The sequence below is a fragment of the Aminobacter sp. 01T433 genome, from assembly GCF_056398585.1.
Map to the genome: position 1 here is coordinate 57,672 of NZ_JBFTPR010000015.1, position 57,671 is coordinate 115,342.

The 57,671-nt window shown below is 54.5% G+C and carries 51 protein-coding genes (2 of these 51 cut by a window edge); 22 read left to right on the forward strand and 29 right to left on the reverse strand.

Features of this window, described 5'->3' with window-relative positions:
• From AC1DLV_RS22895 to AC1DLV_RS22930, 8 genes are all read right to left on the reverse strand, one after another.
• Nucleotides 1-44 carry the 5' portion of a hypothetical protein gene (locus AC1DLV_RS22895; protein WP_476802321.1) on the reverse strand. The gene continues 850 nt to the left of window position 1, outside the view, so the window shows 44 of its 894 coding nt (coding positions 1-44); its start codon is at nucleotides 42-44; its stop codon lies off the left edge, out of view.
• A 19-nt stretch (nucleotides 45-63) separates the two neighbouring features.
• Nucleotides 64-1,218 carry an OmpA family protein gene (locus tag AC1DLV_RS22900; RefSeq protein ID WP_476802322.1) on the reverse strand — a complete coding sequence of 385 codons (1,155 nt, stop codon included), beginning with the start codon at nucleotides 1,216-1,218 and terminating at the stop codon, nucleotides 64-66.
• Complete coding sequence (locus AC1DLV_RS22905) at nucleotides 1,215-2,498, reverse strand: hypothetical protein (protein WP_476802323.1); 1,284 nt, start codon at nucleotides 2,496-2,498, stop codon at nucleotides 1,215-1,217. The genes AC1DLV_RS22900 and AC1DLV_RS22905 overlap by 4 nt, the downstream gene beginning before the upstream one ends.
• Entirely contained in the window at nucleotides 2,495-3,304 is an 810-nt protein-coding gene (locus AC1DLV_RS22910; RefSeq protein ID WP_476802324.1) for a hypothetical protein, read from the reverse strand. The genes AC1DLV_RS22905 and AC1DLV_RS22910 overlap by 4 nt, the downstream gene beginning before the upstream one ends.
• Nucleotides 3,297-4,736: a hypothetical protein gene (locus AC1DLV_RS22915; RefSeq protein WP_476802325.1), complete on the reverse strand. Its 1,440-nt coding sequence runs from the start codon at nucleotides 4,734-4,736 to the stop codon at nucleotides 3,297-3,299. The genes AC1DLV_RS22910 and AC1DLV_RS22915 overlap by 8 nt, the downstream gene beginning before the upstream one ends.
• 303 nt (nucleotides 4,737-5,039) lie before the next feature.
• The gene (mobF, locus tag AC1DLV_RS22920) at nucleotides 5,040-10,052 is read right to left on the reverse strand and encodes a MobF family relaxase (RefSeq protein WP_476802326.1); all 5,013 of its coding nucleotides are present in this window, start codon (nucleotides 10,050-10,052) and stop codon (nucleotides 5,040-5,042) included.
• Nucleotides 10,053-10,062: 10 nt separating this feature from the next.
• Nucleotides 10,063-10,308, reverse strand: coding sequence for a hypothetical protein (locus AC1DLV_RS22925; RefSeq protein WP_476802327.1), 246 nt, complete (start codon nucleotides 10,306-10,308; stop codon nucleotides 10,063-10,065).
• 188 nt (nucleotides 10,309-10,496) lie between these two features.
• Complete coding sequence (locus tag AC1DLV_RS22930) at nucleotides 10,497-10,922, reverse strand: hypothetical protein (RefSeq protein WP_476802328.1); 426 nt, start codon at nucleotides 10,920-10,922, stop codon at nucleotides 10,497-10,499.
• A gap of 506 nt (nucleotides 10,923-11,428) precedes the next feature.
• Between AC1DLV_RS22930 and AC1DLV_RS22935 the strand changes: the two genes are divergently transcribed.
• The 5 genes from AC1DLV_RS22935 (at nucleotide 11,429) to AC1DLV_RS22955 (ending at nucleotide 15,421) form a co-directional block, all read left to right on the forward strand.
• Nucleotides 11,429-12,334: a hypothetical protein gene (locus AC1DLV_RS22935; protein ID WP_476802329.1), complete on the forward strand. Its 906-nt coding sequence runs from the start codon at nucleotides 11,429-11,431 to the stop codon at nucleotides 12,332-12,334.
• A gap of 31 nt (nucleotides 12,335-12,365) precedes the next feature.
• Complete coding sequence (locus AC1DLV_RS22940) at nucleotides 12,366-13,196, forward strand: hypothetical protein (protein ID WP_476802330.1); 831 nt, start codon at nucleotides 12,366-12,368, stop codon at nucleotides 13,194-13,196.
• Between the two features lie 63 nt (nucleotides 13,197-13,259).
• Nucleotides 13,260-14,327: a COG3904 family protein gene (locus tag AC1DLV_RS22945; protein WP_476802331.1), complete on the forward strand. Its 1,068-nt coding sequence runs from the start codon at nucleotides 13,260-13,262 to the stop codon at nucleotides 14,325-14,327.
• Between the two features lie 89 nt (nucleotides 14,328-14,416).
• A complete protein-coding gene (locus tag AC1DLV_RS22950; RefSeq protein ID WP_476802332.1) occupies nucleotides 14,417-14,746 on the forward strand; it encodes a competence protein CoiA family protein in 330 nt (109 codons plus the stop codon).
• A gap of 78 nt (nucleotides 14,747-14,824) precedes the next feature.
• On the forward strand, nucleotides 14,825-15,421 hold the full coding sequence (locus AC1DLV_RS22955) for a hypothetical protein (RefSeq protein WP_476802333.1): 597 nt from the start codon (nucleotides 14,825-14,827) through the stop codon (nucleotides 15,419-15,421).
• A gap of 153 nt (nucleotides 15,422-15,574) precedes the next feature.
• On the opposite strand, the gene AC1DLV_RS22960 is transcribed toward AC1DLV_RS22955, so the two are convergent.
• The gene (locus tag AC1DLV_RS22960) at nucleotides 15,575-16,282 is read right to left on the reverse strand and encodes a DUF1194 domain-containing protein (protein ID WP_476802334.1); all 708 of its coding nucleotides are present in this window, start codon (nucleotides 16,280-16,282) and stop codon (nucleotides 15,575-15,577) included.
• A 76-nt stretch (nucleotides 16,283-16,358) separates the two neighbouring features.
• Nucleotides 16,359-16,823 (reverse strand): DUF995 domain-containing protein, encoded by a 465-nt coding sequence (locus AC1DLV_RS22965; protein ID WP_476802335.1) that lies wholly within the window; start codon nucleotides 16,821-16,823, stop codon nucleotides 16,359-16,361.
• A gap of 171 nt (nucleotides 16,824-16,994) precedes the next feature.
• Between AC1DLV_RS22965 and AC1DLV_RS22970 the strand changes: the two genes are divergently transcribed.
• Together AC1DLV_RS22970 and AC1DLV_RS22975 are read left to right on the forward strand one after the other, a co-directional pair.
• Complete coding sequence (locus AC1DLV_RS22970; RefSeq protein ID WP_476802336.1) at nucleotides 16,995-17,732, forward strand: DUF4431 domain-containing protein; 738 nt, start codon at nucleotides 16,995-16,997, stop codon at nucleotides 17,730-17,732.
• A 60-nt stretch (nucleotides 17,733-17,792) separates the two neighbouring features.
• Nucleotides 17,793-18,548, forward strand: coding sequence for an NYN domain-containing protein (locus AC1DLV_RS22975; RefSeq protein ID WP_476802337.1), 756 nt, complete (start codon nucleotides 17,793-17,795; stop codon nucleotides 18,546-18,548).
• 71 nt (nucleotides 18,549-18,619) lie between these two features.
• On the opposite strand, the gene AC1DLV_RS22980 is transcribed toward AC1DLV_RS22975, so the two are convergent.
• The 3 genes from AC1DLV_RS22980 to AC1DLV_RS22990 all read right to left on the reverse strand — a co-directional run bounded on the left by AC1DLV_RS22980 (nucleotide 18,620) and on the right by AC1DLV_RS22990 (nucleotide 21,820).
• Nucleotides 18,620-19,183, reverse strand: a complete 564-nt coding sequence (locus AC1DLV_RS22980; RefSeq protein ID WP_476802338.1) for a hypothetical protein — start codon at nucleotides 19,181-19,183, stop codon at nucleotides 18,620-18,622.
• Nucleotides 19,184-19,311: 128 nt separating this feature from the next.
• Nucleotides 19,312-20,439: a lysozyme inhibitor LprI family protein gene (locus tag AC1DLV_RS22985; protein ID WP_476802339.1), complete on the reverse strand. Its 1,128-nt coding sequence runs from the start codon at nucleotides 20,437-20,439 to the stop codon at nucleotides 19,312-19,314.
• 25 nt (nucleotides 20,440-20,464) lie between these two features.
• Complete coding sequence (locus AC1DLV_RS22990) at nucleotides 20,465-21,820, reverse strand: SNIPE associated domain-containing protein (protein WP_476802340.1); 1,356 nt, start codon at nucleotides 21,818-21,820, stop codon at nucleotides 20,465-20,467.
• A gap of 208 nt (nucleotides 21,821-22,028) precedes the next feature.
• Between AC1DLV_RS22990 and AC1DLV_RS22995 the strand changes: the two genes are divergently transcribed.
• Nucleotides 22,029-24,050, forward strand: coding sequence for an ATP-binding protein (locus AC1DLV_RS22995; protein ID WP_476802341.1), 2,022 nt, complete (start codon nucleotides 22,029-22,031; stop codon nucleotides 24,048-24,050).
• A gap of 117 nt (nucleotides 24,051-24,167) precedes the next feature.
• Here AC1DLV_RS22995 and AC1DLV_RS23000 read toward each other — a convergent pair whose 3' ends face one another.
• Nucleotides 24,168-24,917 (reverse strand): SDR family NAD(P)-dependent oxidoreductase, encoded by a 750-nt coding sequence (locus AC1DLV_RS23000; RefSeq protein WP_476836254.1) that lies wholly within the window; start codon nucleotides 24,915-24,917, stop codon nucleotides 24,168-24,170.
• A 381-nt stretch (nucleotides 24,918-25,298) separates the two neighbouring features.
• Between AC1DLV_RS23000 and AC1DLV_RS23005 the strand changes: the two genes are divergently transcribed.
• Nucleotides 25,299-25,868: a hypothetical protein gene (locus tag AC1DLV_RS23005; protein ID WP_476802343.1), complete on the forward strand. Its 570-nt coding sequence runs from the start codon at nucleotides 25,299-25,301 to the stop codon at nucleotides 25,866-25,868.
• A gap of 125 nt (nucleotides 25,869-25,993) precedes the next feature.
• Here AC1DLV_RS23005 and AC1DLV_RS23010 read toward each other — a convergent pair whose 3' ends face one another.
• Genes AC1DLV_RS23010 through AC1DLV_RS23025 form a run of 4 tightly spaced genes read right to left on the reverse strand, consistent with a single transcriptional unit; the run spans nucleotide 25,994 to nucleotide 29,352 of the window.
• Entirely contained in the window at nucleotides 25,994-26,974 is a 981-nt protein-coding gene (locus AC1DLV_RS23010) for a hypothetical protein (RefSeq protein WP_476802344.1), read from the reverse strand.
• 4 nt (nucleotides 26,975-26,978) lie between these two features.
• Nucleotides 26,979-28,226: an MBL fold metallo-hydrolase gene (locus tag AC1DLV_RS23015; RefSeq protein WP_476802345.1), complete on the reverse strand. Its 1,248-nt coding sequence runs from the start codon at nucleotides 28,224-28,226 to the stop codon at nucleotides 26,979-26,981.
• Nucleotides 28,223-28,885, reverse strand: a complete 663-nt coding sequence (locus AC1DLV_RS23020) for a hypothetical protein (protein ID WP_476802346.1) — start codon at nucleotides 28,883-28,885, stop codon at nucleotides 28,223-28,225. Before AC1DLV_RS23020 ends, AC1DLV_RS23015 begins: the two co-directional genes overlap by 4 nt.
• The gene (locus tag AC1DLV_RS23025; RefSeq protein ID WP_476802347.1) at nucleotides 28,882-29,352 is read right to left on the reverse strand and encodes a hypothetical protein; all 471 of its coding nucleotides are present in this window, start codon (nucleotides 29,350-29,352) and stop codon (nucleotides 28,882-28,884) included. The genes AC1DLV_RS23020 and AC1DLV_RS23025 overlap by 4 nt, the downstream gene beginning before the upstream one ends.
• A gap of 618 nt (nucleotides 29,353-29,970) precedes the next feature.
• On the opposite strand from AC1DLV_RS23025, the gene AC1DLV_RS23030 reads away from it, so the two are divergent.
• Both AC1DLV_RS23030 and AC1DLV_RS23035 read left to right on the forward strand, forming a co-directional pair.
• Entirely contained in the window at nucleotides 29,971-30,885 is a 915-nt protein-coding gene (locus tag AC1DLV_RS23030; protein WP_476802348.1) for a restriction endonuclease, read from the forward strand.
• A gap of 124 nt (nucleotides 30,886-31,009) precedes the next feature.
• The gene (locus AC1DLV_RS23035; RefSeq protein ID WP_476802349.1) at nucleotides 31,010-31,993 is read left to right on the forward strand and encodes a hypothetical protein; all 984 of its coding nucleotides are present in this window, start codon (nucleotides 31,010-31,012) and stop codon (nucleotides 31,991-31,993) included.
• Between the two features lie 30 nt (nucleotides 31,994-32,023).
• Here the strand turns inward: AC1DLV_RS23035 and AC1DLV_RS23040 are convergent, their stop codons facing one another.
• On the reverse strand, nucleotides 32,024-32,239 hold the full coding sequence (locus tag AC1DLV_RS23040; protein WP_476802350.1) for a hypothetical protein: 216 nt from the start codon (nucleotides 32,237-32,239) through the stop codon (nucleotides 32,024-32,026).
• 567 nt (nucleotides 32,240-32,806) lie between these two features.
• Here AC1DLV_RS23040 and AC1DLV_RS23045 point away from each other — a divergent pair.
• Genes AC1DLV_RS23045 through AC1DLV_RS23055 form a run of 3 tightly spaced genes read left to right on the forward strand, consistent with a single transcriptional unit; the run spans nucleotide 32,807 to nucleotide 34,791 of the window.
• Nucleotides 32,807-33,082, forward strand: a complete 276-nt coding sequence (locus AC1DLV_RS23045) for a hypothetical protein (RefSeq protein ID WP_476802351.1) — start codon at nucleotides 32,807-32,809, stop codon at nucleotides 33,080-33,082.
• Nucleotides 33,083-33,115: 33 nt separating this feature from the next.
• On the forward strand, nucleotides 33,116-33,922 hold the full coding sequence (locus AC1DLV_RS23050) for a hypothetical protein (RefSeq protein ID WP_476802352.1): 807 nt from the start codon (nucleotides 33,116-33,118) through the stop codon (nucleotides 33,920-33,922).
• Entirely contained in the window at nucleotides 33,919-34,791 is an 873-nt protein-coding gene (locus AC1DLV_RS23055) for a hypothetical protein (RefSeq protein WP_476802353.1), read from the forward strand. The genes AC1DLV_RS23050 and AC1DLV_RS23055 overlap by 4 nt, the downstream gene beginning before the upstream one ends.
• Before the next feature lie 58 nt (nucleotides 34,792-34,849).
• Here AC1DLV_RS23055 and AC1DLV_RS23060 read toward each other — a convergent pair whose 3' ends face one another.
• From AC1DLV_RS23060 to AC1DLV_RS23070, 3 genes are read right to left on the reverse strand one after another with little or no spacing between them, the layout of a single operon-like run.
• A complete protein-coding gene (locus AC1DLV_RS23060) occupies nucleotides 34,850-36,205 on the reverse strand; it encodes an HlyD family type I secretion periplasmic adaptor subunit (protein ID WP_476802354.1) in 1,356 nt (451 codons plus the stop codon).
• Nucleotides 36,198-37,979, reverse strand: a complete 1,782-nt coding sequence (locus tag AC1DLV_RS23065; RefSeq protein WP_476802355.1) for a type I secretion system permease/ATPase — start codon at nucleotides 37,977-37,979, stop codon at nucleotides 36,198-36,200. Before AC1DLV_RS23065 ends, AC1DLV_RS23060 begins: the two co-directional genes overlap by 8 nt.
• A gap of 15 nt (nucleotides 37,980-37,994) precedes the next feature.
• On the reverse strand, nucleotides 37,995-46,322 hold the full coding sequence (locus tag AC1DLV_RS23070; RefSeq protein ID WP_476802356.1) for a beta strand repeat-containing protein: 8,328 nt from the start codon (nucleotides 46,320-46,322) through the stop codon (nucleotides 37,995-37,997).
• Between the two features lie 926 nt (nucleotides 46,323-47,248).
• Here AC1DLV_RS23070 and AC1DLV_RS23075 point away from each other — a divergent pair.
• A complete protein-coding gene (locus AC1DLV_RS23075; protein WP_476802357.1) occupies nucleotides 47,249-48,367 on the forward strand; it encodes a helix-turn-helix transcriptional regulator in 1,119 nt (372 codons plus the stop codon).
• A gap of 52 nt (nucleotides 48,368-48,419) precedes the next feature.
• The gene (locus tag AC1DLV_RS23080) at nucleotides 48,420-49,106 is read left to right on the forward strand and encodes a hypothetical protein (protein ID WP_476802358.1); all 687 of its coding nucleotides are present in this window, start codon (nucleotides 48,420-48,422) and stop codon (nucleotides 49,104-49,106) included.
• A 101-nt stretch (nucleotides 49,107-49,207) separates the two neighbouring features.
• Here AC1DLV_RS23080 and AC1DLV_RS23085 read toward each other — a convergent pair whose 3' ends face one another.
• The 7 genes from AC1DLV_RS23085 to AC1DLV_RS23115 all read right to left on the reverse strand — a co-directional run bounded on the left by AC1DLV_RS23085 (nucleotide 49,208) and on the right by AC1DLV_RS23115 (nucleotide 53,521).
• Nucleotides 49,208-50,533, reverse strand: coding sequence for a hypothetical protein (locus AC1DLV_RS23085; RefSeq protein ID WP_476802359.1), 1,326 nt, complete (start codon nucleotides 50,531-50,533; stop codon nucleotides 49,208-49,210).
• Between the two features lie 50 nt (nucleotides 50,534-50,583).
• A complete protein-coding gene (locus AC1DLV_RS23090) occupies nucleotides 50,584-50,838 on the reverse strand; it encodes a hypothetical protein (protein ID WP_476802360.1) in 255 nt (84 codons plus the stop codon).
• Between the two features lie 63 nt (nucleotides 50,839-50,901).
• Entirely contained in the window at nucleotides 50,902-51,087 is a 186-nt protein-coding gene (locus AC1DLV_RS23095; RefSeq protein ID WP_476802361.1) for a hypothetical protein, read from the reverse strand.
• Nucleotides 51,088-51,174: 87 nt separating this feature from the next.
• Nucleotides 51,175-51,531 (reverse strand): hypothetical protein, encoded by a 357-nt coding sequence (locus AC1DLV_RS23100; RefSeq protein WP_476802362.1) that lies wholly within the window; start codon nucleotides 51,529-51,531, stop codon nucleotides 51,175-51,177.
• 261 nt (nucleotides 51,532-51,792) lie between these two features.
• Entirely contained in the window at nucleotides 51,793-52,158 is a 366-nt protein-coding gene (locus AC1DLV_RS23105) for a hypothetical protein (RefSeq protein ID WP_476802363.1), read from the reverse strand.
• A gap of 27 nt (nucleotides 52,159-52,185) precedes the next feature.
• Nucleotides 52,186-52,518: a hypothetical protein gene (locus AC1DLV_RS23110; RefSeq protein ID WP_476802364.1), complete on the reverse strand. Its 333-nt coding sequence runs from the start codon at nucleotides 52,516-52,518 to the stop codon at nucleotides 52,186-52,188.
• A gap of 457 nt (nucleotides 52,519-52,975) precedes the next feature.
• Nucleotides 52,976-53,521, reverse strand: coding sequence for a hypothetical protein (locus AC1DLV_RS23115; protein ID WP_476802365.1), 546 nt, complete (start codon nucleotides 53,519-53,521; stop codon nucleotides 52,976-52,978).
• A gap of 166 nt (nucleotides 53,522-53,687) precedes the next feature.
• On the opposite strand from AC1DLV_RS23115, the gene AC1DLV_RS23120 reads away from it, so the two are divergent.
• The 6 genes from AC1DLV_RS23120 to AC1DLV_RS23145 form a co-directional block, all read left to right on the forward strand.
• Entirely contained in the window at nucleotides 53,688-54,149 is a 462-nt protein-coding gene (locus AC1DLV_RS23120; protein WP_476802366.1) for a hypothetical protein, read from the forward strand.
• 50 nt (nucleotides 54,150-54,199) lie between these two features.
• Entirely contained in the window at nucleotides 54,200-55,060 is an 861-nt protein-coding gene (locus AC1DLV_RS23125; RefSeq protein ID WP_476802367.1) for a hypothetical protein, read from the forward strand.
• A 21-nt stretch (nucleotides 55,061-55,081) separates the two neighbouring features.
• Nucleotides 55,082-55,948 (forward strand): hypothetical protein, encoded by an 867-nt coding sequence (locus AC1DLV_RS23130; protein ID WP_476802368.1) that lies wholly within the window; start codon nucleotides 55,082-55,084, stop codon nucleotides 55,946-55,948.
• A gap of 212 nt (nucleotides 55,949-56,160) precedes the next feature.
• Nucleotides 56,161-56,739, forward strand: a complete 579-nt coding sequence (locus AC1DLV_RS23135) for a hypothetical protein (protein WP_476802369.1) — start codon at nucleotides 56,161-56,163, stop codon at nucleotides 56,737-56,739.
• Nucleotides 56,736-57,056, forward strand: a complete 321-nt coding sequence (locus AC1DLV_RS23140; RefSeq protein WP_476802370.1) for a hypothetical protein — start codon at nucleotides 56,736-56,738, stop codon at nucleotides 57,054-57,056. Before AC1DLV_RS23135 ends, AC1DLV_RS23140 begins: the two co-directional genes overlap by 4 nt.
• A gap of 335 nt (nucleotides 57,057-57,391) precedes the next feature.
• Nucleotides 57,392-57,671, forward strand: the start of a protein-coding gene (locus tag AC1DLV_RS23145; protein ID WP_476836255.1) for an autotransporter domain-containing protein. The gene runs 2,879 nt beyond the window's last position; 280 of the gene's 3,159 nt are visible here — the first part of the coding sequence; its start codon is at nucleotides 57,392-57,394; the stop codon falls past the right edge of the window.

Consider the following 57,671-nt stretch of genomic DNA (forward strand, 5'->3'; position numbering starts at 1 on the left):
TGTTCTGAAAGGGAGACAATCCCAGTCGCGAATTTTTCAAGCATTACGTAATCCTGTGGAGGCTCACTGATTGACGCTGCCGCCTTCAATTAAGACTTTTTCGTTTGATAGGTCCGGCGTTGATGGTTCTACGGCGTTTCTTTTTCGGACCCTGATCTCGATTCTTCGGCGATCCTGAACGTCACCTGCTTGGGCTCCGTCAGTCAGTTTGTCCCCAGGCAGGATAAGCTGTGCGCCAGACATAGGCAGGATCGTAAGCCCTTGTAGCCCAGGCACGGACTTTAGGACTTCGGCGACGGCCATGGCTCGGGCAAGACCAAGACCCGCATTATCGCCTGGTCGCATCTTTCCGACCGATGTGGTGCCATCGAGCACACCTTTCATCTCGGCATCCAAATTTGACCTGACGCCGTTGATCTTCTGTTCATCGGTATGGCCAATGACTTCGATCACGTCGACTTCGTACTGTTTGGCGATATCGGCAATGCGTTGCGATGTGTCTTCAGCCAGCAGTTTCCTGAACCCCGGGCTGATCAAAGCACTACCACTCTTGAAGAAGTAGTCTTTGGTTTCGCTGAGATTGATGATCGGCGGCCATTCGTGAGGCTTTGAATCTCCTTCTGTCTCTTTGAAGGCCTCAGCCTGCCTGACCATCTCGGCGAGCTGCTCTTCGGCGGGAATATCCGTCGAGACAACGACCTTCTCACGCAGCAGCTTGATTGCCGCGGCCAGCTTTTCGAGTTCCTCTGGCGTCAGGCTTTGCTCTTGCAGCTTGTCGAGCACGGCCGACGCCTCTGCGACCTCTGCAGGCGAAATCTCTTCCTTCAGGAGTTCAATGATAACTGGAGCCTGTTTCTTGACCTCTTCCAGGGTGAGACCAGTAGCCTTGAGCTGGTCTATGTCCCTTTTGGCTATCTCCAGTTCGCGCCAGTTTTCGTCAATCTCCGTCGGGGTAGCGGTGCTCAGGTGCTTGAGCTTCTCCGATAACTGGATAGTCAGAGCCCTCTCCTCGGCTAACGCGATCTCAAGAGCTTGTCTGTCGGTGGCTGTAAGCAAGGCTTTCTCGGCTTCCTTGCGCTCCTTGATGATGATGGCACCAGCCGCAAGCAGAAGACAAAATACGAGGAGGAGCATAGACTCGGCCATGGTCAGGCCAAGGATGAGGCCTCTGCCATAACCACGCTGTTCGCTCGAGACAGACGTGCCTTGCATGCTCATCCTAACGGCCACCACTTTTTGCCATTGCCTTCAATGGTGGGTGCTTTCTCGTCGATCGAGGGAGGGCTCCATGACGGCCGCGGAATTTCGACAACTGGCGTTGGTTCGCTTGCGATGATTGGTGGCGGCGGGGTTGGCTCTGTAGTTGGCAAAGGTACTGTTGGAACCGACGGACGGGTGCCGTTGACGGCTTTGACATCCGTCGTGCCCGTGTCTTCCACAGCAGTGGCCTGAGGCTTCAAAGCGTCATCCAGCGCCCTGCCCAAGGCGGACACCATGTCGGAATTCTGTTGCTCGAGCTTGCGGGCCATATTGTCGGTATTTTGCTGCACTTTTGCAGACGCAATGACAGCTTTCTCCATGAGCAAAACCGACTTGCTCATCGTGTCCGTCACCTTTTCGAGTCCCGACATGACGGCCTCGAAGCGCGCATTTTGCGCAGCCATGGTGGCTTCATTTTTGGCGACGTAGGCGTGCATCGACGTGCCGAGTTCCTTCACCATCGGTGCAAACTCGTTCCTGATTACGGACTCAGGAAGCATGACCTTGTCGACTTGCTTGGCTACGTTTTCGATGTTTTGCACGATGCCATTGAGCTTCGTGGCAATCTGGTCGAAAGCGGTGTCGGCCGCACTACCGAACTTAACTGACGCCTCTTTCATGGGTTTGATGGCCTCTTCCGCCATCTTGCCCATCGTCTCGGTGACTTGGGTGCTCGTCTCTTCCATGTGCTGGAGCATGTCGTCGAAGCCCTCAGTGATCATCTGAGTGTTTACTCGACGGAAATCGACAAACTCGCGAGACGTGTTTTCCAACTCTGCGCGCACGCGCCTTGTCATGTCTGCCAGGTCGTGGCGTGTCGCTCGTTCGATGTCGAGAACGTCCCGGCGTGTCTGGTTGTACAATATTCTCAAGGAGATGCCGACGATTGTTGATGTGATGGCGATGCCAAAATTTCTGACAACATCGTCCATCGAACCTTCGGAGGTGAATTGGTACAGCGACACGCCAAGGCTCGAGAGGGTGAACAGAAACCCCATGTAGTAGAGATTGTCGCCCGTCTGCTCATCATGGAGCCTCACGCGTCCTGAATACCAGGATAGTCCCAGATACCCGAGCATCAGGATGATCGGAAACATCATGGAGATGAACGGGTTAATCCCAGAGAGCTTCGACACGGCTATGAAAATGCACCCGATGAGGGTGAAGCTACCAAATACGATGAGTGGCAAATTCCGAAGGATGGCGGGGGCCGAACGATCTAATAGCGTGTCTTTCAATTCATGCCCTCCAGTTTCAACGGCTTTTGCCAGTTGCCGTCATTTCCCTCGACCCAGTTTGCCCAAAATTTCACATGCTCGGCGCTTCCGAAGGACTTGGCTTTCCTGTTCACGTACCAGATAGAGACGTCCACACCCTCGAGAGAAGTCCCATATTCTGCGTAGGCTGGGCTGGTTTTGTAGTGGTCGTAGTCGATTCCAGATTTGTACTGGGAGTAGAGGCCCGTATGCTCGATCATGTCAGATGCGACGATGAGTTTCTTAGGTATGTTGGCGAGCTGGTCGAAGACTGTCAGTTTGATCCGCTGAATTCCCGCCATGATGGGAGACTGATCTCCTGACTTTCCATTTTCTATCTCACCTTCGACCTTCCCAAGCGGGTCATTGAACGCATCTTCCCATTGCTTTTGACGGCGTGCGGGGTTCTGGGTCCAAATATCTGCCGATGACCCGTCGCCGGGATTGCAACCGGTGAACATTTTAACGAGGTCACCAGGTTTCGCGGTGAGGCCGTAGATTTCGAGCAGACCTCCGATGGGGATTGCGTCCGAAGCGGTTTTGAACTGCCTCTTAAGGTCAATCATCGTGGTTTCAGTGATGGGATCGGTTGTGTCGAACAAGACAGACGTCACTGCGACTGGGCCCGTTGTCGGGCAAAGCGTTACCTTGTCCAGCTTCGGCTGGCTGGAAGCTTTGGCGTAGAGCCAGCCGAGCCCACCAATAATAGCCGCGGAGCAAGCCAATATGGCCACGCCGCCAAGGATCATCCCTGAACCGCCGCTTTTCTTCTTCTTTTTCTTAGCCATTGGCGGTCTCCGGATGAAGCTTGTCGAGTTCTCTGAACTCGTCGATGCCGCTTTCACAGACCGCGGCGATGTTCTTAATCTGAGCGGCTAGCTCGGCTTGGGCTTTGGTGATCGCATCTGAAATGTCTTTGTCGGACAGTTCTGCATTGGATGCACGTGTGGCCTTGATGCGATCGAGCTTGTAGCCTTTGTCGAAGTATTTTGGAGAGGGAGTGTCCCGAGCCTTGGTGTTGGCGTCCCTATACTTGTGCAACAGAACGTTCGCTGTCCGTTCGAGTTGTTCCTGATAATTGGAAAAGAGAGTCAGCAGCTTGGAACGGTGCGCAATAATCGAATTGTGTTCTTTTCGGCGGCCGCTGAGGCTCTTGATGATGGCGTCGACCTTTTCGTTGTGTTCATCGCGGACGTCGATGAGATTGTCGATCAGGTACTCTTGGCGGCTCACATACTTCTTACGTGCCGCCTCCAGACGTTTGTGGACCCCAGCATATCCAAGATATGGGTCTCGCATGTACCAGCCGTCGATGAAGGCGATGATTGAGAAGACCAAACCCGTTCCGAAGAGCAACCACGACTTGATGTCCGTGAGACCGAATGGGTTTTCCCGCATCCTGGTAATAGCCTGGACGCCTGCTTCTTCGAAGAAAGTGCCCGAAATCTCACGGTAGTGGGCAAGCAGGAGGTTCAAGCTGACAGCGAACCCCACCCAAACAAGGATCGACACCAAGCCAAGGAGCTTTAGCAACCATGACCTATGGGCGGTCAGGCTAACGCAGAATAGCGCGAGGATGAGCGTAAAGCCGATGTTGAGGAACGAGAATGCAATCGCCTCCACAATGCCGCCCACAACGCCCATGTCGCTTCCTTTGGCAAGGAAGAAGCCGTTGGCGACCACTTCCAGTAGGAACACGAGAATGAGGATGGCAATCTTGAAGAACATGACTGGCCCCTCGGACACGCGTGGGGCGCGTGTAATGCGGTGCTTCTTTTGGAAGTGATCAAAGTCCTTTTCAGCAGCGTCTAGCCCGCGACGCAAACCATGGAGTTCGTTCCTGCCCTTTACGATCTCAGCTTTGAAGTCAGATACACCTTCGGCGCTGGTCTTCTCGATCTCCGAAAATTGTCCCTGAAAGTCGAGACCGACCAAACGTTCCGTAAAGAGGAGCAACTGGTCTTCAAGATTATGATGTTCAGTATTCCTGGCATCCTGAATCTTACCGACAACCGAAAGTTCAATGTCGTCCATAGATCTGGCGCTACTCGCTGGCTGATTCTGCGCCCCGCGAGCTTCGCCTTCCTCGACGAGCTTCATATCTTTAGCAACACGTTCTGCGTCGAGACTAGGAAAGATCTCGGTGCTTACCACGAAATCGTGGTTATTTTCCTTAAACTTTTCAAGAAGCCTGTTAAGCCCGCTAAAAGCTTTCGCCAAAACCTGTGCCCCCGTACAGCGTCAGTAAATTTGTTCATTAGCATGCGGTATTGTTCTAGCAAGGGGTAAGTCAGTATCGATAATGCCGCCCACTGCATGGCATTTCATAGTCAACAGCGTATTTCTGATTGGGGGGATCCGAACGCTTCAGACAATTTAACTTTTGGAGATTGCCGCAGACTCTGCCGCAACGGGTGATCGTGGCGAATAGGCCTGCAGCTTCCACTCTCCGGTAGCGCCCTGTTGAGGCGACTGCACCAGTCAAACCCTTCGGACGGACTAGGTGGTGGACCCGCCTACCACTCACATCTTCATCACAGCAGCAGCACGCTGGCGTCTGGCTTCCTCTTCGGCCAGTCGCTGAGCGTCCAGATCTGGCTGATTGGTCTTCGGCGGCCACATGAACAACGCCTGCATAGGAGTGACCTTGGCAGCTGCCTTGGCCTCCGCGGCTTTTTCGGCCTTTTCGTCGGCATCCCTCGAACCGATACCCTCGTATGCAGCCAGGTCGACGCTCGGATGCTTCTTCTCGAAAGCCTCAACCTCTCGCCGCACGAACGCTGTGGTCAGAGCCATTTTGTCGGCCGACTTCTGCAAATCCTCGGTGCTACGGATTTTACTGCGGATCTCATCATTCCAGTCTTTGTAGAGAATTGAGGAAGGATGATCGGCCTTGATCTCGGCCCGGACATTTCCCTTCAGTACGGCCGCTTTGGCGTCTTCACGAAATTTATATCCGGAGTAGTCATTGTCGGTCGCAAGCACCCATTTGGCGCTCGGGTTCGCCTTTGCTAGGAGCTCAATGCCATTGAGACCATGTTGGGAGGATGCCCCCGCTGTCGACAACAGCAAGGTATCATTGGGCACCTTTTTCGCAGCCGCCTCTTTTTCAACATCGGACATCTGAAGAAAGTTCGCAGGAAGCTTGCGCTGTTGCCACCAGGACAGAGCATCGATTCCAGATTCTGCGACAACTATGGTGTCGATCTGCCCTCTCTTCGGCCCGATCATCCCTAGCCCCTTGCCTTCACCTTGCGAGAAATCAGTCGTGCGCATGGCGGTGCCGCTAGAGGTCTGCGCTGACGGAAGCTTGGCTTCGTAGCCAGTGATAGTGCCAAAATTCACCACGTCGCGATGCGCGAAGGCCAATCCAGCCTTCCACTTGCCATCGGTGTGATCTTTGACGACCTGGCGTTTTACGTCGTCCTCAAAGAAGTTGATGGTCGCGCGTTCAATTCCACGCTCCTTCGGGTACGCGTCAGTAGCCCATGGCTTTTGCATGCCGAAGCGGAATTGGAAGTCGTGATACGATTTGCCTTCATCCAGCATGTCGCGTGCTTTTCCCGCGACGAACTGAGCCTGCTTATCCGCGTCGAGTGCAGCCCCGTTCTCAATGGACTTAAGCCACTTATCAGCTATGCGCCCCCGAAACTTTTCGTTGGCGGATGCGCCTTCGCGCTCGGCGATTGCAATCGCTTCCCTCAGGCGGGCTTTAGCAGGCAAACCACGGCCATCATCCTTGAAGCTTGTGGAAGCAAGCTGCTGCGCAATGGTGCTCTTGTATTCTTCGTATGTCGTCTTCGGCCTCTCGATCGCGGGAGCGACAACGACCTTGGTGTCCTTCAGGTGGTCCGTCCCGAATTCGTCACGAAGTTTGTGCCAGGCTTCTGGATAGCTCGAGACTACGCCCTTATTGATCATCCAACCGTCGACCAGACCTTTCTGGGTGCCGTCGTTCCATTGATTGTAGATCCATCTGCCGTCGGGCATACGCGAAACGGTATAACGGTTGAACCCCTCGCCGTTTTTCAAGCCATCACACAGATGCACTCGGTCCGAAGAATTCTGCCTTTCCTTCGCCGGATCGAGGACGGCACCATTGCGCAGCATGAAAGGTACCGGGTCCGCGCGGTAGAATGCCTGCTTCTCCGCGTCGGAGATCCTCTTCGAGGTTTTCACTTCAATTTTCTGATCAACTGGCTTTGGGGGCACCACAGGAGTTTGACCAGCCGACAGCGGACGTTTGAAAGCAAATCCGCGCATGCGGTTTCGAAGATTATCTATTGCTCGATCGTCCATGTGGTTCTCCTTGTTTTTCCCTAGCTGCTCCATGGTTGGTGCCAGTGACGGTGCCTTCAGGCCGCGGAATGGGTTTACCGTGCCTTCGATATGTTTAGGTTGAACGATAGCTTTTACGGCCGCAAGGGACGCGCCGATCTCGCCATCGAGACGGGCCTTATTGTTAAGGATGCGGGTTTCCATAATCTGCATGCCGCCTTTCACGGTTTCCTGCAGTCGAGACAAATGTGTCTGGATCCAGTTATCGTCAGCGAGGAACGCTTTCAGCTTCTCCTTGCCAGCATATGGCTGGAGGTCTGTGAAATTGGCCTTGTTGTCCGTGATGGAAGCCTCGTGGACGATGTATTTGAACCAGTCTTCTGGTCCAAACTTGAAATCATCGGGTGCGATGTTCTGGCGAGCGTCCTCTTTGTCGGGGATCGACAAGTGCCCATCGGATTCAACCAGGATAATGCCTGCCTTTGCCGCCTTATTTTCCTCAATGCGGCCGACATTGACCAGCAGATGGCAGTCGTGGCGATGGCGTGTCATGCCCACATACGTCAGGCGATAATCCATACCATGGCAGTCAGCGACTATGACCTGGTCGACCGTTGCGCCCTGAGCTGCGTAAACGGTGACACAGTAGGCCGCTTGCATCATCGGAACTGCCTTGTCGCCTTCCTTACGGAAGCCAGTTAGCTGGGAAGGGGTGGCGCGAACGATCTTCGCTGGGTCCTTGTCAAAAACAAGCTCTAGGATCGGCTCCCCAGTCTTTGGATCAATCGTCACCGATTTGAGGGTCGCCATATCTGAGTTGTTGATCGGGATCGGCAAGCCGCTCTTGGCAGTTTCCAGACGCTCACCGAAAATCACCCGTTCCCCTGCCCTTAGATGGAGCTGTTCGCCGATTTCCTTGTCCTTGGCGTTCCTGATGAGCGCCTCGATTGCAACCTCATCATCGCCGAGCATCCCCGCCTCGATCATGGACTTCCGAACTTCAGCGTTGATCGCGTGAAGATCCGAGTTCCTGTTTGTGATGATCAGGGTTTCTGCGGGCCGCTTTGGGTCATAAAGCTCGATGAATTTATCGGCCGCCTGGTGATAGGTCGCATCGAGATCGGCAATGAAGGATATTCTGCCTTCGTCACGGTAGATGGAGAGCGCATTTTCGATGTCGTCCTTCTTCCCTTTCACGAACGCAGCTGAAGCCTCACGGTATTGGGCGGATCGCTCCGGATTGTCTGGATCATTCTGGCGCATGATGACGTTCAAGCGATGACTGCCAATGACGTCGCGGGCCATTGTCATCGGAGATCCAGCGGCCACTGGCGACAGCTGCTGCGTGTCTCCGAGCAGAATGAGGCGACCACCGTTGACCGTGACGGCCTGCGCAATGAATTCCATGTCGTCGATGCCGACCATGCCAGCCTCGTCGATCGCGACGATCGTGCTGCTGTCGATCTTCAGTTTTCCGACTTTGAATTCTGCGATGAATTTGGCGCAGGCCTTGGCCATGTCGTCTTGCAGGTTCATGTCCTTGCGCAAGACATCCGTGGCTTTCCATGAGGGCGAGATGCCGTAAACGCTGAACCCAGCTGGCTCGAGGACTTCCTTGATGCGACCTGATGTAAACGACTTACCAGCGCCCGCCGAACCTTCCAGTATCGAGATCGACGAACTGGACTTCAGAACGTAGCGAATGCCCGCCTTTTGCTCGTCATTTAGGCCTCGAATTCCTTTCTCGGGATCAGCACGGTATTTATCTATGATGGCCTCGATCTGCTTGTCCGCAGCCATCGACGGCATCGTGGGCAAGTTCAGACACATGTTCATGAAAGAGCGCTCTTTCTCGACCAGGTCACGGATGCCCCACATTGCGCGGCCATCGGAATCGAACTCACTCAGTACAAGCAGGCGTTCTTTCACGAGGTTCACGACCTCGGGAATTTCCCTGAGGCCGAACTCGCCCTGGGCTGATCGATAAACAGCCGTCAGAACATCCCGCTCGCCGACGATGGTCTGGGTGTGTCCGAGGCGTTCAACAGCCTCCATGGCAACACGCACCATTTTAGTATCGCGATCCTCGGAGACCGGATCTGGCTTTTCCAGTTTGGATAGCAAGGGGTCACCATCGGTGTGTTCTTTGATGATGTCATTCCATCGGCCGATGAGTTCAAAAATCGGGGGCTGCTCGTCCTTAGATTTACGCGTCGCCTTAGCCGCTACCTGTGCAGCACGCCGATCCTTGGTGGTCAGACCACGTTCCTCGAGCGCATCAAGGACTTCCTGGCGGCGAGTTGACAGGGAATTGACGAGCTCCTGTTTGACGCCTCCGATCTTGATGTCGTGTTCGCCCTTGGCCAGGACTACCTGTTCGAGACCTTCGACCTGACGAAGTCGCTCATAGAAAGAAGCCTTGAAAGCAGCGTCGAATACGGGGCGCATGTGCCGGATTTCACCATCATCTATCGTGCCGACACTTCCGTCCTGGCGTATGCAAACATTCATGAGGAGTGAATGCACATGCAACTGCGGCTCGCCGTTTCGGTTTGTCCGGTGCAGGAAATCGAACAAGACCACGTCGCTGGCGGGTTCGAGAAACTCGGTACGCTTCCCCTCAGCATCCTTGGTGACGCGCCGTGTGCGAAACATCCCATTGTCGTGCATCATCTGCTTGGCATCGTTGACGGCAGATCGCAGGGCATCTTCGATCGCAGTTGCCATTTTAAGGTCGCCGCGAGCGAGCGCATCGGCCCACAAAGCACTAACTGGCTTGTCGATTGAAAAGGTCAGATCGTAGCCAGCTCGAGGTGCCCGATCCTTGTCGGTCATCTTTTCTGGGTATCGCTGCTTCTTCTCGTGGTAAGCGCAGGCAGTCTTGATCAATCGCTCTTTGGTGACGGGGTCGTAACCCATGGACAGCAAGCGAGCGACCTTGGTAGCCACTGGCTTGCTGAAATCAATGCCGTCGGCAATTCGACGGCCGCGGCCGACACGCGCAGGTTTGCCGTCCTCAGGCGTGCAGATGAAATGGAGGTCTTCTTTCTTCAGCTTTGGCCGCCATGGGCGTCCATCTGCCTCGCTTTCCTGGTCATAGTAGCTGCTGCCCCCCCAGACCTTGGTGCCAGACTTCAATGCGGCAACTCGCTCTTCATGAGAAGCCGATGACCGAACCTTTCCCTCAGTGGCGGCTTCTTTTTCTTCCTGTTTTCCAATCAAGTACTGGATGTCGGCGACCGAATTCACATCAAGCATGGCACCTCCCTCACTCGCCCGAAGGCATTGAAACGGCCACACGGGCTGCGAGATCGAGGGTGAAGAGAGCATCAAACAATGCCATGCGGGCTTTCAGCTTTTCGAGGCTGTCCCGATCGCCAGTGAGCTGCATCGAGAGAGTTGGCCTCCCCCTGGCCGCCGTCTGCAGGCCGCCAATCGTCGTCAGACGGATGCCTGCTTTCCGAAGGTGACCATTGAAATCCACTACTGCATCGAGGAACGCCAAGGCGATCATCTCGGCATCAATTGGATTGTCCCTGAGCGCTCGCGCGAAAAGCTGGATCACCCACCCACTCGCGATCAGACAGACCTCCGACTGACGTTCAAGTGCGTCTACGCTGTCGGTCTCTTCTGGCTTAATGACGGTGATAATGTCGCTTCCCTTTCTTGTTTATGATTGACGTTTCTGAATACAATTGCAAATCAAAAAGACTTCCACTTTCTCATCGATTTGGGACTAGCACGCGTCAAAACAGGCTCCCGATCAGCGTCCTCGTTGTCGTCTTCCCCAGCAACCGAAATGTGCTCGAACAGGTGGTCGAGATCGACTTCATTGGCGGCACCGATGTCGCCTCCATTGGCGGTCAGGATGAGCATTGAATGGATCTCGTCCAGTCTCTGCATGGTGATCGAGGTGAAATCGCTGAAGCCTTCGTGGATGATCGCTGGCAGTTCGCCATAAGTCTTCATGGTGCCCAGGACGAGCATCAATGCGTCACCGATGGCGATCCCTTTCAGGGCCGCAATGTGCTTCAGATAGGCATCCAATTCGGCCTTCTGCCGTGGCTTCAGCTTGACCGAAAACGCTACCGTTTTCTCGCTCGCTGTTGCCTTCGCTGTGTTGCTCATTCCGGCCTCCTTGCTGCTTCGTGAGGCCATTCAAAGGCATCACCTCAGTCTTCATCAATGCCTCCCAGATAGTTACCGTTGAGCGCATCCGATTGATATCATTAGTATTCGGCCTGTCGGCGGCGCATATGTCAATGGTGGTCAACCGCGAATTATCTAGGATTCAATAGGGGTTTGGGGCCTCCCAATGCTCCCCGCAGGGGACACAGCCCATCGCAGATGCGGTCTGTGTCTACTCCAAGTCCCCATTACGAAATCCACACCACCAGGTGCCGTCATGACCTCGAAGATTTCGAATACAATAATGGGGACTGAGAATTCATTCGGCATGAGCCGATATCAAATCTGAAATAGGCGATAGCCAACCCTCTCGAAGCAATCTGAAAATCACAAAGTGACATCGTCAAAAGTCGAGCCCAAAACACCCGCAGATCGGTATCGAAAAGTTAATCCGTCGAATTCCATATGGACAGCCTGACGACCGGAACGACCATTTTGGAATTCGCATGATCGACATTTGGGACATCAACACCTACACCGACGACATACGTTCGTATCTGAATGAAAACGCGGATATTGTCAGGCGATATTGGGAAGACGAGATCAGGATCGCCAATATCGTCCGTCCCGAAGAAGACACTATCGAAGAGCTTGTCTTTCATCTGCCTCCGAACGAGTTCCAGGCACCCTATCACAACGTAGTAGACGGTCTTGATCGGATCCTGCGAGAGAAGACATTTCGCACGTTTCACTACACCAGGCTGACCGAAGCTGAGGTTCAGATAATTGGTGAGCATGGCGTCAAACCAAACAATCAAGAGTTCCTAGAACATCGGCTCGTCGGACTAGTCGATGACAGCCTTCTATCGGAGGAGCTGGCTACCAACGTCTTGGGATCAAGTGAATTCAAGCTTGCAACGATGCCAGTCCTTCTTGGCGGCTTTTCGGTGACCTCGATGCCCATGCCTATCAACCATGACCATGTTAGCTCGCATCTGCGATTTTGGGGTGGGCACACCTGCTATTATTATTGGAAGTGGGCCGAGACAGAGCTCGCCAAAGGCAAACGAAACAAAGTCCATCCCGAGATGGTAGACGTCGTTCGCGAAATAATTCCAATCCTTGAGAGCATTGGCCGTGGTCGGATATTTGAGATCTCGGCCTCATACCATTGGAGCAGCAGCACAGGTTTCGGAGGGATAACTTCCAGGATCTTTGAGGCCTTTGCCACAACCCTGGGCTACGATTGCTCGCCCCGGGTTCTAGATCTGGAAATCGAAAAACCATCGCCCATCTTCCAAGAGAAAGGACCAGTAGCTAAGGTCATTCGGATTCATACCGAGGGCGAAAAGGATTACGGGAGAATGGGGGCGGGATATCCATCGTCCTTTGTGTCGCGAAGCTACGAGTGAGCCTGCAACCGCTGAGGGGCGATATCGAAGAATGATTGATCTCTGGGACATCAATACCTACGCCGAAGACGTGCGCGATTACCTGGGGCGTAGCAAGGAAATCGTAACGCGCTATCTCGACCGCGAGATCGAACTCAACGAGATCAAGCCTCCGCAGGATCCTCGCGAACGCATCCGCTTCAAGATGCCCTCGAATGCGCACTACGAGGAATATCGAGCGGCCGTTGATGCCCTCGGCCCTATCCTGTCTTCGAAGACGTTTCGTGCCTTCCATTATTCCCGCATGACCGACGACGAGGTCGACGCTTTCAAGACCGTGGGCATAGTCACGACATCGGTCGATTTCCTTCGACAGCGTGTCGATCACCAGGTCAATTCTGGAACGATGTCGGTCGCGCAAGCTAATCGCATCGTTAAAAATACCGCCCTCGCCCGCCCGGAAGAGTTTGGACACCGGGACGGGTTCTGGACGACTGCCACCCCGATCCATCCCGCAGACGAAGCAGTGAACTTTTTGGTCGACCACTGGGGTGGTGAGTCAGCCTACTGGGCCTTTCAGACGGGTAGCGATGGCGACACGCTCGATCTCCTGAAGGGTATCGGCAAGGGCCGCATCATCGAAATCGCTGTCCCGCTCTCGGCGGTCAATTGCGGTGACACTGGCGCTGGAACGGCTTCCAACGCCTTCGACGAGTTCGCACTCACCCTGGGCTACGACCGTTACCCCAGAAACCTCGATCTCCATCTCAACCAACCGCTGCCCGCCTCGGCAATCCTTCAGGTTCATACCGAGGGCGAAGAGGATTTCGGGAAATGGGGTGAGGGCTATCCCGCCTCCTTCGTGCTGCGGGAAGAGGAATAACCCACTGTATTGTTGACAGGGCGGCACGTTCGTAGCTCGATGCGCCCACTGGGGAGGCAATAGATGTTAACGAGAGAGGCAGCCGCGCTCGTCTTAGCGCTTGGCATCGGTATGCAGGGAGCTGCTGCGGCCGAAGACGACATGACGTTTCGGCTTGTCGGTACTGGTGGCAACTGCAACGGCTGCGTGTGGACTGCTGCAGAAGGGGTCATAACACCAGACACCCCAAATCGACTGCGCGAACACTTGGCCCAGCATCAGATGGGGGAGTTTGTTTTCAATTCGCCTGGCGGAAATCTGGTCGCAGCTCTGGAAATGGGGCTAATGATCCGCGACGCCAAATGGGGTACATCCGTCGGGAAAACAGTTCCCGAACCCGAGTTCGACAACTACTTTTCAAGACAATCTGGTGAATGCGCGTCTGCCTGCGCCTTTGCGTTTCTAGGAGGGGTGGAGCGTCGTGCGGACGCTGGCACGCTTGGTATCCACCAATTTTACAACGAGGTAGCACTCCAGAAGCCGGATGAGCCAATCTATAGCGCGTTGGACCTTTCCACTAATCAGATCCTTTCGGCCCTGCTCATTAACTACGCAGTTGAGATGGGGGTAGACTCCCGCTTCGTCTCAAAGGCCTCCTCAATTCTACCAACGAACATGCATTTTCTGAGCGATCAGGAATTGGATGAGTGGAAGGTTCGATACGATCCGGACCTCATCGGTTCGTGGAAAATCGAACCTTGGCGAAAGGGGGTCGTCGCGTTCGCAAAATCGGCCGACGAGCGCACAACCGCGACTGTCTATTGCGCTTCTGATAAAGTGCCCCAGCTACTGATAACCCGTCCTTTCGATTTCTTTCCAGAAAGCGAATTCACAGATCCCGTTCCTGGGCTTCGCTCTCTTTCCGTATTCAACACGGCAGTCGACGCGACCTCTGTCGCGGCATCATTTTCCAAAGGTGTATACAAGCTGCAAATCCGGATGCCAGCCTTTGACCCGTCTCGCCTCCCAGAGGAAGGGGAGTTGAAAGTCGATGCCGATATCGCTCGGGTTTTCAGCGCATATTTCTACTATCCGATGTCAGCAACAGGCGCGAAAGCAAACATGTCAGTCGCCCTTCGCAATTGCGTCTAAGTGCCATAGGTGCAATGCCACTTCGATGTCTCGACCACCAGGGCACCAGCGTCCAATCATTCGACCTATCGGATGATGAATGGCAGGCGTTGGCCGAAAAGAACCGCCACCACCGTCACTTCAGGATGCCGTGCTGCCAGGCGCAGGTAACCCTCAAGCGGTCCCGCCTCGGCACTAAGTATTTTGCTCACAAAGCCGTCGGTGTCTGTGACTGGGCTCCCGAGACCGAGGAGCATTTGCATCTCAAACGCCTGACCGTCCAGGCCGCTCGCACTTCAGGCTGGGCCGCGGAAACTGAGATCCTGGGGTCGACACCAGATGGCGAGGCCTGGAAAGCCGACGTCCTGGCGACCAAGGGGCCCCACAAGATCGCCATCGAGATCCAATGGTCTGGGCAGACCCCCAACGAAACATTGTGACGGCAGGAACGATACCGTGCCTCTGGTGTCCGCGGACTATGGCTGCTCCGACAACCTGGATTTCCGATTTCGAAGGCATTGCCTGCTGCCTGCATCGGCGGGAGCCTGGATGAGGGTCTGACAGCGTTGCTACCAGCCACCGATGAATTGCTCGCCCGTGATCGCTGCAATCCGCATCGCTGGCATCAAGCGATGCCGATGGAGGAATTCCTATCGGCGGCCTTTGGAGGGCGGTTAAGATTTGGCTTGCAGCCGGATCAGGAGGCAACTGTCCGCATCCGAACTGGCACGATGTTCTGCTGGTATTGCGGGGCGGAAACACGTCTTGTGGTCTGCCTCGAGATAGTGGTGGCCAACCGACAATTCATCATCACGGTTCCAAGCCTCGGGGAGCATCCCAAAGCCGCAGACCCGGTTCTCCGACGGTTGGTAGCCGTCCAGGAGATTGGAGCCATCAAAAATCGGTACAGCAGCAAGCAAGAACGCAGGTATCTGAGCAACGGCTGTGCCCATTGCGATAGACTGATCGGCGAGTACCATGAACTCGATGCGACATGGGATTCTGAGCCGTTGGATGTCTTTGATATCCGCGTCGGCGATGGTTGGAAGGAAGTGCTTGATAATAGAGGCTGGCAGGACACGTGGTCAGTAGACCCGATAGTTTCCCGACCATAAAGCCGAACGCTATCGCAGTGGTATTCCTCCGTTTCAGACGCGATTGAGTGGCCTGTCGCAACGTAAGGGTAAACCTCAAGGCGTCCCGGGCGACGCCCCCGAGGACCTAGTATCGTCTGGAAATTGGCTAGTTTTCGAGGTGAACCTAGAGCCTCACTCCAAGGCACCGATCTCTATCACCAGCTTTCGACGCAGGGCAAATGCGTAATCATGCACGGAGTTCGGCATGATAACGAACGCGCCTGGCCCCCCAATCACGGCCTTTGCAAAATAGTCCGTAAGATCGTATTTCACCCCGCGTATCATGGCAGGCATAGCGATCACATTGATGATGTAGCCCCTTTCGATCGCTCGCAATCTGCTCACGGCAACTGGAAGGCCATCATTGTTGGTGCCGTTGGCGGAGATATCGATGACCTTTTTGACAGCTTGTCCTACGTACCGGTCAAAAAGCAGGCCGCTAAGATCAATGGCGAATGAAATTGACGTGCTGCAATTGTTCCTGCATCCGAGACCTAAGTCACCGTCTCGCCTGATGATAGTCGCCGCAGCTTGTGCATCATCTGCACCGCAGATCGTCTTCCACGGCAGGACTGAGCGCATATGGCCACGACCCGCCCACTCCACATAGGTGATGGCGATACATCCAAAAGTGCCGCCTCGCGCAATGGCTGCAATGACCTCGGGCGCAATCAGTGCATCTGCGTGTCCGTTACGTTGTGTGTCTGCAGCAACAGGATCGATGGATGCGGAAACATCGATCGCGAACACTATCGCGGTATCGACATCGGTGGCTTGCGCCGAGCTCCACAGCCCAGATGATAAGGCGGCGAAAAGCGATCTGATCAGCAAACCGCGCATGGAGTTCAATCCTACGACATGCGAATGATGGCTTCGACCAATGCCGACAACTCATTTAGGTTGATGTCGGATGGAATTAGGCCCCTGATTTCTTTTTGAGATCTGCAACAATTTTTGAGACTTCGTCCCCGGAGCTCATCTTCTTGAGCTCGCCGTCGTAGTAGCCTTTCCTTTGATTCTTTTCCCCGCTCCATAATGTCATGTACTTCTTTCCTACTCGATACCAGGTCCAGCAATCTCCACCAGTGTCAGACTTTCCGTCCTTGACCGAGGTAGTTTTGATCTTGCCGCATACCTTGTTGCCATCGACGGTCCAAGTGCCTTCCCCGTACCAAGTCTTGTTTTTTCCGTACATGAGGTAGGTGTTGTCGGGCGCGAAATAGGCACGACTCTTTGACCAGTTTGTCGTTTTTCCAGAATAGAGTTCACGGGCCTCCGAAGCGGTCAGCGGCACAGCGTTTTTGGGGAGTTCGTCCGCCAGACTCGTGGCTGGGATTAGCGCAGCCATGATAGCAGACAGTACGATGATGCTCTTGCTCATGGGATCCTCCTGCTAGTTGAACGGCCCCGTAAGCATCGTTCGCAGAAGTGGATCGTGAAACACCCAAATGGGCTATGCCATAGCCGACAGACCATCTTACGCCGATTTCCGAATGCTATTTCGATGGCAGCATACTATCCTCGTCTCGTCGAACAGCGTGGGGACGCATCAATGAAGCTTGTGCTGCCGCTACTTTTGACTTTTGTCGGCTGGGCAATGTCGAGTTTCGCATCGGCTGCCTGCCTAGACATCTTGAAAGATCAGCAGCTCGAGGTAACTGGCGATCTCTCCCGCCCAATATTTGCTGGGCCGCCCAATTACACGGATGTCCGCCAAGGGGATGCGCCTGAGCCAGCCTACATCCTGACGCTGCACACACCGATATGTGTGACGGGGGACGAATTTCTCGCAGACAACGCGCCCGTCGATCGAATTCACCTCATTGATGACAGTAATGTCCTCCGCCAATGGCTAGGCAAGTCCGTAAGCCTTGTCGGGAAGGAACTTTTTGGTGGTCACACTGGGCACCACCATGCTCCCCTTCTCATGACTGTGGTCTCGGCCGCAGCTCTCTCAGACCCTGCCGATCCATCCGTCGCCATGACCACGGTCGAGGCCTTTTACTACGCTCTCGAGATCGGCGATGGCGCATCGGCTGCTATGAACATCGTTCCCGAGAAGCGTGGCAAAGGCCCGCTTTCTGCCAAGGCTCTTTCCGATTTCTACGGCACCCTGAAACGGCCGCTTGAGCTGATCGATCTCGACCAGCTCGCCCCAAACCAATTCCGAGCGCGCTACAAGTTTGAGAGCAAAAACGGAAAGGTATGCGACGGCTCGTCGGTAGTGACCACAAGGCAAGAAGGCGATCTAAACCTGATTTCTGGAATCCGCGCCGAAAGCGGCTGTTAGCTGCATATTGTTGACACTGCGGATGGCCGCGATTGGAAACTGAGATCTGATTGGAACACCATGCCTGCAGAAGTCCGCTCCCCTCGTCTCGCCGTACTCATCGACGCTGACAACGCCTCAGCAAAGATAGCTGACGGCCTCTTTGAGGAAATCGCCAAGATTGGCGAAGCAAGCGTTCGCCGGATCTACGGAGACTTTTCCAGTACACGATCGAAGGCCTGGGCCGACATTCTATCGAAACACGCGATCATCCCACAGCAACAATTCGCATACACAACAGGCAAGAACGCTTCCGACATCACACTGGTAATCGACGCCATGGACCTGCTTCACAGCGGACGGTTCGACGGCTTCTGTCTTGTTTCATCGGACAGCGATTTCACCCGTCTTGCGGCCCGCATTCGCGAGCAGGGTGTCGATGTTTTCGGTTTTGGCGAAGAAAAGACCCCAGAGAGTTTCCGCCAAGCCTGTCGGCGGTTCATTTACACGGAAAACTTGTCTGTGGCGGCTCACCCAAGCAGCCAAGGCAACGCGACGATCAGCAAGCCTCTGCGGTCGCCGACGGCAGCCACCCCCATAATCAAAAAAGTCATCGCCCAAATGGAGAGCGAAGACGGCTGGGTGTCGTTGGCTGCAGTCGGCACCCAGCTAGCCAACCTGGCCTCCGACTTCGATCCTCGGACATTTGGCTTCCGCAAGTTGAGCGATCTGGTCCGGAAAACCAACGATTTCGACATTGAACAGCCCGAAGGGGGAGCAATGCGAATTCGCATAAAGCCCACAGGGCAGAACCGTCCTCCATCCAAGAATGCCTAGACACCGGAAGCCGAATATCGGCGACCAATATTGAGTCGCCTTGCTATCCAGCTGAGAAACTTCAATATGTGCTATCCAGCCCTGTTCAGGCCCGCCTTACTCTGTGTTTGCTTGCGGGGAATGGTAAACGTAATAGCGTTAGAGGTGACGCCGTCGCATTCCACGCGAAAGAACACAACAAAATCACGACTCGGTATCGGCAGTTTTGTGATCAAGAGGTCTTGATCCGACGCCTCCACTCCAACTTCTATTGCAAACGACGGGGCCTTGAAGTAAGACAGTGCATACATTTGCCCATAAGTGTCGGCACCCATGAACTTGTAATTGCATTCAGTTTCGCGAATGCGCTTATCTATCGAGACGACATAGTTAATACGGACGATGTAATCTTCAATTGTTGGAGCAAATACTGGACCCTCTACACCAACAGTTGTGATTATAAGCTTCTCGTCACCTATGCGAAGATTCTCTGGTAAATCGAGGAAATAGCTCTGCCAAAGACCTACCATTTTGTCAGAGTTGACGACCAGCGTCACCGCCGTGGCTCCGACCGCCGCAACTACCGCATAAGCGGTTGCGAGCCGTTTCCACCATGGATCGCGTGAGCGATTCTGTTTGGTAACACGTGTCGCCAAGTGGCCTCCTACGTTAAAAGGCTACGACTAAGCTGAATAGTCAAGCAAACCCTGGTCGCTGTTGAGGTCTGACTGAGCCCGCACTCGACGCTATCCGCGAATTCAGGGCAGCCTGACATTCGCCCTTTTTAATTAACTGGCTGTGAAACATCGACCTCACGAAACAGCTGAAGGCGTTCGTCATAGACAGAATTCAAGCAGCTAGTATTACCACCACATGCGTTCCTCTGTTTCAGCCATTGTCTTTGATCTGCCAGGAGCGCTTTCCGAACCTTCGCGTTGTCATAGCCTCGGATATAGAAATAGATCGCATTCATTGCACGATCTTTCGCCCAGAGGGCCTCGTCCGCACACATCGATTGCTCTGTTGACGTTGAAGCAGCAGAGCATGCGAAGCTTGGGCCGTCGACGCCTGTAGGCTGGCCCTGCCCTCGAAGTTGGGCTTCAACCTCAAGACATAGCGCCAAGATGCCCTTTGAGTTGATCTGCGCCTTCACCTCGTCGAGCAGAGGTGTCCAAAGATCGATCCACTTATCGCCACCCACGATCCGATTTCCCTCATCGAAAGCTCTCTTCACCGCTCTATCAATAACGGCCTTGTCGGGCTCGAGAAGGTCGCCGCACTTGGACAACAAGAGTGTGTAGCTCACGAACCGGTCAGCGTGGATATCCGCTGTGGGTGCCTCCGATGGTGTTGTGACCTCCGTCCCGTTTTGCTCGAAAACCTCGATACCGAGCGCCCTCGCCCGCTCTGGTGTAAGCCGAAGGTACTCAGTCGGCCCTGCGATCGTGAAAAACCGGATAGCCTCGATACGTAGACCCAGATGGGTTAGAAAGGAGCCGATTTCGGCGTTTGCTACACCCGATTCCTTGTATTCGCCGTTTTCCTCGCGATATGCAGCATGAAAGCCAAGTTTCGAGGTGGGCGACATATAGCGTCTGGCTCCCGATACCCAGATCAGACCGCACGCTGAAAAGCACTCGTCGTCCGGGAGAACCATCGTTGCGAAATTGCGCAAACGGATCTCTGCGCCGATCTGGAGAGCTTCCTTTACCACGCCGCCTCGGCTCTCCAAAATGACGGAAACGCGGTCGTGGCCTTCGACGACGTCGACGAACCTCGCGCCGTCGCCAGACAAAATCTCGCCCTTGATGCTTACGAATTTGACGGACTGTCCAGGGATATCGAGCAATTCGATATCGGCTGCCCGGGCAATAGAGGTGACCAAGGTGATAGCCCAGAGCGTGATTGCCACTTTGAAGAAATTTCGCATCTCTGACCTAAATCGTTTCCGGAAAAAGCGTATGTTCCACATGCGTGGTCCGCTCTAGAGCCTCGCGCCTCTTTGAGATGGTCTCGTGATATTCTTGTGCTTCGACGTCCTTGAAGAAAGAAGCACTGGGCGCTAGTCGCTTCACAGCTGTCTCCACGTCGTCGAGGGAGGCCTTGAAAAATTCCTTGCGAAAGTTCTGGGCGTTGATGCGTGTCGCTGCAAACTCAGTGTGAAGAGCGCGTTCCAACGCCGGAGCGTCGTCGCTGTAGATGATAGCATGAGTATCGAATATGAATGGGACGCTCGCATCGCCAAGTTCGCGGACGCGATCCAACGGATCAAGCCGCCTAGTGAGCCCAATTTTCACAACGTCCTCACCGAATGACCCAATATTAGAGATGATGTACACATAGCCAGAACGGGTTCGCTCGGCCATCGCCTGCGCCCGTTCTACCTTGGCGTGAGCCTCGGCTAGATCCCGCTCAAGCACCTTTATTTGTTCACTAAAAGCATTGAGTTGGGGGCCAACAATTCTGGCTGCTTCAGCCTTCGCCTTTGCAAGCATTCGCTCGTAGTGAGCCTCTTCCTCCTGAGCCTCTTCCATGTCACGCAGCAAACGTTGTTCCTCCCGCGCAAGGCGGGCCGCCTCTGCTCGCTCTTCGCGCTCTTCCTTGAGCTTTTCCCGATACTCGTGGGCGAGATACAGCTCCTGGAGCTTCAGTTTTAGGAACTCATTGGCTACAAAAATCGAATTCGATGCGTTGAGCTTGTCGACCTGCTCCTGCGCTCGAATGATACGCTTTTCCATCGCATTGACGTTGTTCCAGCGTGTGTTAGCCACTGCCGCATCACATTCGTTGTTAAATGCTCGAAGAGTTAGACGAATGTTCCGATTGGTCATCGTTTGACCCTTCGACGCGCTTCCGTCGACTGACCACTTTGTGGTGCAAATCACGGCCGTCTTGTCCGAGATCATGGTCTTCTGGCGCTCTCGCACCAAAAAAACGGCCGCCTTGTACTCGTCGCTATCGGTGAAATCGAAATGAGGTTCGTAAACGCCCATTTCCGCAAAGGCCAAGCGCTCATCGAAGATCGCCACCTCAGCAATTAGGCGATCGTAAATCTGTTTTTTGTCTTTGTACTGCCCTCGAAGCTTATCGATTTCTTCGCTCTCAACGGCGACCTGGCCTTTCAACCTGGCCACCTCCTCATCGACATCTATTACCTTGCGAAATCGCTCATTTAGCAAACCGACTGACTTGTTTGATCGCCACCACTTGTAAGAGGTAAATGCGATCAAGAACGGCAACGCGAGAAACGCAAGCGCAACGACGACAGCAATGCTATTAGATTGTTCTTCCAAGATTTCACCCCAACATGCGATAAGCTTCCACCAGCAAGCTTACCTTCCCCACACCTATCCTGACGATTTAGCCTGCGATGTCCATCATCCAGTGAGCCCATCCACGAGCGCTCAACATGGATGGCACAGCATTGAGCCTTCGGCGGCAAACCCGTTCTCCGGGCTTTTACCAACACTGACGACCTGATAGGTTTACGCGGGGGACGATATGACGGAATTAACACTCAAAGCAAAACATGATCATCTGGCAAAGGTCGCGAGTACGCGCGACTATGTGAAAGCACTGGCCGAGTTTGTTTGGAATGCACTCGATGCTGATGCCGATGAAGTGTCGGTCGAATTCTCACGTAACCCATTGGGTGGATTACATTCCATCCTGATCAGGGACAACGGGACTGGAATCAGCAAACCGCGGGCAGAACATGACTTCGAGAGCCTGGGCGACTCGTGGAAACTTCAAACCAGCCGCACGGCACTCAATTCTCGAGTGATTCACGGCAAAGAAGGCCAAGGTCGGCTGAAATTTTACTCCTTGGCGTCGAAAGCCAACTGGGCCTCCGTCTACGAGGAGGAAGGAAGCCTCCTCTCTCTGTCCATCGCAATTGATGCCGATACACTTCACAAAAGCTCCGTCTCGGAGCCCGCGCAGGCAGCACGCGGCGCATCAAGAGGCACGATCCTCGAGCTGAACCCGCTCAAGGACACGTTCGACTGGCTAACAAGCGAGGAAGCAAGGTCGGAATTTGGAGCCATCTTCGCTCCATATATCCTTCAATATCCAAGCGTCAGCGTTGTTTACGACGGCCATCGCGTGGACCCGAACGCGACCATCGAAAAATCCCACGATTTCCCGCAAGCGATCATTGTTTGCCCTGGCAGGGTTGTGAAGGACATGTCCCTACGGGTCATCGAATGGAAGTCCAAAGCCGGGAGCCGCAAAATCTACTTTGGCGGCGAAAGTGGCGTCGTTCTCGGCTCCCAAGCGGCCAATGTCACCGCGCCGGGCTTCGATTTCTCTGTTTATGCGTATTCCCCGTTCTTTCAAGAAATCGCCAACGCCAACTTGTTGGAGGTGGACGGGCTGACGGATCCAGATTTCGCAAGAGTATTGGAACACATACGGGACTTGGTCGGGGACTACTTCCGAACACGCCAGGCTGAGAAGTCTGGTGAATTGATCCAGGAATTAATCGATGCTGGCGTTTACCCCTACGAGGGTGACCCGCGGGACGAAGTCGAGAGACGAGAGCGGCAGGTTTTCGATATCGCCACTCACGCCGTGTCTTCGTATTCGCGAGACTTCAAAAAAGCCGACAACTCGCTGAAGAAGATCACCCTTGGCTTGCTTCGGGAAGCGATCAGTCACAATCCAGAATCGGTTTCACGCATCCTTCGTGCGGTATTCAACCTCCCGAAAACAAGGCAGGACGAGTTTTCAAGCCTGCTCCAGAAGACCGAGCTTGGACACATCATCTCAGCATCCAGCCTCATTGCGGACCGTATTGTTGCACTGCAGGTTCTTCGTGAGATGGTTTTCGAACCAAAACACCGACAATCCATCAAGGAGCGCGGAGAGCTGGACGTCCTAATCCGAGACAATACCTGGATTTTCGGCGAGAACTTTCACTTTACAATGGCCGAGGTCGGATTGACCAAGATTATGGGCCGCGTTTCGGAAGAACTATCGCTTCAGCGGGCAAAAGGGGCAAGAGCGCGGAAACCGGACGGCAAAATTGGCCGCATCGACTCCTTTATGGGCCGTGTGGTTCCCCACCCCGATCGCCGACATCGGGAATTTATACTCGTTGAATTGAAGCGGCCGTCCTTAGTAGTCGGTCGGAAGGAACTCGATCAGCTCGAGGATTACGTTAACGCAATCCTTGCCCAGCCAGACTTCATAGGAACGTCCACATTCTGGAATTTCTATCTGGTCAGCGGCGAATATGACCCCGTGGTTAAGGAACGGATCACCCAAAAGAATTGGCCAGTTGGCCTCTATCTCGACAAACCGAACCACAGGGTCTGGGTTAAATCGTGGGCGGAATTGATCCGTGACGCCGAGAGCCGTCTGCAGTTCATCCAGGAAAAGTTACAGATCGAGGTGACTGCGGAGGAGATCGGGGAACGAATTGCCCAGCTGAAAACTTCCATTTTGCGAGTGGGAGCGGAATTTCCGCAAGGGTCACAGCCCGCTCCAACTGCCCAACAAGAAGTGCATTTGTCCCGATAATTGAGCACGACGCAGCTGCCAATTGCACTTCGGTGATTGCGCTCTCAAACGCGGTTTTGGAGGTTTGATCTGGGCCCTGAATTCGTAGGCGTGTCCAAAACATGAACCCCTGCACGTTTAGGCCAGAGACTGACCGCCATCGACGACAATTGTTTGCCCGGTCACCCAACTTCCCATTTCGCTCGCAAGGAACAGTGCAACCTTTGCTATCTCCTCTGGCGATCCAAACCGCCCCCAAGGTATTCTGTTGAGGGTGCGCTGGTATAGTTCGGGATCGGACGTCTTGCGGTTGTCCCACACGCCGCCTGGAAATTCTATCGAGCCGGGCGCGATGGCGTTCACCCGAATGCGCTTTGATGCGAGCGCTACTCCCTGCCCCATCGTGTAGTTGACGAGCGCCGCCTTGACTGCAGCGTAAGGAAGAGAGCGCGGCACCGCCATAAGCCCGGAAATCGACGAGATGTTGATGATGGCACCGCCCGTTTTTTCCATCAGCGGTATGACAGCCTGGGTAGCGCGCACTGTCGCCATCAAGTCGACGTTTACGCTGGCGAACCAGCCGCTCTCGTCGTCCTTCAAGCCTACACCCGACGCGTTGTTAATCAGGATGTCGATGCCATTGAGCGCGTGGGCGGCCTCTGCCACAAAGCGCGCGGCCGCAGATGCTTCAGCTAGATCGCACGGCATGCTGAAAACCGTAGCTCCATGTCGCTTGAGCTCGACTTCAGCCGCCTCTAGGCCTTGCGCACTGCGAGCGCAGATCGCCACATCGGCACCTTCCGCGGCGAACGCCAGCGCAATTGAGCGACCGATACCCCGACTTCCGCCTGCTACAGCGACCTTTTTGCCTTTAAAGGAGACTTGCATGCCATAGCTCCCAAAGCCCAGCATTTCCATCTGCTGTTTACTTAATGATCACCAAGTCGAGGACTGCCCAGTTTTTGCGTCCCGTTTGTGGCCCTAGCAATCAGCGGCCGAATGTTGCGACCCAGTTAGCTATGCCAAAGGCTGCAAGTCAAATGCTGCGCCGACAGACCGCCCGAGTTCTTGGAGGTCCCGCAGCGTGCTTTCCGGAATGGGTACTCCGCGGTCAACATGTGAGCGCACCCCGTTTTAACCGAACAGTCGGCATAGCCGATAAGGCATAGGCATGCGCCCATGAGTACGACTATGTCTAAAGCCTCTGATATCCCATTCAGCCGGGTCGAAGTTATTACCTCAGTGCAACGCCGCCGCCGCCGCTGATCGGTGGCCGAGAAGGTCAGGCTGGTTGAAGAAGCCATGCAGCTTGGCATGAGCATTGCCCGGCGCGCGGGCATATCTCCCTCATGTCTCTCAATTGTTGACATAGCGGGCAATAATATTCATAAACGCCATTCATTCAAGGGGGTCGATGGGATGAAGAAAGTATTAGGGCTGGGCTTGGTAGTTGGCATCGTCATTTCGACGGCTGCCCACGCGAACGATCCATATGTCGGCGAGTGGAGCGGCGACTGCGAAGAATCGATTCAGTGCTGGATAACAATCGAAAAACAGACGGATGGCAAGCAGTACGCCGTAACTTACGTCGCGGCGGACCGTCTCGATGCAGGCAAAGTCCTATGTAAGGTATCGTCCACGATGGAACGTCGCGAAGTCCGTTACAGCCCGTCAGAAAACTTCGACGACGCTCTAAGTGGTGACTTCCAGGGAAGTTTTACCTACGTCGCTCCTGCCGATGGTGGCTCCAGCCTTTTATTTGATGGTGGCCTATCAGCGGGCCAAGCTTGCCAGAAATATTACTGGAAGGGCGTCTATGTTGCGTTTGGTGACGAGTAGGAATGCCTCCCTCATCACAGAAAGCGACTGTGATCGCAATGATGACGTCAACGTCCCAGACGCCCTCGGTAGGGAGGGAAGGATTGCAGCGCGATCTAACTTCGTCGCCAGGTCAACATGGCTGCCTATCGGTATTTAGCTCCCAGGCTCCCACCTTTCGGCACTCCAATTGCCCGAACCCGATAGTCCGCACCCAACTCGTTCTGGAGTACCTTCATTCGAGATTTCCACCGATATTCCTTCTGCTCCTTGTCAAAACCAAAAGCAAAAATCCGCGGTTGCAAGTCCACGGCTAAGGTCGTCCTTAGATTGCCAATGCCTTCCAGCATCTCAATAACGTCACTATCCACCTCATTTCCGGTAACCGTCTGACGCATTCTGAGGATTTGAGCCTGAAAGCCACAGACAGTTCGATACTGATCTACTAAGGCATGCTCGTGCCTTTCGATCTGCCTTCGATACCGCTCAACCTGCTTTAGCACTCCATCCCCAAAGAGTTCCGCGTTGCTGTAGTGCTTCGCCTCCCAGAAGACGAGATTGTGCCCCCCTGAAAAAGGTTCAAGACGTACAATGTCAATGCGATCATGCTGTTTTGACATCTCTTCTTCGATTGGCTCCGGCGACAAAACATCACCTTCGGCCATTCCCTTAGATTGGACAATCGAGAGTTCAACGTCGACAACAAACGGGTCGCCGACAATTACGCGATGGACTCCGTTTCGTTCGACCTGCGCATAATATGACGACGCACTTTTGATTTCTTTTAAGGACGAACCCAAGCGATATTCGGTTTGCATGCGTTGAAGTGGGTCATAGTCGAAGCCATTTCCTCGCATCGAAACGTATTCTTGACCCTTTCTGGGCTCCCGAATTAGGTACTTAACATGCGTCTGGGGAACTGCATCGCCTGCATTGAAATCTACCCTGTAAATCAGAGCGCCCCCGAAATAGGCATCCACGCGGTTATTCCGAAGCGCAAAGAATACCTCTGGGTCAGCTAGCGCTTCTTGAAGCCAGTTTGGCTCGGCTGCTGCCGCCAAGAATTGCAGGATTCCAAGGTTTTCTGGACTCAGTTTTCTCGAAAAGGCAGATGCTGCACTGGACAATTATTCAGACCTCCAACCAATTTCCGTCTTCGGACGGCACAACATTCTTAAAAAGGTTATCAAACTGCTCTGGAAAAAAGGTGTGAATCGGCACGAGCCTGGCAGGATTTACCGCCCTGGCATAGCGTTGAAGGTCATGAATATCGGCATGACCTGAGGTGTGTATCGTTTCTAGCGGAATCCCAAGTTCACGGCATTTTTCCCTAAACTTCACACCCGTTTCCTCGGCAAGATACCCCTCCCATTGGGACCAGATCGCACGGGCTCCGTTCAACGCCCCGAACTCTTGCAAGTCGGCCAGCATCCATGGCCTGACAATCATCACCGATCTCGCGACTTCCGTCGGTAGCTTTTCGGGAAATATCCGTCGCCCCTTGTAGCCGTCGACCAGGTGGGCGATTTCGTTCTTCACAAGAAGCCGCCGCTGGTACTTCGGTATGTAGACTTTCACATCATCCCAATCATCGGCGGGTTTGGGAATGGATGCGGTATCCGTGGCCTTCAGGACTTCCGCCCCATATGCGTCGACAATCAACTGCCTGCCCGAGCGTTTTGCTGCTCTATAAACACTGACCACGCGATCGATGTTTTGGACCGAGCAGGCGACCAGTAACATCCCTTCCGTCCTGGACAACGCTTCAAGCAATCGCTTTTCGATTTGAGCTTCGGTTTCGAAGCGCTCGCCTTCAGCCAGCCTCCCAAGACTGGATCCTTCCATGAGCATGAGATCGACAGAGTGAGGCGGGTTCGCCACAAAGCGTTCAAAAAGAGCGGCTTTCCGACCATGACCTCTGATATCTCCCGAATACAGAAGCCTTTTGTCCCCTGCCTCGATCAGTAAGCTATATGCATCGAAACCCGAGTGATCCATAAGGTGGGGAGTGACCTTAAAAGGCCCGACTTCGAAAGCGGTTCGGTCCTCGTAAGGGATCGCATTTTCTGGCACATAGCCACCTGGCACGAATGGCTGCGCGGCACGCATGACCGATAACGTTTTGCGGCCGACATAGACGTCGATCGGTCTTTCCAGTTTCGGCAGCAGGCCCCAGTGATCCCGATGCCCGTGGCTCAAGACCACTCCCAGCAAACCTGATTCTTGTTCGTGCAATCCTTCAATAGCGGGAAGTGTCGCTTTCTCCACCTCGAGATCGAGCGGTAGTCCCAGGTCGACAAGAATGCGCCTGCCGTCATGTTCGAGTTCGACGCAGCTGCCACCAATTTGCTTACTGCCTCGGTGAATGCAAACTCTCATTGGCCCTCGCGCACTTCGTCATTTCCCAACCTGGTAAATTTCGCCCACTTAAAAGCTGGCTTTCTGGCCTCGCACTGAAAGCTCAGTGCCAAATAGTACGAGTGCTCCTTCTGGACGGTGAAAAGAAAAGTAAGTCGATCCCGGATCGGCGAGTACCATTCCGCGTGCGGCATGCATCCCTTTAATCCTCTAAACCTTCGCGGCTCCGACAACCTCAAGACGGCATCAGGATCATCACGGCAGTCGACACAGATTTCCGCAATATATTGACCATGATTTGAAAACTCGAACTTTAATACTGACCCATTAAAGACCGGTTCTTCAAACCGCATTTCTCCTGTTTCTTCATTTACATGGTCACCAATCACAAAATAACTTTGATCATAGATGTATATTTCGGCACTCTCAGCCGTAGGGTTTTTTGCAGAAAGCACCACGGTTCGGGTTCCTTCATCGCTATGCAATCGATCAACATTCGAGCGAATAGCATCCATCACTTCACAATCGACTGGATCGTATAGTGCCATCGATGGAAATTCGCGGGCACGCCCGCCTACGAAAGCTAGAGTTTTCGGGTTGAAGCGATGGACTCCAGCCAGAAGCGTGCTCAATTCGTCAACTAAAATTGGCTTGTCTTGACTATTCGCAGCACCGATCATTGATCTTGCTCCGGATAAAAGCCTTCGTCTCCCCATGGCATGAGCAGTGAGACATCCCCGCCTGCCTGGTACGGCCCAGTTAGCATGATGCAGGTTTCGCGATTTTTTCGAAGTCCTACCTTCTGGACGGCCTTTTGGATTGAACGCTGCAAGACGGCAAACTCTTGAGGGTTCGTCCTCCGGGCCTTTGATATATATAGACTCCCAAGAGGGTGGACCTTCCCGAACCAGTTTTTGCAAAATTCAAAGCTGTAGAAAGCAACGGAGGCCGCAATTTGCCGCCCTTGCTTGGTGTTGGGTTGGATTTTGATCGTCCCTGTTCCGTTATCATCGAAAGGAAATTCGACCTCCCATCCCGAATATGGCAACGTCATTACACTAATATTGGCCTCTGCGTGCCCATAGCCTATGGACAGCCCGGCGACCAAAAGCACAGTCAGCCCTGATGGCAAAATTTGTTTGCTCACTGTAGTACCCCCCCAAAGATCACTATCTCACCCGCCGGATTGACGTTGTCGCACGTCCAAATGCCCCGATGATCCACATCGCGGCCAACTATGCTGGACGCTCACCTCGATTTCTGCCGCGCTCATCGTACGTGTAGATGTTGTTCCCTCGCCGGATGCTGACGCTCGTGCCAGTGTACCCAAGAAGGCCGTCAGAAGGCCCGTTCCCAGCAGGAATCTGGCAAAGGCTGTTTCCCCTTTCGTCTCTGACGTAAACGTACGATCCTCGCTGCACCGCGTTACCGATAGCCAAGCTGCTCACTCCATTATCCGCCCGAGCAAATTGCCCGCTTTGACCTATGGCTTTAGCCCCCGAGATATTTACACCTCGCAACAAGAAAAGTGGCCTTGTTGCAAAAATGCCACTTCTTTTTGGTGGTTAGCTGGTTCCATGAACTCGCGCCAAACCTAAGATTATTGGCTGCTTTTGTGAGTATCGGCCGAATTGAGATCCCAGTACTGCACACGTGCCTTCTCTGTAATCTGCCTATCCTCTCCTATGAGTGGTTAGGATGCGCTTTATGACTTGCCGTATCTGCTTGAACTCATTTATCTATCTAAGCGGACGAGTGGGGCATCATGGCGAAGATTCAGGCGAAAGCTGCATATTTCATCAAACTTGGAGTGGGTGGCGACTGGGAGAAGGAGTGCTTTGCTGATGGGAGCATTCGCTTTGGATACCTGGAAACCCCCCATGAACTCTGTTTATCCGGAGATTGGAAAGCAGTTTGGGATTTGTGGTTTTCCAAACGCCCGAACGGAGGCACTGCGACCCGCGATGTGAAGCAGATCCGGGCTTTCTACGAATCCGGTGAGGATACGATATTCATCACATTCGCCGATGGAATGCTCCACTGGTGCAGGCCTTCAGGACCAGTGGAGCAGCCAAATGATCAGACCCGCAAACGGGGCACAGTTGGGGGATGGAGCAGCAGAAGTGTCGGCGGCAAACCCCTGACCAAGGATCGGCTGTCGGGTCGGCTGCTGGTGGTCGAAGGATTCCGAGGGACTATCTGCCAAGTCAGCGCTTTTGACTACCTTATGCGCAAGCTCAACGACGAGCTCTTGCCTGAGGTCGCCGCGGCCGAGGAAGCCGAGCTGGCGCTGATTGAAGCCATCGTCCACATGATGCGGTTGCTCACGTGGAAGGACTTCGAACTGCTCGTCGACCTGGTCTTTTCGACCAGTGGATGGAGGCGGGTCAGTGCAATTGGCAGCACTCAAAAGACCATTGATCTCGAGCTCGTCCTTCCAACGACTTCGGAACGCGCCTTTGTTCAGGTGAAATCCCGGGCCGATGACGCCAGCCTTCGCGATTACATGCAAAGGCTCGAAGCGGCCGCAATTTACGATCGAATGTTTTTCGTTTGGCATACGGGGGAGATATCCGTCCAAGAGGACGTAAGGGGCGTCACCATGATTGGCCCTCAAGCTCTGGGACGAATGGTGCTGGATGCTGGTCTTTCGTCTTGGCTACGCGAGAAGGTTTCGTGACCAACGGTGTTCAGCCTGACTACTGACATCCCCTGGTCAGCATATCTTGTCGGCAGGATGGACGAACAACGGGATTTGGATATCGTATCTGCGGGGCAACGAAGAGTGGGGGGGGCGGCGGCGGATGGCGCTGAGGAAGAGAAGCTACAAAGGCGACAAATGGCTCGAAACCGCCATCCACAACGCCCGTGTCGACGGCCAGAATGAGCGGAAATCGCGCCAGCAAGATAAGAAACGCCGACAGGCCGTAACGGCAAGGCTAAGAGCCGAAGAGATCCACGAGTCTTGGACTGACGACGCGCTTAAAATCATGGACAGGAAAGCGCTTGGTCTTAATCAAATCAGCACACGAGTTGTTCCTGAAATTCGGCGGAAAATTCGAGAACAAAATGAAACGGATAGGGCAAAGGCCGCCCAAGCTGCCGAACTCGAGAAAGCCCGGCAGGACAGAATTCTAGAAAAGGGTGCGCTCAAAGCCGCTAAACGTGCCTCTGAGCTGCATGCATCGGAGGAACGTGATGCTGATCGGGCATCTGCAGTTGCGGCCGCAAAATCCGCGATGGATGCTCTTCACGTTCTGATGATAGAAGAATTGCACTTAATAAAATCGAAATTGGGTTCGGCAACCCATCCCATTCTAGACGCGCCCGAAGAAACAGACCATTTTGTCTACTTTCAATTGAGACATCACGGTATCGCCCGTGCCGCTTTAATGTCCGCTGCTGAATCTTCTTTTTATCTGATCTTGTCCCCATTTATCGCATTTCTCTTTATTCCGATAATTGGCCGCGCTATGGCTTCAATAGCTCTATTGTGCGCAGTACTATTAATTATTTTCAATGGAATGTTGAGCTACAGGAACTCGCGCTTACTACGGCTGAGTTTTAACCATTCAGCTGCCAATGTCTTTTTGAGATCCAATATCAGCTCCAATCATCTCCGGACTTGCCGCGGCCTTCGACACAACTTCCTTTGCAAATGCGCAGTCAACTACAAGGCCAATGCGCTTCCAGAGAATGTTCGCTTAGAATTGGCCTCCGCGAGGGCAATGCTGGTTGGCCCAACACCGCAGAGCGACGTCGACATCTCAGAAGCTCCGCAGTCGTGACACTGCCTTCTCGTCGCTAGTCACGGCTTCCTACCAACCCTCGGTTTGCCGCTTGTAGCCATCAAGCGTCGCTGCGGTGGCAATAACTTTGACGGTTGCCACCCTGCCACAACGACACCTGAAGATCTTGCCTGCCCACACCCGCTGGGGGTCGTATTTGCTTAGGTCGAGATCTTCGTCACGGCCGCAGCCGCAGATGCCGAGCATGCGAAAACCTGCTTCGAGGACGTCGGCGAATGTTTTCACGGGCGAACGACCTTCGTTCCATGTGTTGACGTTCCGAACCCGCCGGGGGCTTATGGTTTCAAATGTCTATTAGGATTCCAAATAGGGTTTTGAAACCGTAAGCAGATCACTACTCGCTTTAAACGAAATGCGAATTGTCCAAGTTGATGAATTGGTGGCCATCGAAAGGATTAGGAAATTGAAGGAGGATGATCTTGAGACAGTCGCGCATATGCCGTGGTGCTTCTAAACTGCCCGCGCAACCCCTTATAATGCAAAACCCCGCCTCAGACACGTTCCACATCATCCCGCGTCTCCACGGGCACTTTTAGTCCCGAGAACTACGACGATGGCAGCGCCTTGGCCGACCCTTCCAACTCCCTTTCCGGCCTGGCTCGCGATCGGTCCTTCCCCTAATTGATTGATGACTACAGCGCGGGTTCGTCTCATTTCCACGATGCCCCAGTCCATCAAAGGGCGCGCTATCTCTTAATTGTGATAGAAGTTATTCATCTCTCTCATTTTCCCTATTGCACAATCCATGAGATCGATTATACACGCCTCTCATACGACAGGAGGCGACGGGAAATGGACATCCAACTTACCAAGCACGCAAGCGTCCGAGCTCAGCAGCGCGGCATCCCACTCGATGTGCTCGGCAACCTCTATCGCTATGGTGAAACCAAGAATTCAAAGGGTGCGACGAGCGTCTTCCTGACGCGTGAAGCCCTCGATGATGCAGCGGCCGAACTCTCCAAACAGGACGTCCAGAAGCTTCGCCGTCATCACAACAGCTACCTAATTCTGGGAGACAACGAACGGGTGGTTACAGCCGCCAGGTCTCTCCGGAAGTCTTCAATCTAAAACCCAATTCATTGCCAATCGGAGCCAAATATCTTGGTCACTCTCATCGACAATTTCAGTAGCCGTATTCCTCACATCGAAGCCATCCACACGGCCGATCCATACGCCGACCCACAGATTAAGGACGCCCTCTGCTACAAGCGTGATGGCTCGCTCGAGGTGATGTATTCGCCGTTCGACCACATTGCGCGGCACGCCAAGTTGGTCATCGTCGGCATCACTCCTGGTCGCGTACAGGCAGTCAACGCACTGGTCGCTTCTCGAACCCATCTCAAGAGTGGCCGATCGCCTGAGGATGCCCTTCGAGCAGCCAAATTGACAGCCAGTTTCAGCGGGTCTGGGACCAGAAACAATCTCGTTCGCATGATGGACGAGATCGGCCTCAACCGATACTTCGGCATCAGGTCGACCGGTGAGCTCTTCACCGCCAAGGGCGAGCAGGTGCATTTCACCTCTGCTCTCCGATACCCCGTCTTTGTCGATGGGGCCAACTACAACGGCACCCCTGACATGCTGCGGACGCCAGTTCTGCGAGAGCTGATCGAAACCTATCTCGCCGAGGAAGCCCGTGTCCTGAATGATGCGGTCTGGCTCCCCCTCGGCCCAAAGCCAGCGATCGCGCTCCAGCATCTCGCCAAGCTCGGCCTTTTGAAGCCCGCACAGATCCTCAACGGCATGCCTCATCCAAGTGGTGCGAATGCCGAACGTGTTGCCGCCTTTCTCGGCACCAAATCGGCCGATCAATTGTCCAAGCAAACGAACGGTGGCCAGATCTCGGCCGCCAAGGCTGCTCTGATCGCCAAGATCAACACCCTCTCGAGCACTGGAGAAGCCGCATGAGCACGGCCCCCTTTACCAAGGAAGAAATGTTCCAGGAACTCCGCGGAATCCTGTTCACTCAGGCCTCTCAAGTTGCCCTCGTTCGCAATCCGGACGTCGCTAAGGAATTTCTCGGCGTGGCTGTCGATACCTGGCACAACAACCCAATTCCGGATGACCTGGCCAAGATCGACCTCGAGCGGTTCGACATCACCCGAGTGTTGGATATGGCCTATGATTTTGCGTTCCAGACGGGAGCGTACTGGCGGTTCGGGTCCGACCATGAGTTTGAGATCGCCGCATTCGGTGCGGGCGTGACTCCGAGCTCGTTCGAAGGTGCGCAATCCCCGTATCTCTACAACGACAGCAAAGTTCACCATGTTGTGGACATGGCGGTAGCCCGCAGCCACCTTCGTGAGGAATGGGATATAGGCATCCGCGGGTTGGCTTTGCTGGCGGGAATGACCGAGCCTGCCGTGCGGAATTCACTGAGTAAGGAGAACATCCAGACAACCGGAAAGCCTGCCAAGGTCGCTGCTGAGGTAGCCCTCAAATGGCTCCAGGATCGCCGCGGGTACGTATCGACTCGAATGGATGAAGCCGTGGAAAAAAGCCGTGCTGAGCACGTGAAGTTCCAGCTCGGCTACTATTCTTTCCCAGAAGCCCTGGCGAAAATCATTGGTGAAGTCGAGGAGCTCGATCTCCAGAAACTGTCCGCCGACACGGCCTTCGATCTCGATCTCCTGCATGGAATGCTAGCTGGTGAGACGGCCTGCTTGGATGTCCCTGCCCTTCAGAGATTGGGTGATGGCCTGAAAGTCGATGTCCCGCATTTTGTTGGGGTGGCCATCGAGCATGCACTGCGAGTCGAAAGTGCAAGGCAAAGTTAGCAAAAACGCCACAACTGTGATGTAAGCCCATCCGCACAAGGCACCAGGCAGCGATTGGCTACTCTCTAAACGCTCTTGAGAACTGGTCCGAAAGGGGCTTCATCACATAGGACCAGACACTGCGTTCGCCCGTCTGGATATGGACCTCTGCGGGCATGCCAGGCTGCAGCCTTCTGATGGTCCCCAGGCACGTCTTCTGGTCATCGAGCGTGGCCCTAGCTACGAAATAGGAAATCTGCCGCTGTGGGTCCTTGATCTGATCGGCCGAAACCCGCTGTACGGTGCCCTTGCATTCTGGTGTGATGTTCGCCTCGAAAGCTGAAAACCGTATCGACACTGGCTGTCCAGGTGCGATGTCGTCGATGCTGGCGGGCGCGACCAGGGCGTCGACCACAAGTCGATCCTGTTCCGGAACGATCAGCATAAGGGTCTCGCCAGCGCCGATCACGCCACCGACAGTATGGACTGCAAGTTCTTGAACGAAGCCCGACTGAGAGGCCCTGATTTCGGTCCGGGAAAGCTGATCCTGCGCCACCGCCTTCCGCTCGATGAGCTCGACCTCTTTGCCGTCCAGTTCACGCAGTTCCTCGTTGACGTCCTTGCGCATCTCCTCGTCAACCTGAAGGGCCTGAAGCTTGGTTTCGCTGATTTTGCCTTCAGTTTCGGCAATGGCTGCGGCAAGACGTCCAGACTCCCCGTGCAATCGCGACAATTCCAGTTGGAGTTGGCTCACCCTCTCGAGAGACACCAGCTTCTTGTCGTAGAGCGTCTTGAGACTATCGTAGTCCCTTTCGACCATGGCCGCCGATTCATTCATTGATTTTCGCTGAGCCTCCAGGCCCTCGATCTGCTTTGCCAACTGTTCCGAACGAACCTCAAGCTGGGACTTGAGGCCCGCAACCGCCTTGGTCCGGCTTTCAAAAAGTGCCTTCTCCCCGGCAATCAACAACTCCACGTCGGGTTCGCCTGCCCTCTGTAGCAGACTGTCTGGAAGGTCGATCGCCGGAAGACCGAGGCGCTCAGCCTGAAGGCGCGCCTGTCGGGCGATCGTTCGGTCGTATTGCTGGGCGATTATTTGCAGGTTGGCACGTGTCAGGGTTTCGTCGAGCCGGACGATGACTTCGCCCGCCGCCACGCGGTCACCTTCGCGGACGTTGATCGCTCCGATGATGCCGCCCGTTTGGTGTTGCACTTTCTTTGCGTTGCTTTCGACGACCACCGTTCCCGATGCGATGACAGCCCCGGCAAGAGAGGTGGTCCCCGCCCACACCCCGACGCCGCCGACAAGGAGAACGGAGATTGCCAATCCGACCAGTACATTCGCCCGGATGCCTTCGGATTTTTCGGGGGCGTATACCGAGTTTGAACCTGGTAGCCTGAACGGCGAGATCGCTTCGGATTCTAACCTAGACATGACGTTCACCCGCATGCAGCGGGATGACGGTGGAGCCGTGGCGTCTTGCTGGGTCCTCTAGTGGCTGTGCGGCCGCAATGGTCGTGACGGCGGCAAGCACTGTTTCCTTCGGGCCAAAAGCCTGCACGGTGCCGCCCGCCATGACCAGGAGTTGGTCGACATTCGATAACGCCGACGGACGGTGGGCGACAACAATGACGACTCCGCCCCTCCGGCGCACCCCATGGATTGCAGTTGCAAGCGAGACATCGCCGTCGGAATCGAGGTTGGAATTGGGTTCGTCGAGCACGACAAGAAATGGCTCGCCGTAGAGCGCCCGCGCCAGCCCGACCAGCTGCCGTTGGCCCGCCGAAAGGGCGGTGCCGCCCTCGCCCACCCTGGTCTGGAACCCATCGGGCAGCCGCAGGATCATCTGGTCTACGCCGGACGCCTGCGCCGCCGACAATATGTCGTTCGGCGAAGCGTTGCTATCGAAACGGCTGATGTTGTCCGCAACCGTCCCGTCGAACAATTCTATATCCTGCGGAAGATAGCCGATGTCGCGCCCGAGTGCTTCTGGATCCCATTGGTCAAGGGCAGCGTGGTCGAGGCGGACGGTTCCGCGTATTGAAGGCCAAGCACCGACCAATGCGCGAACAAGCGTGGATTTCCCTGACGCGCTCGGTCCGATGACGCCAAGGGCAGCTCCTGCGCGAAGAACGAAGGTTATGTTCTGGATGATAGGCTTTTGCTGCCCAGGCGCGGTGACAGTAAGGCCGTCGACTGAAAGTACATTGTGCGGCCGTGGCAGCGCCATCGGCTGCCCATGGTTGACGAAAGCCTTGAGCGTCCTCGATAGTTGTCCGTAGCTCTGACGGGCAGAAATGAAACCACGCCAGTTGGCAATGGCGATATCCACCGGTGCCAGAGAACGCGCGAGCATGATCGACGAGGCGATGATCACGCCTCCTGATGCTTCGCCCTCGATCACCAGATAGGCTCCTAGACCGAGCATGAGCGACTGGAGGACCATGCGCAGCGTCCGGGAGAGCGCCCCGGCAAAACCGACGATGTCTGACAGTCGCCGCTGGTCCGCAAGGAAGCGCGTGCTTTGTTCGCTCCAAAACGCCGCAAACCTCTGCGATAGTCCCATTGCCCGGATGACCTCGGCATTACGACGTCCAGCGTCGGCGAAGGTAGTGCGGCTGATCACCGATTCTGTCGCCCTGCGACCAGGCCCCTTACCCAGCCCTTCGGCAATGAGCGTGAGCAACACGATCACCATTGCCCCGGCCGTCGCGAGGATGCCGAGTGAGGGATGCATCAAGTAGATGACTGCGATGTAAAATGGGATCCACGGCAGGTCGAAGAACGCTGTGGGCCCTGTTCCGGAAACGAACGACCGTATTTGGTCGAGATCGCGGATTGGCTGGACGCGCGAGCCTTCGTGTCCGGTTCTCAGGGGTAACAGGAGTGACGCCTCGAACGCATTGCGGTGAAGCCTGCGGTCAAGCGTATTCCCAATTCGCACTAGCAGCCGAAGCCTGACGAAGTCGAGCAGGCCATATGCGGCATACAGCCAGACCATGACGATCGTAATGCCGACCAAGGTCGGCACGCTCTGCGAGGGCATCACGCGGTCGTAGACCTGCAGCATGTAGAGTGAACCCGTCATACCGAGAATATTGACGACTGCCGAGAAAAGGGCGACGGCGAGCAGCGCGCCCGAGCAGTGCATGAACGCCGTCTTCAGTTCGTTGCCTGGGTACATTGCGATGACCTTGCCCGAGTTCATCGGTCTCACCCAGTCTCAGACCACCGTGAAATCGGCGTTGGTCAAGGCCTGTCCCGTACCGATGTTGGCGAATTGCACCGCTCCGCCCGCCGCGTTGCCGTTGGTGTCGTAGGTGAGCGTTCCGGTCGTAGGATTATAGATAATCCGGTCGTTGGCGTCGGCCGCCGCGGTGCCCACGTGAAATGCTTCGGCCGCCAGAGTCCCGGCTCCACCAAGCGTCGTGAAGATAGCGTCGTCGAGCGCCACGGTGTCGTCGGTGACATTGAAGTCCGAGATTGTATCCCGGTTGGTCGAGGCGTTGAGGGCGGTGCTAAACAGGAAGGTGTCTGCTCCAAGGCCGCCCGTCAGCGTGTCGTTTCCGGCCCCGCCATCCAGCACGTTTGCTCCGCTGTTGCCCATCAGCACGTTGTTGGCCGAGTTGCCCGTACCGTTGATGTCAGCGGTGCCAGTCAATGACAGGTTCTCAAAAACGCCGAGAACACGGACAGAATTCAGCAGGCTGAACGAAATCGAGGACTGGACCGTATCGGTGCCTGTTGAGTTCGCAACACTTTCGTCGATCGTGTCGTTGGCGCTGTCGACGATATAGGTATCGTTTCCAGCCCCTCCGCGAATAGTGTCGTTTCCCGCGCCACCATCCAGCGTGTCGTTTCCAGCTCCACCATCCAGTAGATTGGCTCCGCTATTGCCTGTGAGCACGTTATTGGCCGTATTCCCCGTTCCATTGATATCGGCGGATCCCGTCAGCGTGAGGTTTTCAACGATGCCCAACACCTGCGCAGGGTTGGCCAGGTCGAAACTGACGGATGACAAGATAGTATCGATACCGTTCGAACCTGACTCATTTACGAGGTCATTGGCGTTGTCGACGATATAGGAATCGTTGCCGCCGCCGCCCTGCATGATGTCGGCACCGACGCCGCCATCCAGCACATTGGCGGCACTGTTTCCAATCAAGGTGTTATCGAGATCGTTGCCAGTGGCATTGGTGCTAGCGGCCCCTGTTAGTGTGAGGTTTTCCACATTGCCCAATACACGCGTCACGTCTGCCAAGCTAAAGGTGACCGACGACCGAACGGTGTCAGTGCCGTCGGATCCGCTCGCGGCCTCATCGACCATGTCGTTGGCATTGTCGACGACATAGGTGTCGTTCCCACTTCCGCCCTGCATGGTGTCGGCACCGAGTCCCCCGTCCAGCACATTGGCACCGCTGTTCCCGATGAGAATGTTGTCCAAAGCGTTGCCCGTGGCGTTGATGCTCGCCGAGCTCGTCAGCGTGAGGTTCTCTACCGCCCCAAAAACGCGGCTGGCATTGGCCAGGCTGAAGTTCACCGAAGACCGAACCGTATCGATCCCGTCCGATCCGGCCACGCTTTCGTCAACCCTGTCATTGTTGCTGTCGACGACATAAGTGTCGTTGCCTGCGCCGCCACGCATGGTGTCGGTCCCGGCTCCGCCATCAAGTACATTGTCCCCACCATTGCCGACGAGGACGTTGTTTCCAGAGTTTCCCGTCCCATCGACGTTTCCGGTTCCCGTCAGGGTCAGGTTCTCGAGAGTCCCGAGCACGGTGAGCGAATTGGCGAGACTGATGGTAATAGAAGCGAGAACCGTGTCAGTGCCTCCCGATCCGCCTTCGTCGACGATATCGTTGGCGCTGTCGACCACGTAAGTGTCGTTGCCAGCACCGCCCTGCATGTTGTCGTTGCCTGCGCCGCCATCGAGCGTGTCGTTGCCACCGCCTCCGATCAGCGTGTCGTTTCCGGCTCCGCCTACAAGGGCATCGTTGCCGCCACGGCCGTCCAACGTGTCATCGCCCTCACCACCGTCGAGGGCGTTGGCGGCGTTGTTGCCGATAATAATGTTGTTCGCCGCATTGCCTGTGCCGTTGATGGCGGCGCTGCCTGTCAGCGTCAGGTTCTCAACGGTGCCCAGAACCTGTATCGGGTCAGCGAGGCTGAACGAAATCGACGACTGGACCCTGTCGATGCCATCCGATCCGGCGACGCTTTCGTCGATGGTGTCGCCTATGCTGTCGACGGTGTAGACGTCATTACCCGCGCCACCGCGCATGGTGTCGTTGCCTATACCGCCATTGAGGGTGTCATCTCCCGCACCACCATTGAGTTCGTCATCTCCGGCGAGACCGTTCAGTGTGTCATTGCCGCCCAGGCCGTTGATGATGTCTACCACGGCGGTACCCGTCAGGGTGTCGTTTCCGGCCGTGCCGTTGATGACGTTGCCCTCAATGACATTGGTCACCGTGATCGCCACGTTGCGGTCGGTGCCATTTGTACCGTCGAAGGCTGTGACGGTGATGTCGTAGACATTGTTGCCTCCGGCATCCGCCGGAGCCTCGAAGTTCGGCGCGGTCTTGAATGTGACCACGCCGGTTGCCCCGTTGATGTTGAACAGTGCCGCGTCAATTCCAGAAAGCGAGTACGACAACGCTCCAAGATTGTCGGGGTCGACCGCGTCGGCATCGTAGGCTGCTCCCGCGCTGTTCTCTGCGACGCTAGCACTTGTGCCAGACGTGAACGAAGGGGCCTCGTTTACATTGGTCACGGAGACTGAGAACACTTGGGTGGCTGTGCCGCCGTGGCCATCGGAGACTTGGACGGAAACCTGATAAACATTTTCGGTTCCCACGTCTGATGGAGCCTCGTAGTTCGGCGCGGCGACAAAGGAAAGCTGACCGGTATTAGCGTCGATCGCAAACTGAGATGCGTCTTCACCCCCGACAATCGAGTAGGTCAGGGTTTGTCCCGCGTCAGGGTCGAACCCCCGCAACCTCGCCACGGTCAATGTGTTTTCGGCCACGGCTATCGAACCACTCGCGATGCCGACATCAGCAACGTGCAATGAGTTTGCTTGGCCAGTCAGTGTTCCGGCAAGAACGAAATCGCCCATCCCGTCGCCCGCGTAGATCTTGATCTCGTTGGGGTAGTTGTTCGAAACTAGGTCAAGATGGCCGTCATTGTTCAGGTCGACAATCTGATTGACGGGGAAAGCAATCGAGCCTGCCTGGAGAAGCGTGCCATTCCCATTGTTAAGGTAGACGTGGCTGCCGGATGAACCCGCGAATATCAGGTCGACGTGGCCGTCCTCATTGAGATCCCCGGCCACCACGCTTCCGCTATCGAAAGACTGGCCAGAATCGACCATTCCGCCGGAGCCGTCATTGAAATACAACTTGCTTGGCAATGAAGCGTTGGCGACGACCAGATCGAGTGAACCGTCACCGTTCAAGTCGGCAAGCACACCACCATATGATTCCTCAGCCGGGAATTGTTGCGCCGAAGCTACAAAGTGTCCTGTTCCGTCGTTGAAGAATATTTTCTCTGAATTGAATGGCATAGAGAGCACGAGATCGGCGTAACCGTCACCGTTGAGATCGCCGATGTTAACAGAGACAGCCCCCCCTGAGACCTGCTGAGAAAGGCTAAAGGAACCGGTTCCGTCATTTGAGTATATGTCGAGTGATCCGTGTATGTTGACGAAGGCAAGCTCCAGACGTCCGTCATTGTTGACATCAAGAAATTTCGCCTGGCTTTGGAACTGGGCAGGGAACTGGTTACCACTGTCGGTATAGGTTCCGTCGCCATTGTTGAGGTAAAGGCGGCCGACCCCATTGTCGCCCGTTACCGCGAAATCGAGCCAGCCGTCATTATTGATGTCAGCGGTATCCATACCATATGGATATCCACCGTTGACGGCGAAGAAGCCGCCTGACGAGAATTGGAAATCGCCGCTGTTTTGATTGGTTTGTCCGCCTTGATGGTTGGCGACAAGGATTTCTGGAAGTCCATCACCGACAATCTTTGGTGCTTCATTCTGGTCTGCGACCGCAATGGCTACGCTTCGACTCGTAGTGAGTGAACCATCGGAGGCCGTCACGATAATGTCGTAGACATTGTTGCCGTCGTCATCATGCGGATTCTCGAAATCTGGCGAAGCGAGGAAGGATACCTCACCGGTTGACGCGTCGATTGCGAACAGCGCGGCGTCCGCCCCCGAAAGGCTGTAGGTCAGCGCGCCGAGATTGTCGGCGTCAGTTGCATCTGTGTCGTAAGCAACCCCCGTTCCGTTTTCCGCGAAGCTGGCGGCGGCTCCCGATGTGAAGCCAGGCGCGCTGTCGTTGCCATTGGTGACAATGACCGTGATCGTTTGGGTGTCGATACCGCCCTGACCATCGTCAACCTGGACCTGCACCTCGTAGACGTTGTCAGATCCGGCATCGGTTGGAGCCTCAAAATTTGGTGCCGCAACGAAGCTAAGGACACCCGTTCCATCGACGATCTGGAATTTGGCCATGTCCTGTCCGCCCACAATCGAGTAAGACAGCATGTTCCCTGCATCGGGATCAGTTGCGGTCACAGTAGTGATAGCCGTGTCGTTTTCAGTAATCGAGACGGCTGCAGTTTCACCGCCGCCGTTCGACGTGATTGATGGCGGTTGATTGTGCACCTGCGCAAGACTGAACGTCCCGTCAGAAAATTGGAAAAATTCGACGTTGCGGACGATATCCACTCCGTCCGGTGCTCCGCCGCGCTGGTCAGCCACCGTCACGCTTCCATCGCCGTTGTCGGTGAACACGTAATTGGATCTGAGGCCGGAGAAAACAGCAGTATCGCTGTCCTGTCCGCCGTCAATCGTGTCGCTGCCGGAAGCGCCGCGCAGAACGTCGTCGCCGCTGCTGCCGTTAATCGTGTCGGCTTGCGAAGAACCCGTCACAGTGTCGCCAGCAGACGTGCCGTTGATGGTGATCCTATCGGTTGCGTCCCAACCGCTCATTAACCATCCGGCCGCGCTGAAATTCGATGCGTCGTTTACGACCAGCTTGAATCCAGTACCGTTCGATAGGAACAAGGCTGTACTTGAAATGCCGGTTCCGCCAAATTGCCCGCTGGACATGGTCAGCGTCTGGTTCGATTGAAGCGAGTCGAAGCGTTCGATCGAACTTAGGCTTGCCTGAGAGACGTCAACTGAATCGAAAAGTGCGATTCGGTCGAATCCGTCACCCCCGTCGATCACTTCTCCGGCCGGAGAGCCATTAACGTGCAGGTAGAACGAGTCGTCGCCTGCATAGCCCATAAGGACATCGGCTCCACCGAAACCGCTAATCCAGTCGATTTGCGACGTGCCGTAGATGGTCTCATTCGTGTTCCCGAGCTGCCCCTGGAAATTGACGACATCGAAACCCTGGCCCCAGTTCGCAAACGTCCAGCCACGTGCGTCGATCGTACCGCCAGCGATCACGTCAACAGCCAGATTGTTCTGAAGCTGGTTCCCCTCGATAGCTAGGTTCGACGCAAAGCCGCCCGGCGCAAATTGTGCTGATGAGACCCAGACACTTGACGAGGCATGAAGAAGCAGTCGCTCGACCGAGGCAACCGTGGCCCCACGCAGCTCCGTCGACGATAATGCCTGTAGCGTGTCGTACCCGGTTCCTCCGTCGTAGATTTCGCCAGTCTCCGCAATACCGACGACGAGTGTGTCGTTGCCTTCGCCACCGTACAGCTGGTCAACGCCGGAAGCGCCGTCAATGAGGTCATCGCCGCCGCTTCCCGACAGAGAATTGCTTCCCGCTCCGCCGATCAGCACATCTGCAAATTCGGAGCCTTGCGCTTCCTCTATGTTGAGGAGTGTGTCGACATTGCCGAACAGATCGATCGCTGAGTTCGGCCCTGTCGTTCCAAGAAAGGAAGTCTTCACGGTATTGGAGAAATTGACGAAGACGCCGTGCGTGGCGCTGCCGCCATCGTTGTCATACCTGTAGTCGATCTGGTCGGTCCCAGCACCGCCGTCGACAAAGTCGCTTCCGGCTCCCAACTGGAATTGGCTGAAGTCCTGGTTTCCACCGAAAACCGTGTCAGCAAACGCGGTTCCGCGAACCTTGTTGATATTGGTCAGCGTGTCAGTGTCACCAAAACCGTCCGTCGCGGTGTTGGCCGCCTGCCCGCCCTGCGTCGTGTCCGAGATATTCACGGTAACGCCGCTGACACCACCGAAGGTTGCATCAAGATCATAGTAGACCCATGAATCGCCCGAGCCGCCGGTAATGTTGTCATTGCCGCGGAAACCGAAGAACCCTTCATACCCGCTTCCGGGGCTCTTGCCGTCAATGAAGTCGGCAAGGCCGGTGCCGAATACATTCGAGATGTCCACCAATGTGTCCGTATGGCCGAAGGTGTCGGTCGCGACGCCAGTTGCAAGGTTGACCGTCACGGCACCGCCGCCGCCTTCGTAGATGTAGCCTGCGGTATCGTCCTGCTCGTCGCCGTTGAGAATATCCTGGCCCTGGCCGCCGATCAGTATGTCGTTGCCGTCACCGCCATGCAGTTGGTCGTCCCCGGAGAGACCTCGGAGGGTGTCGTTCCCTGCCAGGCCGTTGATGATGTCAACTTCGGCTGTCCCTGGCAGGTTGTCGTTGAATTCAGTGCCATTGATAACGTGTGTTTCGGCGATGTTGGTGACTGTGACCGAGATCGTCTGGGTGTCGATACCGCCCTGACCATCACCAACCTGGACCTTAACCTCATAGAGGTTGTCGGCTTCCGCATCGGTCGGCACCTCAAAATCGGGAGCGGTCAGGAAACTCAAAGCGCCGGTCGTATCATCGATTGTGAAAAGGCTGGCATCCGCGCCACCGACGATGGAGTACGACAGCGCCGCCCCTGAGCCTGGATCGCTCGCAGTTACCGTAGTTACGGAAGCGCTGTTCTCGGCAATCGAAACTGCTGCAGTATCCCCGCCGCCGTTGGATGTTATCGTGGGTTTGGTGATTTCGAGAAGTTCGGACAGCGTCCGCTCGCCATCTGCAAACTGAAACAATTCGAAATCGGTGATGGTGTCTGTCCCGTCGGGGGATCCGCCCCGCAGATCGGTTATCGTCAGACTTCCGTCCGGATATTGGCTTACAAAGTAGTCATCTCGGTTCCCAGAAAAGACCGCCTTGTCGGTGCCGTCTCCACCGTACAACTCATCTGCGCCAGCACCGCCCGTAACGACATCGTCTCCGAATTCGCCTTCGAGATAGTCGTTTCCCGCTCGGCCATCGAGTACGTCATTTCCTGCCCCGCCCCAGAAGAAGTTGGCGGTCGCATCGCCCCGAATAATGTCCGCGACGCCCGTACCCCGGATTTGTTCGACATTCTTCACCCGGTCATGAGCACCGAAGCCATCGATCACGAGGCCAAAGCCAGCTGCGTCGAGGTTCTCGAGATCGGCATTGATTCCGTTGGTGCCGCCATAATTGATATCGCGCCCATAGTCGGCTTCATCCCTGCCCGGTCCTGAGCCCCCGTCGAATGTATCAATTCCGCCGAGACCACGAAAACGTTGGGATCCGGCTCCTCCTGCCACCACATCGGCGAATTCCGTTCCCCGAATGGACTCTATGTTGGTAAAAGTGTCGGTCATGCCGAAGGAATCGCGTAGCGTTCCGTCACCTGTATTTGGAGTGCCATCGTCGAAGGTGACTACTATACCGCTTGTCCCGCCATACTGTGTTGAGAGTTGATACAACAACTCGTCATACCCAGCGCCGCCGTCAATCTGGTCCGCTCCGCCGTTCGGATCGAAGCCTTCGTCCTGGTCAGATCCTATCATCGTGTCGTCATGGTTGGTGCCAAAAACCCGCTCGATATCGACAAGGGTATCGGTGTCTCCGAACGTATCGGTGGCTGTTCCCTCAGCCAGATTTACCACGACGCCCTGGGTACCGCCGTCCTTCGTGTCCTGCATGTAGTCGACCGCGTCCCAAATACCGTTGGCGTCATCGTCAGTCCCTGAACCGCCGTCGATCACGTCGTTTCCTTCGCCGCCTGCGATCCAGTCTTCGCCTCCAAGGCCGTTGATTACGTCATCTCCGGCAAAACCGTAGATGTTGTCAAAGTCGGGAGTGCCGTTGAGCGGGTCGTCTGACGAATTGGTGCCAGAAACCCCATTCCGATCGATGAGGAGATGGAATCCAAGCGACCCATTGGAAAACTGGACAGTTTCGATGTCGGAAATGATGTCGACACCATCCCCATTGCCACGGTGATCGACGACTGTGTAGGTGCCATCATGGTTCGAGGAGAAGGTATAGTCAGTGCTGTTTCCGCTGAGTACGAGCGTGTCGATACCGTCTCCGCCTTCGATCGTGTCGTTGCCGTCCCCGCCACTTAGCGTGTCATTTCCACCCAGGCCCTGGATGGTGTCGTTGCCGCCGAGGCCATTGAGTACATCATCCCCCATCTCGAGCGTGGGATCGCCGCCTGCGGGGCCTCCAGAAATAAGATCGGCCTGCTCGGTCCCGTTGATGACGTCGATGCCATTGGTTCCATATTTGTCGGCCATTTCACCCTCCGGTAGCTTGGATAGTCGCGTCCTGTCGATTGTTTGAAACCGTTAGATACGAGCAGAAAAGACTTGCCTTGGAGGATAAGCATCGTCCGCCACGACGCCGAATGTGCCAAAAGCTGTTGCAGCCAATGGATAAGGTCCGAAAACGCTTGGCAGTTCGTCCACCCCAACGCCTGAAAACTGGTTTCCGTCATTGTTTCGTTTAGCCCCTCATATTCTGAAGAACTGCCGTGCCGCGAAACACCCATTTGGGTAATGTCGTCGTTCCGCTCTCTCATAGCTGCGAGGCACTAGAGGACACGGCAGAACAGCCACCGAGCAGCGCGGTTATTTGCGAGAAACAGAGGATTGAAGTCGCCTCTGGTCGACACACCCGCCTTCGAAGACCCCCAGTTACTGGCGCTTATCGGCCCCCGTACTTTCGAGTGAAGGCGTTTCACAGATTGGCATCCGCCACAACGACGGATTGGAAGCACTGCTGGCTGTGCCTGGGACAGATTGGTTCGGGTAGCTACAACCAAAAGATGGTCGTGCTCGAAGGAATTACCTCGATTAGACAATCATTGCACACTGAGCAATGCAACTCAAAAATACCCAACAATTACTTATCATACTTACATTTTCCAATTTTTGAACGAAGGCTGCGTAAATTTTCCTAAATTATCTTAAATATTATAATCTATCTATTCTATGGAATTACGGCCAGTGAAAAGAGATTGGTTATTTAATGTATCATTTTTTGTATTGATCTTAAAACTTCTCTAATCACTAGATAAATAATCTACTAAATATCAGTAATATTGTCGCTATAGTATCATTCAGATTCCAAACAAATCCACCGAGACCAACTCGATATCCAAAGTACATTATGGTTATATGGTGGCCGCAATCGCCCTTGTCTTGTTCAAAGGAGATAGCAGGTGGGTGCAGTTTTCGATTTTGGTTCGATCAGTATTGCGTTTGCCGAAGCAGCTGTTGACCCCTCGCGGTGGGATGCCGCGATGGAAGTGGCTGAAAAGGCCACTGGAAGCGTTGGAGCCCTGCTCTTCGATATGAAGGGCCACCTACCACTCGTACCACACAGCAGTACTATGGCTCCGGTTCTCGAGGCCTACGTCCGTGACGGCTGGATAAACCACGACGAGCGCTATCGACTCATGAGCTTTCTCGCTCAACGGGGTGTCACATCTGAGCTCGACCTTATGACACCTGAGTACATGGCAAAGCACCCATACTACCAGGAATTCCTAGCGCCCTTTGGCTTGCAATGGTACGCGGCCGTTAAGATCGCAGCAGGAGATGAATTCTGGGCGCTGTCTCTGCAACGATCCATCCTCCAGGGTCCGTTCACACCAGACGAGATGAGACAGTTGGCGGAACTTTCGAAGCAGCTGGGTTCCGCCGCCGCAGTTGCACGAGCACTAGGCTTTGCGAGGGCCGATGCGGCATTGGATGCCTTTAGCGCAACCGGAACGCCTGCCATTATGCTGGACAGGAATGGAAATGTACTCCTCGCGAACTCTTCGGCTGAAGGACTTTTGGGGCGAGGACTGCAGATTGTCCACCGACGCTTGGTGTCCTACGACCGAACCGCGACAGATGCCCTCGACCGATCTTTAAAACAGTTGCTCTGTTCTCCGGAGACGGCCGCCACAGTGCCCCCAGTGCTGCTGCCTAGATATGACGGGCGGCCTCTTGTTGCCTATCCTTTGAGGCTACCTGCAGTCTCCTACAACGCGCTCGCGCCGTGCCAAGCAATTGTCATTCTCAATGATCCAGACACAAGACCTCGTCCGCTTGACTCTGTACTTCAGTACTGCTTCAGGCTGACATTATCCGAAGCGAAACTGGCGCGAGAGATTTGCTCGGGACACGGTCTTGAAACGGTGGCCGACAAACTTGGCGTATCCTATGAGACCGCGCGCAATCAGTTGAAATCCATCTTCGCAAAGACGGAAACGCATCGGCAATCAGAGCTAGTCGCGCTTCTCACCAGGCTCTCCAACGGCCGATCCCAGGTCAATGCGCGGACGATGTGATCCGCTCCAAATTATCAGATAGACCGCACGAACTTTCTGAATGGAGAGCACCATGAAGAACTTATTCTTCTGCGTATCAGCACTATTTCTTCTCTTATTAACAACTAGCGCCACGCTAGCGATATCATGGCAGACGTCCTGTCGCGTCGATTCAGGATCGATAACACGCGAGTCTGGTACTTATGTTTTCCGCACGAGCAAGAACCACTGCACAGGCGGAATTTTCAATCAGCGCGCCGAGCTGAATACAGGAAACATTTCGATATCCCGCAAAGTGACGTACGTGTTCGACACCACAATATCGATGAAGGCGGCTGCAAGGGAAGAATTCATCGTCTTTCAGGTTCACGATGGGAGAATGGGCTGCTCTCCCCCCATGAGCCTTCGATGGACTGGCGGCAACACCCTCCGCTTCGACAGTGACTACACCCGTGGAAAGGGAATGGCTGGATGTGTAGAGAACCGCTCTCTGAGGGGGGCGCAATACAGAGGTCCATCCTTGAAGCGAGACGGCACAGCATATCGCCTTCAAGTCAAACTCACGTTTGATGGAAATGGAGGTTTTGGTGTTGACGTCTTGATCAACGGGAAATCGGCGATATCCGGCACCTATCAACCATCCAGTGACCCGTCATTCGTTGCATCAAAACGGTTCTTCATGAAACACGGTGTCTACTCGAAGAATCTCTTCGAGTACGAAATGAGTTCGAAGGGGATGCGTGTGTCTCAGGGGCAATAGACCGAAAGTGCCAGCAAAGCTCGCACAATGGACAGATCGTGATGGCCGCCTCAAGCCGCCAGATCGCCGATCGCATCACTTGTTCGCCCATCGCGAGGCTACTAGCCATCACATCTCACAAAAGTCGTCGCGATCGGGGTGCCCTCCCCAACGGTGATACTCGCAGAGTTTTGCTTCCAAGTAGCGCTCTCATCCCAAACGCCAAAATCACCCATGTCGCAGTGAATGTCGACCTTCCCGTCCTTGATTTGTCGAATATCACAGTCGTACTCATGCCCCCGAATTCGGTTCCCCTTGATCCACCAAATTCCATCGTTTCCCTCGGGGAAAATGGCCGAGAGCTCCTCCCCTGCTGATAAGCGCCTGCAAATATCTGGCACAGCGTAGAGCACTTCCGAGTTACAGCTCGCCGCAATAAGAGGAAATTGAATTTGAGCTCTGATTTTCTCGCCGCTATCGCCAATTGATAATTCGGGGTCTATGGTTTTCATTCCAAACTGTTTGACAGATATCATCTCGCGGCTATCGAACCATCTGAAATTATTCTTCTTTGTTGAGAAGTTTTGTCCATTGGCTACGAAAGTGGCCTCATCCTCTTCTGAGATACTCCAGCTACAGCAGGGACCTCCATCAATTCGGGAGAACGTCAGAAAAACATCTTTCTCCTGTGGCTTCTTCTCAGCCATGGCAATGTCTAGATTTCTAATGGCAAGTTTTCCTTCGAGTACGGTGTCTCCCATAAACACACATTCTTCATTACCTGATATCTGATCGACTATCTGGCCATTACAATCGTAATAACCGTTGCGACCGACCCGTTTTACTTCAAACGTTGTTCCGTATTGGTCGTCCTCAAATTTGGTCGTGTTCATAGGACATTGACCGATGTCCACCTTTTGCCTTTGAGGCCACACTTGGACGGTATCAACCTGATCGGCTTGCTTCTTTTGTGCTAGTAGCTGCGCCTTGCATTCTCCGAGAGAGTCAAGTGCTACCCCCGATCCCTTAAGATCGAACTCTCCATATGTGTATCCGTCTAAATAGAAAGCAAAATTAGCACTTCGCGAAAAACTGCCGAATATCGTCGGGAATACATCGCTGAAGAGAATTGTCTCATCCGAGATACCAATACCTGCTATCCTGTTTTCGTATGTGGCAGGAAACGACAGCTTGGCTTGGTACTCTTTGTCCTTTTCTATCTGCTTACCGGGTATGCTGATGAAGATCCGGTATTGATCTGTCGTTCGAACGATACCGATTTTGAAGCCTTGGTATTCACGTTCAATCGCGCAGGCCTCATGGATAACCTTGGCCGATGTCCAACCAGCTTTCGGATTATTTCCGCTTGCAATGGCTAGGTTTGAAAAACATAGGACCGACAAAGCGATAATCGCGATTGATTTCGCGCAAACCAACAGATTTTGCATCTCATCCCCCCAGGCCAGCCAGCTGATCTTGATACTAGAACCAACCAAATTCAAGAATAATGCTGATGGGCAGGCGCAGACTCGTGACCTGTTACTTCCAGTCCTGCCCTGCGAACCCTGGCGATCGCCTGTTTAAGGATCTCAGATTCCATCTTCTCTATGATTGCCGCCGGCGGCTTTCGTTGATCTCCAGCTGAACCATAGGCCTTCGCCGCGTGAAAACTGACGCCCAGAATTGGAGCCAAGCGATCAAGCGGCAGCGCGAGCTCCTGCCGCAGTTCATTGAACCGAATTTTGGTGGTCATCGGGGTCTCCAAATTGTTGCTGCTTTCCATCTCCATTGTCGAATGCTGCTTGATGGCGGGGCATCAATTGATAGAGAAATGGCCTGCCTCGATGCCCGCGCGGTCTTCGTCTGGACCGCATTGCTCGAGCAACTCCTTGAGTGCGGGCACCTTCGCCCGTTTAGCGGCCTCCTCATTGAGATAGGTCCCCATACGGATGCTGCCCTGACCGTCGGCGCTGTTCCACCAAAGCTCGAATTCGTTTTCCATGATACGTCTCCTTGATTGCATGATTGCAGAGGATGTCCCTCTCGATCCCCTCCCAGCATGACCAGGAGGAGATAAAGCGGGGCATCTTCAGGCCGCTTCAGAATGCTTTGCGTTGAAGTTTGCGATCATGCGGGAGGTGATCTCAGACACCCGGGCGCTTTCGACATCCGAAATTTCGCTGAAGTCGACTTCATCATCGTCCTGGCACATTGATGCTGCGGCATACTCCAGCACGAGAGCGGCATCAGTGATGTAGTACAACCCATTTGAGATGTCGTACGAGCTGCCAATGACGTCGGCCGCGTGAGCCAGCATAGTGTCGGCGTCGTCGTTCTTAAGGCCCTTATTTCCGCACCCATGGATCACGATGGCGTCTTGATCGCCTTCAACCGCCTCGTTGATCATGCTGCGGACGTTGTTGTAACCCATTTCAAACTGAGACATTTTCTTGCGCCTCCTGTGCGCCAACTCTTTGAATTCAGAACCATTTCTGACTTCCATGAGTTAATGGTCGCCGCTAACGGCGACAGGCACAAGAGGGAAATTTCCATATTTTCAAATAAATTAAACGGAAATGGCAATAATGTTTACAACCGCACATTACGCGGGCGTATCTCAGAAAAGCATAAGTCGTATATTTTCGCGAATTTTTGCGGATTGTTTAATTCTCTCCACGCAATCTGCGAGAAAATCGACCGATGACTCTTAACTGTCGGCGAATTTTCTTACATATGGAGCGACGACTTCCGACGAATAGTCCCCGAAAAGAAGCCCGTCATAGGCGTCAACGAGAGCTTCGAATTCCGGGGAATTTAGCGCTTTGGCGACACTGTGCGTAGCGGCTCGTTCCGGCAACCTGATCCTCAGGACCTCGATCTCAAATGGCTCGAGATGGCCGACATACGAAGAGTGGATCCCAACATTGTTGCGCTCAAAATCGATGTCCAAGGCATGGTATGGGGCAATCCCATCCACTGCGTTCAGGATTACATTATCTAAGGCTAGGAGGCGACTTGCCTCGTTCTGAGCGGCATCAAATAATTGTGCATAGCGTCTTTGAATAGAATTCATCGTCAAGTTCCTCCATGTTTCTTGGCTTTAGGCTCTGCCCATGGCGGGCGACATGGCGGCTGCCAGCGCTGGATCGACGGGAGTAACAAGGTCGACTAGATTTGCCCCCCATGCCTTCGCTACGATCAGACGTGCGGTCAGCGGGTTCAATTCAGGGTCACCACCAAGGGTGTATTGACGCCCGCTGCTGGTGCGTCCCGTCATACCCGTCATGCAGAAGTCGGAAAGCGCCGACGAAACACGCGCCTTCCCATCGCTTTTGAAGCCAACAAAATGGAACTCGCCGCGGTCAGCGGTGCGGATGATAGTCCATCGCGTCAGCGTGACTGCTGGTTCTTCCTCCACATCTTTAACAGCCATATCCCCTCCTCTACAGGTGCCCCCTGCTGCTTGTGCATCACAACAAGTGTGGTCCAGGCGGCAGCATGGAACAAGCCCGCTTTCAGTCCAAGGGAGCCTCTGGAGGCGACACCGGTACAAGCCGCGTTGTCGCAAAATTTGAGAGCACACGTAGCTTGTTCACCATCTCTTCAACGACGTCTGGATCGTCGCCCCGGAATTCAAGTTTCTCGGCAATCGCGATGAGCATGTCCTGGCCGCTCAGCAGTTCGGCAGCGTTGATGTTGCCGTTCTCGATGGCCTTGGCGGTCGCCTCGAGGACGACGAGACCGTCTTCAGGCAGCCCGGTGACTAACGCTTTCGCCTTGAATTCCTCGACTTATTCGTCGTCGAGCTCAAAGTTCAGAGTTACGTATTTGTTGGTCAATCTGGCTGTCTCGATTTTTTGTGTTTCGGCGGGGGAATATGTGGACAGGAGTTAAAGGGCCGATATCTTTCTGAGATAGATTTCCCTCTTCAGCCGCCGAAGTCGGGCAATCTCTTCAGTGTTTTCGTATTGGTACATCCAGGCGGCAATCAGCTTGCCCTCACGGCCCAGAATTTGGTCGGCCAGCCTGAGGACCACCAGGTTCGGAGCTGCTCGCGGTGCTATGCGCAGCATCTCTTCAACTGCTGCTTCTTCGCGCCCTGGGCCGAGCCGATCGGCGAGAATTGCAAGCGCGACTGCAGGGGATCTGCATCTCCCGGCATGGCAATGAACCAACAAACTCATTCCTTCTTCAATTTCCTTAGAAAAGGCGATGGCGTCCGCGATCTGATGTTTTGTGACGACAAGCGGCCCGCCGTCATCAAAGTCGATGTCGTTGAACCCCAACACCAGCTGCGGCCGCCCATCGTTGACCCTCAGCTGCCGCAAATTCCCGTCGGCGTTTTCGATGGTGATGACAGCATCGAATTCACCCTCCCGCTCCACCGCGGAACGCATGCCCAACACTGTGATTGATCCCTTTCCGGTAAATTCCATGACGCCTTTTGGGCTCCCTTCTGATCGGCGGACGAAGCATCTTGATTTCTGAATTAAGTTTAGCATAACATTTTTGCATAGCCATTACCGATGATGCGACTTGTGACTTGCATGCCGCCGACGGAGACTCGTTGGAGCAACATTCGAGTGAATGAGGGAGGAATTAATGAGCCACGAAACGAGCGCCTTATCGGCACTTCTGTACACCAAGCCAGTGCGAACTGGGGCCGCTAGGAAGTCGGCTGTCCGCAAAATAATGGATGAAAACCGGGGCATATTCGAACCCCTGGCCGCGAAGGGGTACATGAATCGAGCCGTGGTCGACGCGTTTATCAGCGACTTTCCCGATGTACGACACAGCCGTCCAAATGACGACGACAACGCTTACAGGACACACATCGAGATCGTTTATGCGGCGTTCAAGCGATCACTTAAAAGGCAGGGAATTGGCCAGCCAAGGAAGGCAGCGTCGAAATCGACCAAGGCAAAGGCAGTCAATGAGGCCGGACATACATCAGCCGCTACGTCTGGATGGGAGCCAGTTTCTACCGCTCCTGAGATCCCAAAGCCGACCGTGGTGAAGCCTTCGACCGGGGGCTTTCCCATACCGAAAGCCAAGGACTTCTGAAATCCGCCGGCGGATTTCCAAATCCAACAAAATCAGAGAGGGGCAAAAAAATGACAACAACTGAAAACGAAAAGATTGAATTCGAAGTCCGCAACATCAACCTCGGTGTGACGACCTCGGACAAAGGCGGCGTCGGCAAGACCCTCGCGGCATCGTTCCTCGCAGACATTCTGCGATCGGATTCACGTTATAAAGACTGCACAGCACTCGTCGATGGTGACGAGAAGGTTCGCAAGTTCATAGAGCGCTTCGGCACCAGGGTTGCCGACGGCGGACTTTTGAACCCGTCCGACAATAATCCGCTGACCGGATGCCGCCTGGTAGATCTCCGCTCGATGGACAATTGTTCGGCCGAAATCATGGGGCTCCTCGAGAGCGGTGCCAGGCGGATTCTTGTCGACGGGGCAGGTGGTTCGGAAACGAACTATGGGAAACTTCTGCGACCGACTGCCAAGCCTGAGGAATTCACCGAGTTTCTGGGTGAAGAAAGCATCAGCACCACCTTCTTTGCGCCGATCATGCCTGACGATGACTCTACCATCCTGTCCCTTGCGCAGCTCTATGCGAAATACCGAGGCGATCGAGGCGTCTTCTTCGTGCCGATCCTGAACCGTTGGAACGGAGACGTCGGCGGCGAGGATCCCCACTTCGCCGACTGGATGAATTCAAAAACCCGCCGATCGATGCTTGAGGCTGGAAACATGGCCGAGATCAAGATCGGGGCAGTGTATGAAGATGTCATGGCCCGCGTTCGCGATGTGCCCGTCCCATTCTCAGTCCTCACGGACAAGGACCATGGCCAGGCACTGGGGATTGATATGCGCACACGCAGGGCCATCAAAAATGCTCGCTCAGAGATCGTCGACCAGATCGCATCCTCCCCCGCCCTCAAGGAAATCTTCGGCCTCTGAGGGTTGAGGAGGGGTGGCCATATGGATCAGTCGCTTACGACAATGAGAAAGCAATTCAACGAAGCCGTCCGCGAGTTCGGCCTCGATCCAGATGCTGCGGAATCTCTCTGGAGCTACGCGGCCTCGATCGGCATGCGGATTGACGACTTCACGTTGTCGATCCTGCTCTACGGGGCCCGCCAGGAAAAGAATGCGCGCGATGTCGAAAACCGCATGCGCTCGATAATCGTCGATTTCCAGAAATCGGCCGACCAGATGAAAATGGCCGCCACGCGCGATATGGAAGCCCGCGGCCGTGAAGTGCTGACCAAAGCCATCGAACACATAGCTGTCGACGCAAAGAAGGCCTTGGCCGAAGCCGTGGAAAAGGTCGCCGACAGCAGGATTGATGAGGGCCGTGCATACCAGAGGCGGTCAAACTGGGCCGTAACCTCGGCATGCGCCCTCGGTGTCGTTCTGACATCGGGCTTTACATTGTCTGGTGGCTACGTTTTGGGCAGGGACAACGCCCAGATTGCAGCTGCTGAATTCGCCGAGTTGGCGAAGGATCCCAACTCGGCGACCGTCTTGAGCATCATGAAAAACGGCAACGCCCGCAACATCGAGCACTATTGCAGCCGCGGATCATCCACGCTGGAAGTGATTGACGGTCGAACAGCCTGCACGATGAAGGTGTGGCTATCTAGCCAGGGCATGTCCATCGCAAAAAACACCAAGGGCGGCCTTCGCGAGACTTTTGCACTCATCGAAAACTGGATTGTGACGGCGAGCGCCTGGCTTCTGCTGGCTCTCGGCGCCGTCGGCGGTCTCCTCATCAGGAAAGCACTCAGGGGCATTGCGTCGTCCTGGCCGATCTGTTGGCTGCTCGACATCCCGAAGCCACAGTGAGGCTACTAAATCGCCGCACAAAGTGTCGGCAACACGAAGTGAACCGCATTTGGCCATTAAGGCCTAACATTAAGCCAAGCTTAAGAAATTGAAAAAGTAAACAATTTTGGCAATTTTCGCTTTTTAAGTTGTTGCAATATGCAGCGCTTAACGCAACAATAAATGTATAGAGTTCAGAATAGTTTTGAATTCACCAATTAAGGATCTACACAATGACATTATCAATCAATAATATTCGTCCCGACTACGATCCGAAAGAGTGCTGTGACATCCTGACATTCACCGTAGACGGTGAAAACCGCAGCGAATTTCTTGAAGGCTCTTCGCTTGGTCGCGAACGTTATCGCTGCGGAGAAATGATCACGGAGTATCTTCTTGATGAAGGAATTCGGGATGAGATTCACGCGGTGCTGGAATCTTGGCTCGAAGGCTTGAAGGAAGATCCTTACGTGACCGGATTTTTTACAAAAGCCAACGATCCCGATATCGAAGGCTATCATCACACACTGAATATCAGCGAAGGCATTAATATCGAAGTGAAAGCTTCTGCGATTAAGCGTTTGAACTTGGACAGCCCTGTAATTGAAATTTTAACTCGCAACGGCTGCGCCACCATTCTTTGGTCCGATCGCGATTTTGGCGATCAGGAAATGGAATTTGCGCCAGGTGGCGACGAAGACGCTCGCATTCTTGCCTACACTCTCTCCACTCCTGGAACCGTATTAGAGGACATTGAATCTCGCCTCGCTCGGCTTCGTGAAGAAGTCGAAGACGCACCAGAGGCAGCATGAAAACTGGTCCAAATGCCCGCCACGGAAGGGGCCGCAAACCCCTTCCTGCATCAGTCCGCATCGAGCGCCAGGAGGCTTATCGCGCACTGACTATTAAGCTGCACTCGCTTGGGCTGGCGACAAAGGACATTGGTGACACGCTCGGCGTCACACCGAGCTACATCAACATTCTTCACCAGCGTCAGACTCCGCCAGTGCACATTCTGGCGGCTCTCCGCAGGCTGGCCATAGCCGAATTGATTAAAGCTGAAGCCCGCAAGCGCGCCGATGCCGATCGCATTGCTCAGGAACGTCAGGCCCTCGAAGAGGCCGCCTGACATCCTCTCCAGCTCGGTTTCCAAAGCAGCATGGCAGATGTCTCAGTTTGCCTCCCAGTGGTTGCCGCCCTCGAGCCTTAGCCCTTCTCCCCTTTTCAATTTCCTTCTTGTCTTATTCGGTGTCGACCGCCCAACTCGCCAAGGCTGCCGCGTCGGCGACCGTTGGGTCACCCTGCCGCCATTGCCTCAAGCTGAATTCGATATGCCCCGCCTACCATCGCTTGAAACCGCGATGGTATTTCTTTCTGTCGGCTATTGTTCCTTTCTTGTTCTCCTCTCAGACTATTCGATAACGCCAGTCTATTTCTGGCCAACGATAAGAAGAGGGGACAACAATGACAGAAACTTCGCCAAGCGGTGGCATAATTGTCGCCTTTTCCGCAGTCATATTCAGCTTGCTGATGCTGGTTTCCGCAACCACGAGTGCGAGTGCAGTGGGCGATTTGCCAATAGTTCAAGATAAAATCTACACTATTCGGCAGTTTGACACGGTAACGATCGATCTTTCATCACTAGTTACTGGTGCATTTGACAGCATCCAAGTTAACAGTGGAACTATGTCACCAAGCTCTTATTCGGCTGTCGACAATGTTCTCAATTACGAGGCGAGAGACG

Excerpts from the sequence above, each read along its gene's own strand:
- AC1DLV_RS22900 (WP_476802322.1), bottom strand. The coding sequence starts at position 1,218 with ATGAGCATGCAAGGCACGTCTGTCTCGAGCGAACAGCGTGGTTATGGC.
- AC1DLV_RS22910 (WP_476802324.1), bottom strand. The coding sequence starts at position 3,304 with ATGGCTAAGAAAAAGAAGAAGAAAAGCGGCGGTTCAGGGATGATCCTT.
- mobF (WP_476802326.1), bottom strand. The coding sequence starts at position 10,052 with ATGCTTGATGTGAATTCGGTCGCCGACATCCAGTACTTGATTGGAAAA.
- AC1DLV_RS22925 (WP_476802327.1), bottom strand. The coding sequence starts at position 10,308 with ATGATCGCCTTGGCGTTCCTCGATGCAGTAGTGGATTTCAATGGTCAC.
- AC1DLV_RS22930 (WP_476802328.1), bottom strand. The coding sequence starts at position 10,922 with ATGAGCAACACAGCGAAGGCAACAGCGAGCGAGAAAACGGTAGCGTTT.
- AC1DLV_RS22935 (WP_476802329.1), top strand. The coding sequence starts at position 11,429 with ATGATCGACATTTGGGACATCAACACCTACACCGACGACATACGTTCG.
- AC1DLV_RS22940 (WP_476802330.1), top strand. The coding sequence starts at position 12,366 with ATGATTGATCTCTGGGACATCAATACCTACGCCGAAGACGTGCGCGAT.
- AC1DLV_RS22945 (WP_476802331.1), top strand. The coding sequence starts at position 13,260 with ATGTTAACGAGAGAGGCAGCCGCGCTCGTCTTAGCGCTTGGCATCGGT.
- AC1DLV_RS22960 (WP_476802334.1), bottom strand. The coding sequence starts at position 16,282 with ATGCGCGGTTTGCTGATCAGATCGCTTTTCGCCGCCTTATCATCTGGG.
- AC1DLV_RS22965 (WP_476802335.1), bottom strand. The coding sequence starts at position 16,823 with ATGAGCAAGAGCATCATCGTACTGTCTGCTATCATGGCTGCGCTAATC.
- AC1DLV_RS22970 (WP_476802336.1), top strand. The coding sequence starts at position 16,995 with ATGAAGCTTGTGCTGCCGCTACTTTTGACTTTTGTCGGCTGGGCAATG.
- AC1DLV_RS22975 (WP_476802337.1), top strand. The coding sequence starts at position 17,793 with ATGCCTGCAGAAGTCCGCTCCCCTCGTCTCGCCGTACTCATCGACGCT.
- AC1DLV_RS22995 (WP_476802341.1), top strand. The coding sequence starts at position 22,029 with ATGACGGAATTAACACTCAAAGCAAAACATGATCATCTGGCAAAGGTC.
- AC1DLV_RS23000 (WP_476836254.1), bottom strand. The coding sequence starts at position 24,917 with ATGCAAGTCTCCTTTAAAGGCAAAAAGGTCGCTGTAGCAGGCGGAAGT.
- AC1DLV_RS23015 (WP_476802345.1), bottom strand. The coding sequence starts at position 28,226 with ATGAGAGTTTGCATTCACCGAGGCAGTAAGCAAATTGGTGGCAGCTGC.
- AC1DLV_RS23020 (WP_476802346.1), bottom strand. The coding sequence starts at position 28,885 with ATGATCGGTGCTGCGAATAGTCAAGACAAGCCAATTTTAGTTGACGAA.
- AC1DLV_RS23030 (WP_476802348.1), top strand. The coding sequence starts at position 29,971 with ATGGCGAAGATTCAGGCGAAAGCTGCATATTTCATCAAACTTGGAGTG.
- AC1DLV_RS23035 (WP_476802349.1), top strand. The coding sequence starts at position 31,010 with ATGGCGCTGAGGAAGAGAAGCTACAAAGGCGACAAATGGCTCGAAACC.
- AC1DLV_RS23045 (WP_476802351.1), top strand. The coding sequence starts at position 32,807 with ATGGACATCCAACTTACCAAGCACGCAAGCGTCCGAGCTCAGCAGCGC.
- AC1DLV_RS23055 (WP_476802353.1), top strand. The coding sequence starts at position 33,919 with ATGAGCACGGCCCCCTTTACCAAGGAAGAAATGTTCCAGGAACTCCGC.
- AC1DLV_RS23060 (WP_476802354.1), bottom strand. The coding sequence starts at position 36,205 with ATGTCTAGGTTAGAATCCGAAGCGATCTCGCCGTTCAGGCTACCAGGT.
- AC1DLV_RS23065 (WP_476802355.1), bottom strand. The coding sequence starts at position 37,979 with ATGAACTCGGGCAAGGTCATCGCAATGTACCCAGGCAACGAACTGAAG.
- AC1DLV_RS23070 (WP_476802356.1), bottom strand. The coding sequence starts at position 46,322 with ATGGCCGACAAATATGGAACCAATGGCATCGACGTCATCAACGGGACC.
- AC1DLV_RS23080 (WP_476802358.1), top strand. The coding sequence starts at position 48,420 with ATGAAGAACTTATTCTTCTGCGTATCAGCACTATTTCTTCTCTTATTA.
- AC1DLV_RS23085 (WP_476802359.1), bottom strand. The coding sequence starts at position 50,533 with ATGCAAAATCTGTTGGTTTGCGCGAAATCAATCGCGATTATCGCTTTG.
- AC1DLV_RS23090 (WP_476802360.1), bottom strand. The coding sequence starts at position 50,838 with ATGACCACCAAAATTCGGTTCAATGAACTGCGGCAGGAGCTCGCGCTG.
- AC1DLV_RS23095 (WP_476802361.1), bottom strand. The coding sequence starts at position 51,087 with ATGGAAAACGAATTCGAGCTTTGGTGGAACAGCGCCGACGGTCAGGGC.
- AC1DLV_RS23100 (WP_476802362.1), bottom strand. The coding sequence starts at position 51,531 with ATGTCTCAGTTTGAAATGGGTTACAACAACGTCCGCAGCATGATCAAC.
- AC1DLV_RS23105 (WP_476802363.1), bottom strand. The coding sequence starts at position 52,158 with ATGAATTCTATTCAAAGACGCTATGCACAATTATTTGATGCCGCTCAG.
- AC1DLV_RS23110 (WP_476802364.1), bottom strand. The coding sequence starts at position 52,518 with ATGGCTGTTAAAGATGTGGAGGAAGAACCAGCAGTCACGCTGACGCGA.
- AC1DLV_RS23115 (WP_476802365.1), bottom strand. The coding sequence starts at position 53,521 with ATGGAATTTACCGGAAAGGGATCAATCACAGTGTTGGGCATGCGTTCC.
- AC1DLV_RS23120 (WP_476802366.1), top strand. The coding sequence starts at position 53,688 with ATGAGCCACGAAACGAGCGCCTTATCGGCACTTCTGTACACCAAGCCA.
- AC1DLV_RS23125 (WP_476802367.1), top strand. The coding sequence starts at position 54,200 with ATGACAACAACTGAAAACGAAAAGATTGAATTCGAAGTCCGCAACATC.
- AC1DLV_RS23130 (WP_476802368.1), top strand. The coding sequence starts at position 55,082 with ATGGATCAGTCGCTTACGACAATGAGAAAGCAATTCAACGAAGCCGTC.
- AC1DLV_RS23135 (WP_476802369.1), top strand. The coding sequence starts at position 56,161 with ATGACATTATCAATCAATAATATTCGTCCCGACTACGATCCGAAAGAG.
- AC1DLV_RS23140 (WP_476802370.1), top strand. The coding sequence starts at position 56,736 with ATGAAAACTGGTCCAAATGCCCGCCACGGAAGGGGCCGCAAACCCCTT.